At 66.2% G+C, this 54,684-nt stretch carries 58 protein-coding genes (1 of these 58 running past the window's edge); 19 read left to right on the top strand and 39 right to left on the bottom strand.

The window, feature by feature from the left end; genetic code table 11:
- Positions 1-49: 49 nt before the first annotated feature.
- Positions 50-1,282 carry a flavin monoamine oxidase family protein gene (locus RIdsm_RS24540; RefSeq protein WP_057812581.1) on the top strand — a complete coding sequence of 411 codons (1,233 nt, stop codon included), beginning with the start codon at positions 50-52 and terminating at the stop codon, positions 1,280-1,282.
- Between the two features lie 2 nt (positions 1,283-1,284).
- On the opposite strand, the gene RIdsm_RS24545 is transcribed toward RIdsm_RS24540, so the two are convergent.
- From RIdsm_RS24545 to cobU, 12 genes are all read right to left on the bottom strand, one after another.
- Positions 1,285-3,732 (bottom strand): GcvT family protein, encoded by a 2,448-nt coding sequence (locus RIdsm_RS24545; RefSeq protein WP_057812579.1) that lies wholly within the window; start codon positions 3,730-3,732, stop codon positions 1,285-1,287.
- A gap of 66 nt (positions 3,733-3,798) precedes the next feature.
- A complete protein-coding gene (locus tag RIdsm_RS24550; RefSeq protein WP_057812577.1) occupies positions 3,799-4,701 on the bottom strand; it encodes a homocysteine S-methyltransferase family protein in 903 nt (300 codons plus the stop codon).
- Positions 4,698-5,777 (bottom strand): alcohol dehydrogenase catalytic domain-containing protein, encoded by a 1,080-nt coding sequence (locus tag RIdsm_RS24555; protein WP_057812575.1) that lies wholly within the window; start codon positions 5,775-5,777, stop codon positions 4,698-4,700. Before RIdsm_RS24555 ends, RIdsm_RS24550 begins: the two co-directional genes overlap by 4 nt.
- A 5-nt stretch (positions 5,778-5,782) precedes the next feature.
- Entirely contained in the window at positions 5,783-6,409 is a 627-nt protein-coding gene (locus tag RIdsm_RS24560) for a LysE family translocator (protein WP_057812573.1), read from the bottom strand.
- Positions 6,406-8,850 (bottom strand): GcvT family protein, encoded by a 2,445-nt coding sequence (locus RIdsm_RS24565; RefSeq protein ID WP_057812571.1) that lies wholly within the window; start codon positions 8,848-8,850, stop codon positions 6,406-6,408. Before RIdsm_RS24565 ends, RIdsm_RS24560 begins: the two co-directional genes overlap by 4 nt.
- A gap of 1 nt (position 8,851) precedes the next feature.
- The gene (locus RIdsm_RS24570; RefSeq protein WP_057812569.1) at positions 8,852-9,238 is read right to left on the bottom strand and encodes a GFA family protein; all 387 of its coding nucleotides are present in this window, start codon (positions 9,236-9,238) and stop codon (positions 8,852-8,854) included.
- The gene (locus tag RIdsm_RS24575; protein WP_057812567.1) at positions 9,235-9,603 is read right to left on the bottom strand and encodes a GFA family protein; all 369 of its coding nucleotides are present in this window, start codon (positions 9,601-9,603) and stop codon (positions 9,235-9,237) included. The genes RIdsm_RS24570 and RIdsm_RS24575 overlap by 4 nt, the downstream gene beginning before the upstream one ends.
- On the bottom strand, positions 9,600-9,989 hold the full coding sequence (locus RIdsm_RS24580; RefSeq protein ID WP_057812565.1) for a GFA family protein: 390 nt from the start codon (positions 9,987-9,989) through the stop codon (positions 9,600-9,602). The genes RIdsm_RS24575 and RIdsm_RS24580 overlap by 4 nt, the downstream gene beginning before the upstream one ends.
- A gap of 10 nt (positions 9,990-9,999) precedes the next feature.
- Entirely contained in the window at positions 10,000-10,572 is a 573-nt protein-coding gene (locus RIdsm_RS24585) for a helix-turn-helix domain-containing protein (protein ID WP_057812562.1), read from the bottom strand.
- Between the two features lie 66 nt (positions 10,573-10,638).
- Positions 10,639-11,511, bottom strand: a complete 873-nt coding sequence (locus tag RIdsm_RS24590) for a glutathione S-transferase (RefSeq protein ID WP_057813286.1) — start codon at positions 11,509-11,511, stop codon at positions 10,639-10,641.
- A gap of 59 nt (positions 11,512-11,570) precedes the next feature.
- Positions 11,571-12,143, bottom strand: a complete 573-nt coding sequence (locus RIdsm_RS24595; RefSeq protein ID WP_074939937.1) for a histidine phosphatase family protein — start codon at positions 12,141-12,143, stop codon at positions 11,571-11,573.
- Entirely contained in the window at positions 12,140-12,661 is a 522-nt protein-coding gene (cobU, locus tag RIdsm_RS24600) for a bifunctional adenosylcobinamide kinase/adenosylcobinamide-phosphate guanylyltransferase (protein ID WP_057812560.1), read from the bottom strand. The genes RIdsm_RS24595 and cobU overlap by 4 nt, the downstream gene beginning before the upstream one ends.
- A gap of 152 nt (positions 12,662-12,813) precedes the next feature.
- Here cobU and RIdsm_RS24605 point away from each other — a divergent pair, with 152 nt between their 5' ends.
- The 12 genes from RIdsm_RS24605 (at position 12,814) to RIdsm_RS24660 (ending at position 23,197) form a co-directional block, all read left to right on the top strand.
- Positions 12,814-13,647 (top strand): RNA polymerase factor sigma-32, encoded by an 834-nt coding sequence (locus RIdsm_RS24605; RefSeq protein WP_057813282.1) that lies wholly within the window; start codon positions 12,814-12,816, stop codon positions 13,645-13,647.
- Positions 13,648-13,664: 17 nt separating this feature from the next.
- Positions 13,665-14,408, top strand: a complete 744-nt coding sequence (locus RIdsm_RS24610; RefSeq protein WP_236553164.1) for a ChaN family lipoprotein — start codon at positions 13,665-13,667, stop codon at positions 14,406-14,408.
- 69 nt (positions 14,409-14,477) lie between these two features.
- Positions 14,478-15,671, top strand: a complete 1,194-nt coding sequence (coaBC, locus tag RIdsm_RS24615; protein ID WP_057812556.1) for a bifunctional phosphopantothenoylcysteine decarboxylase/phosphopantothenate--cysteine ligase CoaBC — start codon at positions 14,478-14,480, stop codon at positions 15,669-15,671.
- 51 nt (positions 15,672-15,722) lie between these two features.
- On the top strand, positions 15,723-16,178 hold the full coding sequence (gene dut / locus RIdsm_RS24620) for a dUTP diphosphatase (protein WP_057812554.1): 456 nt from the start codon (positions 15,723-15,725) through the stop codon (positions 16,176-16,178).
- The gene (locus RIdsm_RS24625; RefSeq protein ID WP_057812553.1) at positions 16,178-17,224 is read left to right on the top strand and encodes a HesA/MoeB/ThiF family protein; all 1,047 of its coding nucleotides are present in this window, start codon (positions 16,178-16,180) and stop codon (positions 17,222-17,224) included. The genes dut and RIdsm_RS24625 overlap by 1 nt, the downstream gene beginning before the upstream one ends.
- Before the next feature lie 79 nt (positions 17,225-17,303).
- Entirely contained in the window at positions 17,304-19,316 is a 2,013-nt protein-coding gene (locus RIdsm_RS24630) for a M3 family metallopeptidase (protein ID WP_057812551.1), read from the top strand.
- Positions 19,313-19,795, top strand: a complete 483-nt coding sequence (locus RIdsm_RS24635; RefSeq protein WP_057812549.1) for an RNA pyrophosphohydrolase — start codon at positions 19,313-19,315, stop codon at positions 19,793-19,795. Before RIdsm_RS24630 ends, RIdsm_RS24635 begins: the two co-directional genes overlap by 4 nt.
- The gene (locus tag RIdsm_RS24640) at positions 19,792-20,286 is read left to right on the top strand and encodes a hypothetical protein (RefSeq protein WP_057812547.1); all 495 of its coding nucleotides are present in this window, start codon (positions 19,792-19,794) and stop codon (positions 20,284-20,286) included. Before RIdsm_RS24635 ends, RIdsm_RS24640 begins: the two co-directional genes overlap by 4 nt.
- Before the next feature lie 75 nt (positions 20,287-20,361).
- Complete coding sequence (gene argB / locus RIdsm_RS24645) at positions 20,362-21,225, top strand: acetylglutamate kinase (RefSeq protein WP_057812545.1); 864 nt, start codon at positions 20,362-20,364, stop codon at positions 21,223-21,225.
- A gap of 60 nt (positions 21,226-21,285) precedes the next feature.
- Positions 21,286-22,080, top strand: a complete 795-nt coding sequence (locus RIdsm_RS24650) for a sterol desaturase family protein (RefSeq protein ID WP_057812543.1) — start codon at positions 21,286-21,288, stop codon at positions 22,078-22,080.
- A complete protein-coding gene (locus tag RIdsm_RS24655; protein WP_057812541.1) occupies positions 22,077-22,709 on the top strand; it encodes a hypothetical protein in 633 nt (210 codons plus the stop codon). Before RIdsm_RS24650 ends, RIdsm_RS24655 begins: the two co-directional genes overlap by 4 nt.
- The gene (locus tag RIdsm_RS24660) at positions 22,706-23,197 is read left to right on the top strand and encodes a SixA phosphatase family protein (RefSeq protein WP_057812539.1); all 492 of its coding nucleotides are present in this window, start codon (positions 22,706-22,708) and stop codon (positions 23,195-23,197) included. Before RIdsm_RS24655 ends, RIdsm_RS24660 begins: the two co-directional genes overlap by 4 nt.
- 65 nt (positions 23,198-23,262) lie before the next feature.
- Here the strand turns inward: RIdsm_RS24660 and RIdsm_RS24665 are convergent, their stop codons facing one another.
- The 9 genes from RIdsm_RS24665 to crcB all read right to left on the bottom strand — a co-directional run bounded on the left by RIdsm_RS24665 (position 23,263) and on the right by crcB (position 31,576).
- Entirely contained in the window at positions 23,263-23,712 is a 450-nt protein-coding gene (locus RIdsm_RS24665) for a COG4315 family predicted lipoprotein (RefSeq protein WP_057812537.1), read from the bottom strand.
- A gap of 297 nt (positions 23,713-24,009) precedes the next feature.
- Positions 24,010-24,801 carry an amino acid ABC transporter ATP-binding protein gene (locus tag RIdsm_RS24670; RefSeq protein WP_057812535.1) on the bottom strand — a complete coding sequence of 264 codons (792 nt, stop codon included), beginning with the start codon at positions 24,799-24,801 and terminating at the stop codon, positions 24,010-24,012.
- A gap of 15 nt (positions 24,802-24,816) precedes the next feature.
- Complete coding sequence (locus tag RIdsm_RS24675; RefSeq protein WP_057812533.1) at positions 24,817-26,139, bottom strand: amino acid ABC transporter permease; 1,323 nt, start codon at positions 26,137-26,139, stop codon at positions 24,817-24,819.
- Between the two features lies 1 nt (position 26,140).
- Positions 26,141-27,409 carry an amino acid ABC transporter permease gene (locus RIdsm_RS24680; protein WP_057812530.1) on the bottom strand — a complete coding sequence of 423 codons (1,269 nt, stop codon included), beginning with the start codon at positions 27,407-27,409 and terminating at the stop codon, positions 26,141-26,143.
- A 134-nt stretch (positions 27,410-27,543) separates the two neighbouring features.
- Complete coding sequence (locus RIdsm_RS24685) at positions 27,544-28,563, bottom strand: amino acid ABC transporter substrate-binding protein (protein WP_057812528.1); 1,020 nt, start codon at positions 28,561-28,563, stop codon at positions 27,544-27,546.
- A 202-nt stretch (positions 28,564-28,765) separates the two neighbouring features.
- Positions 28,766-29,479 (bottom strand): ATP12 family chaperone protein, encoded by a 714-nt coding sequence (locus RIdsm_RS24690; RefSeq protein ID WP_057812527.1) that lies wholly within the window; start codon positions 29,477-29,479, stop codon positions 28,766-28,768.
- Positions 29,476-30,159 carry an HAD-IA family hydrolase gene (locus RIdsm_RS24695; protein WP_057812525.1) on the bottom strand — a complete coding sequence of 228 codons (684 nt, stop codon included), beginning with the start codon at positions 30,157-30,159 and terminating at the stop codon, positions 29,476-29,478. Before RIdsm_RS24695 ends, RIdsm_RS24690 begins: the two co-directional genes overlap by 4 nt.
- Complete coding sequence (locus RIdsm_RS24700; protein WP_057812523.1) at positions 30,156-31,199, bottom strand: RluA family pseudouridine synthase; 1,044 nt, start codon at positions 31,197-31,199, stop codon at positions 30,156-30,158. The genes RIdsm_RS24695 and RIdsm_RS24700 overlap by 4 nt, the downstream gene beginning before the upstream one ends.
- A complete protein-coding gene (gene crcB / locus RIdsm_RS24705; protein ID WP_057812521.1) occupies positions 31,196-31,576 on the bottom strand; it encodes a fluoride efflux transporter CrcB in 381 nt (126 codons plus the stop codon). Before crcB ends, RIdsm_RS24700 begins: the two co-directional genes overlap by 4 nt.
- A gap of 143 nt (positions 31,577-31,719) precedes the next feature.
- On the opposite strand from crcB, the gene RIdsm_RS24710 reads away from it, so the two are divergent.
- Positions 31,720-32,970 (top strand): glycerate kinase type-2 family protein, encoded by a 1,251-nt coding sequence (locus RIdsm_RS24710; protein WP_057812519.1) that lies wholly within the window; start codon positions 31,720-31,722, stop codon positions 32,968-32,970.
- A 150-nt stretch (positions 32,971-33,120) separates the two neighbouring features.
- Here the strand turns inward: RIdsm_RS24710 and RIdsm_RS24715 are convergent, their stop codons facing one another.
- The 4 genes from RIdsm_RS24715 to rbfA form a co-directional block, all read right to left on the bottom strand.
- On the bottom strand, positions 33,121-33,681 hold the full coding sequence (locus RIdsm_RS24715; RefSeq protein WP_057812517.1) for a DUF1643 domain-containing protein: 561 nt from the start codon (positions 33,679-33,681) through the stop codon (positions 33,121-33,123).
- A 2-nt stretch (positions 33,682-33,683) separates the two neighbouring features.
- Positions 33,684-34,604, bottom strand: a complete 921-nt coding sequence (truB, locus tag RIdsm_RS24720) for a tRNA pseudouridine(55) synthase TruB (RefSeq protein ID WP_057812515.1) — start codon at positions 34,602-34,604, stop codon at positions 33,684-33,686.
- 61 nt (positions 34,605-34,665) lie between these two features.
- Positions 34,666-35,400, bottom strand: coding sequence for a phosphodiester glycosidase family protein (locus RIdsm_RS24725; RefSeq protein WP_057812513.1), 735 nt, complete (start codon positions 35,398-35,400; stop codon positions 34,666-34,668).
- Between the two features lie 6 nt (positions 35,401-35,406).
- Positions 35,407-35,802 carry a 30S ribosome-binding factor RbfA gene (rbfA, locus tag RIdsm_RS24730; RefSeq protein WP_057813280.1) on the bottom strand — a complete coding sequence of 132 codons (396 nt, stop codon included), beginning with the start codon at positions 35,800-35,802 and terminating at the stop codon, positions 35,407-35,409.
- A gap of 87 nt (positions 35,803-35,889) precedes the next feature.
- On the opposite strand from rbfA, the gene dapB reads away from it, so the two are divergent.
- Both dapB and RIdsm_RS24740 read left to right on the top strand, forming a co-directional pair.
- On the top strand, positions 35,890-36,708 hold the full coding sequence (gene dapB / locus RIdsm_RS24735; RefSeq protein WP_057812511.1) for a 4-hydroxy-tetrahydrodipicolinate reductase: 819 nt from the start codon (positions 35,890-35,892) through the stop codon (positions 36,706-36,708).
- 57 nt (positions 36,709-36,765) lie between these two features.
- Positions 36,766-37,119 (top strand): hypothetical protein, encoded by a 354-nt coding sequence (locus RIdsm_RS24740; RefSeq protein WP_057812509.1) that lies wholly within the window; start codon positions 36,766-36,768, stop codon positions 37,117-37,119.
- A 9-nt stretch (positions 37,120-37,128) separates the two neighbouring features.
- Here RIdsm_RS24740 and RIdsm_RS24745 read toward each other — a convergent pair whose 3' ends face one another.
- On the bottom strand, positions 37,129-37,305 hold the full coding sequence (locus RIdsm_RS24745; RefSeq protein WP_057812507.1) for a DUF1674 domain-containing protein: 177 nt from the start codon (positions 37,303-37,305) through the stop codon (positions 37,129-37,131).
- A gap of 70 nt (positions 37,306-37,375) precedes the next feature.
- Between RIdsm_RS24745 and RIdsm_RS24750 the strand changes: the two genes are divergently transcribed.
- The gene (locus tag RIdsm_RS24750; protein ID WP_057812505.1) at positions 37,376-38,647 is read left to right on the top strand and encodes an RsmB/NOP family class I SAM-dependent RNA methyltransferase; all 1,272 of its coding nucleotides are present in this window, start codon (positions 37,376-37,378) and stop codon (positions 38,645-38,647) included.
- Here the strand turns inward: RIdsm_RS24750 and RIdsm_RS24755 are convergent.
- The 4 genes from RIdsm_RS24755 to fdhD are packed head-to-tail and all read right to left on the bottom strand — an operon-like array spanning position 38,644 to position 42,714.
- Complete coding sequence (locus tag RIdsm_RS24755; protein ID WP_057812504.1) at positions 38,644-40,746, bottom strand: molybdopterin-binding protein; 2,103 nt, start codon at positions 40,744-40,746, stop codon at positions 38,644-38,646. The two genes, RIdsm_RS24750 and RIdsm_RS24755, sit on opposite strands and share 4 nt — an antisense overlap.
- Positions 40,743-41,234, bottom strand: coding sequence for a molybdopterin-guanine dinucleotide biosynthesis protein B (gene mobB, locus RIdsm_RS24760; protein WP_057812502.1), 492 nt, complete (start codon positions 41,232-41,234; stop codon positions 40,743-40,745). Before mobB ends, RIdsm_RS24755 begins: the two co-directional genes overlap by 4 nt.
- Positions 41,231-41,833 (bottom strand): molybdenum cofactor guanylyltransferase MobA, encoded by a 603-nt coding sequence (gene mobA / locus RIdsm_RS24765; protein ID WP_057812500.1) that lies wholly within the window; start codon positions 41,831-41,833, stop codon positions 41,231-41,233. The genes mobB and mobA overlap by 4 nt, the downstream gene beginning before the upstream one ends.
- Positions 41,830-42,714: a formate dehydrogenase accessory sulfurtransferase FdhD gene (gene fdhD, locus RIdsm_RS24770; RefSeq protein WP_074939932.1), complete on the bottom strand. Its 885-nt coding sequence runs from the start codon at positions 42,712-42,714 to the stop codon at positions 41,830-41,832. The genes mobA and fdhD overlap by 4 nt, the downstream gene beginning before the upstream one ends.
- A gap of 60 nt (positions 42,715-42,774) precedes the next feature.
- Between fdhD and RIdsm_RS24775 the strand changes: the two genes are divergently transcribed.
- Together RIdsm_RS24775 and RIdsm_RS24780 are read left to right on the top strand one after the other, a co-directional pair.
- Positions 42,775-43,488 carry an AzlC family ABC transporter permease gene (locus RIdsm_RS24775; RefSeq protein WP_057812497.1) on the top strand — a complete coding sequence of 238 codons (714 nt, stop codon included), beginning with the start codon at positions 42,775-42,777 and terminating at the stop codon, positions 43,486-43,488.
- Positions 43,485-43,811 (top strand): AzlD domain-containing protein, encoded by a 327-nt coding sequence (locus RIdsm_RS24780; RefSeq protein WP_057812495.1) that lies wholly within the window; start codon positions 43,485-43,487, stop codon positions 43,809-43,811. The genes RIdsm_RS24775 and RIdsm_RS24780 overlap by 4 nt, the downstream gene beginning before the upstream one ends.
- Positions 43,812-43,815: 4 nt before the next feature.
- Here RIdsm_RS24780 and RIdsm_RS24785 read toward each other — a convergent pair whose 3' ends face one another.
- The 9 genes from RIdsm_RS24785 to RIdsm_RS24825 all read right to left on the bottom strand — a co-directional run.
- Positions 43,816-45,600, bottom strand: a complete 1,785-nt coding sequence (locus RIdsm_RS24785; protein WP_057812493.1) for an ABC transporter ATP-binding protein — start codon at positions 45,598-45,600, stop codon at positions 43,816-43,818.
- Between the two features lie 191 nt (positions 45,601-45,791).
- On the bottom strand, positions 45,792-46,373 hold the full coding sequence (locus tag RIdsm_RS24790; protein ID WP_057812491.1) for an amino acid synthesis family protein: 582 nt from the start codon (positions 46,371-46,373) through the stop codon (positions 45,792-45,794).
- A complete protein-coding gene (locus RIdsm_RS24795) occupies positions 46,366-47,208 on the bottom strand; it encodes a UPF0280 family protein (protein WP_057812490.1) in 843 nt (280 codons plus the stop codon). The genes RIdsm_RS24790 and RIdsm_RS24795 overlap by 8 nt, the downstream gene beginning before the upstream one ends.
- On the bottom strand, positions 47,208-48,668 hold the full coding sequence (locus tag RIdsm_RS24800) for a hypothetical protein (protein ID WP_057812488.1): 1,461 nt from the start codon (positions 48,666-48,668) through the stop codon (positions 47,208-47,210). The genes RIdsm_RS24795 and RIdsm_RS24800 overlap by 1 nt, the downstream gene beginning before the upstream one ends.
- A complete protein-coding gene (locus tag RIdsm_RS24805) occupies positions 48,665-51,358 on the bottom strand; it encodes a molybdopterin-dependent oxidoreductase (protein WP_057812486.1) in 2,694 nt (897 codons plus the stop codon). Before RIdsm_RS24805 ends, RIdsm_RS24800 begins: the two co-directional genes overlap by 4 nt.
- The gene (locus tag RIdsm_RS24810; RefSeq protein ID WP_057812484.1) at positions 51,355-52,206 is read right to left on the bottom strand and encodes an FAD binding domain-containing protein; all 852 of its coding nucleotides are present in this window, start codon (positions 52,204-52,206) and stop codon (positions 51,355-51,357) included. The genes RIdsm_RS24805 and RIdsm_RS24810 overlap by 4 nt, the downstream gene beginning before the upstream one ends.
- A 161-nt stretch (positions 52,207-52,367) precedes the next feature.
- Positions 52,368-53,063: an ABC transporter ATP-binding protein gene (locus RIdsm_RS24815; protein ID WP_057812481.1), complete on the bottom strand. Its 696-nt coding sequence runs from the start codon at positions 53,061-53,063 to the stop codon at positions 52,368-52,370.
- On the bottom strand, positions 53,064-53,771 hold the full coding sequence (locus RIdsm_RS24820) for an ABC transporter ATP-binding protein (RefSeq protein WP_057812479.1): 708 nt from the start codon (positions 53,769-53,771) through the stop codon (positions 53,064-53,066). It lies immediately after the preceding gene.
- On the bottom strand, positions 53,768-54,684 hold the 3' portion of the coding sequence (locus tag RIdsm_RS24825; RefSeq protein ID WP_057812478.1) for a branched-chain amino acid ABC transporter permease. It continues 28 nt past the right edge of the window; 917 of the gene's 945 nt are visible here — the last part of the coding sequence; its start codon lies beyond the right edge, outside the window; it ends in the stop codon at positions 53,768-53,770. Before RIdsm_RS24825 ends, RIdsm_RS24820 begins: the two co-directional genes overlap by 4 nt.

Here is a 54,684-nt window from a genome sequence, read left to right on the forward strand (position 1 = left end):
AGCCCCTTCCCTATGCTTCTCCAAAACCCGACACCCGACAGGATACCCCATGCCCCCCACCGACGTCATCGTCATAGGCGCCGGCGCCGCCGGTCTGGCCGCGACGGAAGCCCTTGGTTCGCTTGGAAAAACAGTCACCTGCATCGAGGCCGGATCGCGCATCGGCGGGCGGGCTTTCACCGACACCGAGACCTTCGGCATCCCCTTCGACCGCGGCGCGCACTGGCTCCATAACGGCGCCATCAACGCCTTCATCGACAAGGGCAAGGCGCTCGGGCTCGATGTCTACCCGGCGCCGAACCATGCCGTCACCGCCGGCGACGACCCCGACGGAACGGCGCTTTGGGCCGAGGTCGACGCCATCAGCGACGCCATGCGCCGCGAGGCCGAAGCGGGCAACGACATCGCCTTGTCCAACCTCTTCAAGCCCTTGGCCGACTGGTCCTTCAGCGCCGCGATGATGCACATCCTGCCCATGGGCCGGAACCTGCACGAGATCTCGACGAGGGATTTCGCCGATTACCAGGAAAGCCCCGACTGGTTCTGCCGCCAGGGCTACGGCACCCTCGTCGCCATGAACGCCGCCGACGTGCCCGTGACCCTCAACACCCAAGCCACCCGCGTGACCACCACGGCCGACGGCGTCGAAGTCGAAACAAACAACGGCACGCTTGCCGCCAAGGCCGTCATCGTCACCGTCTCCCAGGGCATCCTCGCCGCCGGCGACATCCGCTTCGACCCGCCGCTCGAAACCGACCGGCTCGACGCGATCGACGCCATCAACCTGGGCGCCTACAACCACGCCGTCCTGCAATTCCCGCCCGAGGCGCTGCCGGTGGAGCCCGACACCTGGGTCACCTACAGGATCACCCCCTCCGACGACGGCATCCACCGCGGCGGCGGCGCGCTCTGCAACATCTCGGGCACCGGCCTCTGTGCCTTTGAAAATGCAGGGGATTTCGCCACCGAATTGGAGAACGCCGGCCCCGAGGCCGCCATCGACTACGCCCTGTCGCGGCTGACCGAAATCTTCGGCAACGACCTGAAATCCTCCTTAATCAAGGGCGCCGCCACCGCTTGGGGCCGCGACCCGCTGTTCAAGGGCTCCTACTCCGGCGCCATGCCCGGACAGGCCCACAAGCGCCCCGTCCTGCGCCAGCCCCATGCCGAGCGGGTCTTCTTCGCCGGCGAAGCCACCCACCACGCCGAGCCCGGCACCGTGTCGGGCGCCCACAAGGAAGGCCTGCGCGCCGCCGAGGAGGTGGCGGCGCTGCTCGGCTGACCTTACACTTTCACCCGCTCGGATTTCGGGTCGTACATGGGCTTCAGGCTGGCCCTGGCTTTCACCTTGGTGCCCATCACGTCGATCTCGTAGGTGGAGCCCAGCACATCCTGCGCGCTCTCGCCCTTGCAGGGCACGTAGCCCATGCCGACAGCGGCGCCGAGGTGGTGGCCGTAGTTGCCGGAACTGAGATACCCCACGTACTCGCCATCCCGGATCACCGGCTCGTTGTGGAAGAGAAGCGGCTCCGGGTCGTCCAGCAGGAACTGCACCATCCGGCTCTCCGGCCCGCTTTCCTTGCGCGCCGCCACCGCCGCCTTGCCGATGAAGTCGTCCTTCGACAGGTCCACCGCGAAGCCCAGCCCGGCATCGATCACGTTGTCCTCGCAGGTGATGTCATGCCCGAAATGCCGGAACGCCTTCTCGATGCGGCATGAATCCATCATGTGCATCCCGCAGAGCGTCAGCCCCACATCCTGCCCGGCCTCCATCAACGTCTCGAACACGTGGCCCGCCATGTCGGCCGAAACGTAGATCTCCCAGCCCAACTCACCCACGTAGGATACCCGGTGCGCCCGGGCGAGGCCCATGCCGATCTCGATCTCCTGCGCCGTGCCGAAGGGGTTTACCGCGTTGGAAAAATCGGCGGGCGACACCTTGTTGAGCAGCTCCCGCGATTTCGGCCCCATCACCGCCAGCACACCCTCGCCCGCCGTCACATCGGTGATCACGACCCGCCGGTCGCCCACATGCCGCCGCAGCCGCGTTTCGTCGGCCAGCCGCGTCATAGCAGGCGTGACCACCAGATAGGCGGATTCCGAAAGCCGCGTCACCGTCACATCCGCCTCGATCCCGCCACGGGTGTTGAGGAACTGGGTGTAGACGATCTTGCCCACCGGCACCGACATGTTCGCGCCGCAGACATGGTTCAGGAAGGCCTCGGCCTCCGGCCCCTCGACCCGCAGCTTGCCGAAGGAGGACATGTCGTACATGCCGACATTCTCGCGTACCGCCTTGTGCTCGGCGGCGGAATTCTCGAACCAGTTCTGCCGCTTCCAGCTATACTGATACTCGGGCTCCTGACCCGGACTGGCGAACCAGTTGGCCCGCTCCCAACCCCCGGCCTCGCCCATAACGGCCCCCTGCTCCAGCAGCTGCGCATGGAAGGGCGAGCGCCGCACGCCCCGCGCCGTGGCCTTCTGGCGATAGGGGAAATGGTCGGCATAGAGCAGGCCCAGCGTCTCTTTCGACCGCTCGAAAAGGTAATGCCGGTTGCCCTGGAACGGGTGCATGCGGGAGATATCGACATCGCCGATATCGTAGGGCTTCTCGCCATCCTCCATCCACTGCGCCAGCGTCACGCCCGCGCCGCCCGCGCTCTGGATGCCGATGGAATTGAACCCGGCGGCGACCCAGACATTGTCCATCTCCGGCGCGAGCCCAAGGTGATAGGCATCGTCGGGCGTAAAGCTCTCCGGCCCGTTGAAGAATGTGTGAATCCCCGCCTCCGCCAGCATCGGCATCCGGTGACAGGCGGCCTCGAGGATCGGTTCGAAATGGTCGAAATCTTCCGGAAGCTGGTCGAACTCGAAGCTTTCGGAGATTCCGTTCATGCCCCACGGCTTGGCATTGGGCTCAAAGGCGCCGAGCAGCATCTTGCCGGCATCCTCCTTGTAGTAGGCGCATTCGTCCGGCACCCGCAGCACCGGCATCTGTCCCAGGCCCTCGATGCCTTCGGTGACGATGTAGAAATGCTCGCAGGCATGCAGCGGCACGTTGACGCCGGCCATCCGGCCCACCTCGCGGCCCCACATGCCGGCACAGTTGACGATCATGTCGCAGGCGATGTGGCCCTGATCCTTGCCGTCATCGCTCTGCCAGTCGACACCCGTGATCCGCCGGCCATCGCGGGCCATGCCGGTGACCTTCACCCGCTCCTTCACCAGCGCGCCGCGCTGCCGCGCGCCCTTGGCCAGCGCCAAGGCAATATTCGCAGGGTCAGCCTGCCCGTCGGTCGGCAGCCAGACGCCGCCGGTCACCCCGTCGAGGTTGATATGCTCATACCGCGCCTTCACCTCGTCCGGGCTCAACTCCTCGACCGGCACGCCGAAGGCCCGCGCCATGGCGGCACTGCGGTACAGCTCCTCCAGCCGCTCCTCCGTCAGCGCGACCGATATCGAGCCGCCCTGCCGCATGCCGGTGGCGACGCCGGTTTCCTCTTCCAGCCCGAGATACAGCTCGGCCGAATAACGCGCCAGCTTGGTCATGTTGGCGGTCGCCCGCAGCTGGCCGATCAGGCCGGCGGCGTGCCATGTCGTGCCGCTGGTCAGCTGCTTGCGCTCCAGCAGAACCACGTCTTTCCAGCCGAGCTTGGTCAGGTGATAGGCCACTGAACAGCCAATCACGCCGCCGCCCACGATCACCACTCTTGCCTTGTCGGGAAGCTCCATCTCACACTCTCCTTCGCGAGGCGGGCCGTAAGGCTCGACGAGCCGCGCCGCCTCTGTCTGTTGACGTCAAACGATCTCGTGCCCGGCCGACCGCAGCCGCCGCGCCAGTTCCGCGATATGATCCGGGCCCACCTCGCAGCAGCCGCCGACGATCGTCGCGCCCTGATCGACCCATCCCATTGCGAAATTCGCATAGGCCTCGGGTGTCAGGTCGGTGCGCTGTTCCAGCGCGTCGACGGTGGGGGCGTCCTTCAGGAAACCCTCGCTGATCCGGGTGAACCCGTTGCCATAGGCGCCGAAGGGCACGCCGAAGGTCTTCAGCACCTCGAGGCCCGCGCCGATCACCTCGGGTGGCGAACAGTTGATCAGCACGGCCGCAGGGCGGTAGCGCGTCACTAACGGCGCCAGCTGGTCCAGCGTTTCCCCAGAGCGCAGGCGCTTACCGTCGTCATCCGCCACGGTCACCGAAAGCCAGACCGGCAGCCCGTTACCATGCGCCGCCGCGGCCGCCAGCGCGCCTTCGGCCTGTTCGACCGAGGCCATCGTCTCGAAGAGGAGCAGATCAACATGCTCGCGCAGATCCGTGAGCAATTCGGCGTAAAGCTCCACGGCCTTGTCCACCGGCTGGGTCAGATCCGCACGATAGGAGGCGCCAAGCGGACCGAACGCCCCTGCGACCCGGCCCGTCCCGGCGCTTTCCTGCGCCTTTCTCGCGCTCGACACGGCGATGTCGGCCAACCGGCCCACCTCTTCGTCCAGCCCGACCCGTTTCAGCCGGTCGCGCAGCACGGCATAGGTGTTGGTCGTCGCCACCGTGGCCCCGGCCGCGAAATAGGCGTCATGCACCTCGCCCACGACCTGGGGCTGTTCGATCATCACCCGGGTCGACCACATCGCCACCGACCGGTCACCCGAGCGCTTCACCAGTTCCTGCCCGATCGAGCCATCGTGCAACGTGATCTGCGTCATGGCTCGTCCTCTCCGGGCGGGATCAACACAAGCTTGCCCGCCATCTGTTTCGTCTGGAATTCGGCCTGCGCCGTGCCGATCTCGGACAACGGGTAGGTCTTGGAAATAAGCGGGCGTACCTGCCCGGCCCTGACCATGTCGATCAGGCGGGCAAACACCTCGGCCGGCTGGTAGGTGCAGCCGTGGATGGTGATGTCGCGCAGGTAGATGCGGCGCAGATCGGCCTCGATCACTGGCCCGCCGATGGCGCCGGCCACGGCGTAGTGACCGCCGGGCTTGAGCGCGTCGATCAGCGCCCCGAACACCTCGCCCGCGACCACGTCGATCACGGCATGAAACCTGTCCTCGGGCAAAGGGGCACCGCGGTCGATCGTCTCGGTCGCGCCGGCCTCGCGCACAAGTTTTGCCTTGGAGGGTGAGCAGATGCCCGTGACCCGCGCGCCCAGTTGCTGCGCCAGTTGCACCGCCGCCAGCCCGACGCCGCCCGAGGCGCCGGTGATCAGCACCTCCTGCCCCTCGCCGACGCCTGCGCGAAAAAGCAGCCCCGCCGCCGTGCCGAAGGCGCAGGGGATGGCCGCGATTTCGATATCGCTCAGCGGTGCGTCGGTCACGTCGTAGAGATCGCGCGCCTCGACGAGGCAGTACTCGGCAAAAGCCCCATCATATTCCGACCCGAGCGCGACGAACCCCACAGGGTTTTCTTCCGTCGGACGGGGTTGGTTGATCGGGCACGTGACACGTGCACCAATGGCAAAGTCTTCCACCCCCTCGCCCAAGGCGACAACCCGGCCGCACAGGTCACCGCCCTGGATCCGCGGGAAGTGCAGCGCGCCGCCCCAACCGCCCTCGGCCTCTTCGCCGACAGCCACGTCTTCGCCGGTCGCGCCGGTCACCTCGGCCGCGTACCAGCCGATGCGCGTGTTGATGTCGGTGTTGTTCACGCCAGCCGCCAGCACGCGCACCAGCACCTGCCCCGGTCCGGGCCGCGGCACCGGGATATCCTCGCGCCATTCCAGCGCCTCCGGCCCGCCGTGGCGGGTGAGATAGACACCGGACATTACCTCGGGCAGATCCATGGCCTTTACCGTTCCGCCGCGCGGTCGAGGTCTTTCAAGCCCAGCAGCACCGCCGCCCCCAGCATCAGCGCGCCCGAGACCCGGTTGACCCAGACACCCGTCAGCTGCTTCACCCGGCCCAGCGTATGCGTTGCGGCCCAGCCCCAGAGCAGCAGGATCAGCCCGTCGACCACGAGATACGTCACCCCGAGGATCAGGAGTTGCGGCCAGACCGGCAGCGCCGGGTCGATGAACTGCGGGAATAGCGCGCCGAAGAAGACCACCGCGTAGGGATTGGCCGATGATGTCAGGAAGCCCTGCCGGAACAGCCGCCCCTGCCGGGCTTCCGCCGGTGCATCCCCGCCCGGTTTCGACAGCATCAGCTTCAGCCCGATCCACACGAGGTAGGCCACGCCGAGCCACTTCACGACCCAGAGCGCATCGGCCGACGCGGCGATAACGGCGGTCAGCCCGAACGCCGCCAGTGTCATCTGCAGCGCGTTGGCCGTCAGATCGCCCGCCACTGTCGCCATGCTGCGCCGCATCCCGTGGCGCAGGCTGTTGGAGATGATCAGCAACTGGCTGGTGTCCGGCGGCGTGGCGAAGAAGGCCGCCAGCACGCCGAGATACAGAAGGTAGGTTTCGATGCTCATGCCCGCAGCCTTTCGTTTTCAGGATCCCACAGGGGGCCATCCGGCTGTACTTCGGCCTTGCGCCGTTCGCCGTAGATTTCGACCTCAAGCTCGGTGCCGGCATTCGCAAGCTCCGGCTTGATCATCGCCAGCGCCACGCTCGCACCCACGCGGTAGCCCCAGGCGCCCGACGTCGTCTCTCCGACGATCTCGCCATCATGCCAGACGGTCGACATGTAGGGCGCATCCGCCTCCCCCGCATCGACCTTCAGCGTCACGAAGGCCTTCTTCCGCCCCTGCTGTTTCTCCGAGAGGAGGGCCGCCTTGCCGGGGAAATCCTGCGGCTTGTCGAACTTCACGAACCGCTCCAGCCCGGCTTCGAGCATCGAGTAATCGGTCGAAAGGTCGCCCTTCCATGCGCGATAACCTTTTTCCACCCGCAGGCTGTTCAGCGCGTACATACCGAAAGGCTTCACCCCCTTCTCGATCAGCGCGTCGTAGATCGCCGGGATGGCATCGTCTTCGCCGTGAATTTCCCAACCCAGTTCGCCGGTAAAGCTGACCCGGATCAGGAAGGCCTTTTTCCCGGCCACGGTACAATGCTGGTGGCTGAGCCAAGGCAGCGACAGGTCGCCGTCGGTCAGCCCCTCCAGCACCTCGCGGCTCTTCGGCCCGGCCAGCAGCAGCGCGTCCCGTTCGGTCGTGGTCTCACGCACGCTCAGCCCCTCGGCCAGCGCGTTGCGCACCAGCTCGCCGTCATGCCATTGCGCCGTCGCGGCGGTGATCAGCACAAGGCTGTCCTCGGCCAGCCGGACACAGGAGAATTCGGTCACGATCCGCCCGCGGTCGTCTGCCACATAAACGAGGTTCATGCGACCCACCTTGGGCAGCCCGCCGGTCACGAAGCCGCGCAGCCACTCGTCGGTGCCCTCGCCCGAGATCCACAGCCGGGTAAAGCCCGGCAGGTCGAGCACGCCGCAGGCATCGCGCACCGCCTCGCACTCTTCCTTGATCCGTTGCTCCCACGGGCCGGCGCGGTTCCATGTCTGGGTCGTCTCCTCCGACGTGTCATCGCCTGGCTTGGAGAACCAGTTGGCGCGCTCCCAGCCATTATAGGCGCCCATCACGCCGCCCAGTTGCTTGATCTTGTCATGGATCGGCGAACGCTTCCGGTCACGGCCCGCCGGCCATTCGTGCCAGGGGAAGTGCATGGCATATTCGTGGCCGTAAACTTCCATCCCCTTGGCGATGCAGTAATCGCGGTCGGTGTAATCGGTGTAGCGCCGCGGATCGACGGCCCACATATCCCACTCGGTGGCGCCCTCGGTGATCATCTCGGCCAGCACCTTGCCGGCGCCGCCGCCCTGGGCGATGCCAAAGGTGAAGACACAGGCCTCGAAGGCCTTCGGCACGCCAGGCACCGGCCCGAGCAGAGGCAGGCCATCGGGCGCATAGGGGATCGGGCCGTTGATGACCTTGCTGACCCCGCCCGTGCCCAGCAGCGGCACCCGCGCCATGGCGTCCTCGACATACCATTCCAACCGCTCGAGGTCGTCCGGATAAAGCTGGAAGCTGAAATCCTCGGGCATCGGGTCGTCAGGCTGCACCCAGTGCGCCTTGCAGTTCCGCTCGTAGGGCCCGAGGTTCAGGCCGAACTTCTCCTGCCGCAGGTAGTAGGAGCTGTCGACGTCGCGCAAGAGCGGCAGCTTGTGCCCGGCCTCCTTGCTCCAGGCCTCGAGCTCGGGGATCTCGTCGGTCAACATGTACTGGTGACTCATCACCATCATCGGCACGGTGCGCCCGCCAAAGGGCTTGAACCACTCGCCCACGCGCTGTGCATAATAGCCGGCGGCGTTGACCACGTATTCGCAGCGAATATCACCTTTTTCGGTCTGCACGATCCACTCGTCGCCCTCGCGGTTTATGCCGGTGGCCGGGGTAAACCGCAAAACACGGGCGCCCAGATCGCGCGCGCCCTTGGCCAGCGCCTGCGTCAACTGCGCGGGGTCGATATCGCCGTCGTTCGGGTCGTAGAGGGCGCCTTTCAGGTCATGGGTCTCGATGAAGGGGTACTTGTCCTTGATCTCGTCCAGCCCGAGAATGTCGAGCTCCATGCCCTGATACCGCCCCATGCCCTTGGCGCGTTCGAACTCCTGCATCCGCTCTTTCGAGTGGGCCAGCCGGATCGAACCGGTTTGGTGGTAATTCATCGGATAATCGACCTCGGCGCCCAGCCGGGCGTAAAGCTCGGTCGAGTAGCGCTGCATGTTCATGATCGACCAGCTTGTCGAGAAGGTCGGCACGTTGCCCGCGGCATGCCACGTGCTGCCGGCCGTAAGCTCGTTCTTCTCGAGCAGCATGCAATCCGACCACCCCGCCTTCGCCAGATGATAGAGCACCGAGGCGCCAACCGCCCCGCCGCCGATGATGACAACCCGTGCCGTGTTCGGAAAATCCGCCATGTCAGTCTTCCCATCCCTGCTGTTGCGGCAACCCGTCCGCGATGTCGTAGAAGTCGCCCTTGTCGGCGACGAAGATATGTTCGGCGAGCCGCGCGCCGGTCGGCGCGTCCATCACCCCGGCCTCGAGGCTGAGGCCGCCATCCGCGTATTCGAACCAAAGCTTCGTGCCGCAGGTGCCGCAGAAGACCCGCGTGCTGCCGCCCGGGTGGGTGAAACGCGACAGGTGACCCTGGCGCAGCCAGCGCATGTCTTTCGCATCATAATCGATGCTGGCGGCGTGAAATCCCGAGTAGCGCCGGCACTGCCCGCAATGACAGGCGGTCACCGGGCCGGGCGCGGCATCCAGTTCGAAGGCGTTCGCGCCGCAAAGGCAGGATCCGGTGATCATTTCTGCGGCAGCCCGTCCTTGATGTCGTAGTAGTCGCCCTTGTCGGCAGTGAAGATGTGCTTTTCCAGCGTGAGCCCCGTCGGTTCGTCCAGCGCACCGAGGGCAAAGCTGATCATGTCCTCGTCATGCGCCTTCCAGAACAGGAACGACCCACAGCGCGGACAAAAGCCGCGTTTCGCCGTGGCACTGGACGCGTACCAATGCACCGCTCCCTCGATGTCCACCTCGGCCACCGGGGCCTGCGCCGAAGCCCACAGGTGGCCCGACAGCTTCCGGCACTGTCCGCAATGGCAGACCGACGCGCCGGTGGGCTTGGTTTTCACGGTGAAGGTGATGTCGCCGCACAGGCAGCGTCCGGTTGTCATGTCGTCAATCCTTCATGGTGGGGGAGACCATCGTCGATGTCATAGTAGTCGCCCATGAAATCGACCCAGTAATGGCCGCAAAGCTTCATGTCGCCGGTATCGTCGAGCGCGCCCATCGCGACCATGACACCGGGCCCCTCGTCGCCGCGCCAGAAAAGCGAAGACCCGCATTCGCCGCAGAATCCGCGCATGGCGGTATCGGTGTGGCGGTACCAGCGCAGGCCATCGTCGCGCTCGAAATGCAACGCCGTCTTTGGGGCCGGCACGGCCGAAAAGAAGTGCCCCGATTGCTGACGGCACTGCTTGCAATGACAGGCGATCGGGTCGCGCAACTCGGCCTCGACCCGAAATCGCACCGCCCCGCAAAGACATCCTCCGCTTGCCATTGCGCGCCCCCTAATACACCGGCGGTGCGATCACCCAGATCGCCACCACGGGTTCGTCATAAGGGTTGTCCCAGAAGTATTCCTCGCCCCGGAAACGGAAGCTGTCGCCGGGGCCGACCGTGAAGCGCCGCCCGCCAAGGCTGAGGTCGAGCTTGCCCGAGATGACATAACCTACCTCCTGCGTCGGGCGTTTCGCGGGTTTCTGCATTTTCGATCGCGGCTGGAAGGTGGAATGGATCACCTCGAAATCGTCGGTCAGATCGGGCGAAAGCAGCTCCTCGATCAGCCCTTCCTCGCCCGAGCCCATGGGCCGCCGCGCCCCGGCGCGCACGACATATCCCTGTTCGTCGGCCGGCGCGCTGGCATGGCCGAACAGCAGCGACATCGGCACGCCCAGCGCCTCGGCGATCTGGCGCAGATCGGAAATCGAGGGCTCGGACAGGTCGCGCTCGACCTGGCTCAGCCAGCCGACAGACCTGCCCAGCGTTTCCGCAAGATCCGACAGCGTGCGGCCCCGCGCCTTGCGCAGGGCGCGAAGATCGGCGCCGAGCGTGCGAAGACGGCTGGGGTTGCTGTGATCCAACGGAGAGGTCCTCGTGAAAAATCTGTTCCGTTTTTCACGCTGCGGCGATTCCGTGAAATTATCAAGTCATTTTTCACGCAGCGCCACGAAAGCTGGCCATGCGTCCTGGTCGTTCACCGTCTTGTCGCGGCAGGTGGCGTTGCAGAAGCCGAAGATGCGCCCTCCGGTTTCCAGAAGGTGCGTCACCGGCTTGCCGGAATAGGGGCATGTGGCATTTTCCGCGTCACCGCTCTCGACAGCCCGGGCCGGGCGCGGCGGCGGGCCGGGCCAGGCGCGTTTGGCAAGGTCCATGTCGTAGGGCACCGGATCGTAGCTCTTGGTCAGGCCGAGGGCACGCCACCGGCGAAAGGCCATCTCGGACAGGGTCAGATCGACGTAATCCTGCGTTGTCTGGCCGACCGGCAAACCATAACCGGCGATACGCGCTGCCACGGGCGCATAGAAGACATCGGCGAGCGAGTAGTCTCCGAAGAGCCACGGGCCGTCTTGACCGTGTCGCGCCCGTACCATCGACCAGAGCTCTTCGATCCGTGCGAGGTCGGCCAGCACGGCTTCGGAGGGCACGAACCCCTCGAGCTGGTGCAGCAGCTGCATCGGACAGTCGCCGCGCAGGGCGCCGAAGCCCGAATGCATCTCGGCCACGATCCAGCGTGCCAGCGCCCGCGCCACCGGATCGGCAGGCCACAGCCCGGCCTCCGGGTGGCGCTCGGCCAACGTTTCGGCCATCGCCAGCGTGTCACCCACCACGACGCCGTCGGCATCGCGCATGACCGGCACCAGCCGCGCGGGCGCCAGATCGGCCAGGTCGGCCTGCATGGTGCCGTCATACAGCCCGACCATGTGAACCCGGCAGGGAAGGCCGAATTTCTCGAACATCAGCCAACCCCGCAGGGACCAGCTGGAAAAGGCGCGATCGCCGATGAAAAGGTCATATGTCATGACGCGGAGGCTATACCGCCGGCGCGGCATCGCGAAACGTCATTTCGTGGGGTCATGCATCACGGACAGTGATTGATCGAAACTGCGTCCCAGTTGCCCGCGACACAATGCAATTCAGTGACGGACAGGTTGTCGATCTTGTGTGCAAAGGCGTCATAGCCCGATATGCCGAGCGCCCGCTGCACCTGGGTCAGGATCGTGCCCATATGCGCCACGACGATCAGGTCACGCCCCGGATGGGCCTTCAGCAGACGGTCGATGGCAGTATTCACCCGCGCCGTAAAGGCATTCCAGCTTTCGCCGCCGGGCGGGCAGATATCGCCGGGTGTTTCCCAGAACGACCGGAGCAGCGCCTTGTCGGGAACCCCATCAAAAGCCTGCAGCTCCCATTCCCCGAAGTGAATTTCCCTCAGGTCGCGGTCGGGGGCGAGCTGAGTCCGGTCACCGGCGATGGCATCCGCCGTCTGGACAGCGCGCATGAGGTCCGAGGAAACCACCGCCGCTTCGTCCGGAAGGTGGCGCGACAACCGCTCCAGCCGCGCGCTATCGCTCAGGTCGGCGGGAAGGTCGGACCAACCGACCATGGTCTTCGCGTGGGTCGGCCCGTGACGCACCCAGTGCAGGCGGGTCAAGGCAGCTCGCCCTTGAGGACCTGCGGCAGGCCGGCCACCACGTTGACCACCAGCCCGGCCTTGGCTGCAAGCTTCTGGTTCAGGCGGCCCTGTTCCTCGCGGAAGCGGCGGGCGAGGGCGTTCTCGGGCACGACCGACAGGCCCACCTCGTTTGAGACGATCACGACCGGAGCGGCACAGAGCGAAAGCCCGGCCATCAGACCGGCCTCGGCCTCTTCCAGATCGTTCTCGGCAAGAAGGTTGTTGCTCAGCCACATGGTGGCGCAATCGACCAGGACGCAGGTGTCGCCGCTGATGCCGGCGAGGGTGCGGCCGACATCGATCGGCTCTTCGATCGTGCGCCAGCCCGATCCGCGCAGTCGCTGGTGCCGTTCGATCTTTTCGCGCATTTCCGCGTCATGCGCCCGGGCCGTCGCGAAATAAATCAGGTTGCGGCCCGATCCCTTGACAAGCCCTTCTGCGAAAACAGATTTTCCCGATGCGGCGCCACCCAGAACAAGGCTCAAACCCGGAAGCATTATTCACCGCCCTTTTTATTGATCCAATGCGATCTTATGTGCGTATCACCGGGTGAATGTCGACAAAAGAGCAGATCACCAAGGTCTGCCCTAGCAGGGGGAATACAATGCCGCTTGACGCAGACCAACCCACAGACATGTCACGGGCCGCGATGAAAGCCGAGCTTCTCGATGCGGAAACCGAGCTGAGCCTTGCCTATGCCTGGCGCGATGAACGTGACGAAGCAGCCCTTCACCGATTGATTACAGCCTATATGCGCCTCGCCATTTCGATGGCCGCCAAGTACAGGCGGTACGGCGCTTCGATGAACGACCTGATCCAGGAAGCCGGCCTTGGCCTGATGAAGGCGGCAGACAAGTTCGACCCCGATCGCGGGGTGCGCTTCTCGACCTATGCCGTCTGGTGGATCAAGGCGTCGATCCAGGATTACGTGATGCGCAACTGGTCGATGGTGCGCACCGGCTCGACCAGCAGCCAGAAATCCCTCTTCTTCAACATGCGCCGGGTTCAGGCCCGGATCGAGCGCGAGGCGATGGCCCGCGGCGAAGAGCTTGACGGCCACCAGCTTCGCGAGATGATCGCGCATGAGGTGGGCGTGCCGCTGCGCGATGTCGAGATGATGGAAGGTCGTCTTTCGGGCACCGACTTCTCGCTCAACGCCACTCAGTCGACCGAAGACGAAGGCCGCGAGTGGATCGACACGATCGAAGACGACGGCGCCCGGGGTGACGAGCTTGTCGAGAAGGACCACGACAACGGTGCGCTGCGCCTGTGGCTCGGCGATGCGATGTCGCGCCTCAATGACCGCGAGCGGTTCATCGTGCGCGAGCGCAAGCTGCGCGACGATCCGCGCACGCTGGAGAGCCTCGGAAGTGAACTGAGCCTCAGCAAGGAGCGCGTGCGCCAGCTCGAGGCGGCCGCGTTCCAGAAAATGCGGAAGCACCTTGAACGTCACGGCTCTGAGGTGCAGAACCTTCTCGCATGAGAAGCCTTCTGTTTTTGATGTTTTCGACACTGTCCTGTGCCGCCACGGCGCAGGACATTTCCGTTCTGGGGGAAGTTCATGACAACCCCGCGCACCACGCCGCACAGGCCGAGCGGGTTCAGAACATCGCGCCCCGCGCGCTGGTCTTCGAGATGCTGACGCCGGAGCAGGCAAACAGTATCACGCCCGAGCTGCGCGGCGATGCCGACGCCCTGGCCAAGGCGCTGGACTGGGAAAACAGCGGTTGGCCCGATTTCGCGATGTATTACCCCATTTTCGCCGCCGCCCCCGACGCCCGGATCTATGGCGCCGGCGTGGGCCGGGACGAGGCGCGCGCGGCGATGGACGGCGGGTTCGACGGCCCGATGGATGGCAACGCCGCCCGCTTCGGGCTGGATGAACCGTTGCCGCAGCACCAGCAGGACGCGCGCGAAGCGCTGCAGATGGAGGCCCATTGCAACGCCATCCCCGAGGAGATGCTGCCCGGGATGGTACGCATCCAGCGGCTGCGCGACGCCATGCTGGCCCGGATGGCGCTTGAGGCACACGAAGAGACGGGCGGCCCTGTCGTGGTGATCACCGGCAACGGCCATGCCCGGCGCGATTGGGGCATGCCCGCGCTCCTGGCTCTGGCCGCGCCGGAGCTTGAGGTGCATGTCGTCGGCCAGACCGAAAACGAGATGCCGCTTGTGGGCGGGTTCGACGAGGTTCTTTCCGCCCCGCCCGCCCAGCGTGACGACCCCTGCGAGGCGTTCCGCTAGGGCCGTCCGCTCTTGTAACGCCATGGGGCTACCCCTACTGTCGGGCGGACAGGAACACCGGGGGTGCGGATGCTGGCTGGAAAACGCATTCTGCTGATCATCGGCGGCGGGATCGCTGCCTTCAAGGCGCTCGACCTGATCCGCCGTCTGCGCGAGCGCGGCGCTTCGGTGACGCCGGTTCTGACCCGGGCGGGCGAGGAATTCGTCACGCCGCTATCGGTGTCGGCGCTGGCCGGGAAGAAGGTGTTCCGTGACCTCTTCGACCTCACCGACGAGGCCGAGATGGGCCATATCGAGCTCAGCCGCAGCGCCGACCTGATCGTGGTTGCCCCCGCCACTGCCGACCTGATGGCGAAGATGGCGACGGGTCAGGCGGATGACCTTGCCTCGACCCTGCTGCTGGCCACCGACACGCCCGTTCTGGTCGCCCCGGCGATGAACGTGCGGATGTGGGAACACGCGGCGACCCGGCGCAACATCGCCACTCTGAAGGGCGACGGCATTGCCTTTGTCGGGCCGAATGACGGGGACATGGCCTGTGGCGAATATGGCCCCGGGCGAATGGCGGAACCGCTGGAGATCGTGGCGGCGGCCGAGGCGCGGCTGGGCAACGGGCCGCTGGCGGGCAAGCGGGTGCTTGTCACCTCCGGCCCGACGCATGAGCCGATTGACCCGGTACGCTACATTGCCAATCGGTCTTCCGGCGCGCAGGGCACGGCCATCGCGCGTGCCCTGTCGGGGCTGGGTGCCGAGGTGATCTTCGTGACCGGCCCGGCTGACGTTCCCCCGCCCGAGGGCGTTGAGGTGGTGCGCGTCGGCTCGGCCCGCGAGATGCTGACGGCTGTCGAAGCCGCCCTGCCCACCGACGCCGCAATTTTCGCCGCCGCCGTCGCCGACTGGCGGGTCAAGAGCGCCTCTGACAAGAAGCTCAAGAAGACAAAGGGCGGCATGCCGGCGCTGGAGTTCGAGGAAAACCCCGACATCCTTGCAACGGTTTCCAAGCTGGCAGAGGGTCGCCCCGGCCTGGTCGTGGGCTTCGCCGCCGAGACCGACGAGGTGATCGAGAACGCCACGTCGAAGCGCCAGCGCAAGGGCTGCGACTGGATCCTCGCCAATGACGTGAGCCCCGCCACGGGCATCATGGGCGGGCAGGAGAACGCGGTGACGCTGATCACCGCCGAAGGCGCCGAGGAATGGCCACGCATGACCAAGGCACAGGTGGCCGACCGTCTGGCGCAAAAGGTCGCCGATGCGCTTGAGTGACCGGCAGAACGCCTCCGGCGGGAGTATTTTCGGAAAGATGAGAGAGCGGGCATGGTAACGGTCAGGTTTGTCTGGGACGAGGGGGCGGACAGGTCTCTGGGCCTGCCATCCTATGAAAGCGCGGGCGCCGCGGGGGCCGATCTGCGGGCGAATTTGCCGGATCGCGGCTTTGTCGAGCTTGCCCCCGGCGCGCGGGGTCTGGTGCCCACCGGGCTGCGGCTGGCGATACCGGGGGGCTACGAGGTACAGATCAGGCCACGCTCGGGCCTGGCGCTCAAGCATGGCGTCACCCTGCCCAACAGCCCCGGCACGATCGACAGCGATTATCGCGGGCCTTTGGGCGTGATCGTGATGAATGCCGGGCAGGAGCCGTTTCGCATCGAACATGGCATGCGCATCGCCCAGATGGTCGTGGCGCCGGTTGTGCAGGCGGAATTCGAGCTTGCCGAGAGCCTCGACGACACGGCCCGAGGCGAAGGCGGGTTCGGCTCGACGGGGGCCGGCTGATGCTTCTGGTGCTGGTCATCGCGGCGGCGCTCTGGGGGCTGGGCATGGTGCTTGGCACCCCGCACCGGGTCAGGCTGGGCATGATCCTGATGCTGTGGATCGGGGTGGTGCTGTTGCACCTGATCCTGCCTGATGGGCACCCGTTGCGGCTGGCAACCGGGGAAAGCCCGGCGCTCTGGCTGATGCTGGGCGGGTTCGTGGCGATGGTTCTGGTCTACCGGAAGGGCCTGCGGGCCCTGAAGAAGCGGGCGCAGGACAAGCAGGAGCCGGAGCGCAAAGGCCTCTTCACCGAGGCCGAGCTTGACCGCTACGCCCGGCACATTGTGTTGCGCGAAATCGGCGGGCCGGGTCAGAAGAAGCTTAAGGAGGCGCGTGTGCTGGTGATCGGCGCGGGTGGCCTTGGGTCCCCGGCGCTGCTTTACCTGGCGGCCGGGGGTGTCGGCACGATCGGGGTGATCGACGGCGACATCGTCGAGAATTCCAACCTGCAACGGCAGGTGATTCACCGCGACGCCGACATAGGCCGGCCGAAGGCCCATTCCGCCGCCGACGCGATGCGCGCGCAGAACCCCAACGTGGTGGTGCGCCCCTATCACCGCAGGCTGTCAGAGGATGTCGCGGAAGAGCTGTTCGCCGAATATGACCTGATCCTCGACGGTACCGACAATTTCGAGACCCGGTACCTGTCGAACGCCATGGCGCATGCAACCGGCAAGCCGCTGATTTCCGGTGCCTTGTCGCAATGGGAAGGGCAGCTGAGCGTGTTCGACACCGCCAGGGGCACGCCCTGCTACCAGTGCATCTTCCCCGAGGCGCCGGCGGCCGAACTGGCGCCGAGCTGTGCCGAGGCGGGCGTTCTGGGGCCGCTGCCCGGCGTCCTCGGCACGATGATGGCGGCCGAGGCGGTGAAGGTGATCACCGGGGCGGGCGCGCCCTTACGGGGTGAAATGCTGATCCACGACGCGCTTTTTGGCGAAACGCGCAAGATCGGTCTGTCGCGGCGCGCCGATTGCCCGGTCTGCGGCACGCCGGCGCAGGACGGCTGAGACCTGTCACATCTGCGCCGGGCGGCATTGCCGATCCGGGTCAAAGTGCCTAGCTTCCCTTTCAAAGGAGAGATGTCCCATGACAAATCCGCTGCTGGACAACTGGTCCACCCCCCACGAAATCGCCCCGTTCGACCAGATCGAGGATGCCCATTTCGCCCCCGCCTTCGAAACCGCCCTGACCGAAGCGCGCGCCGAGATCGCGGCGATCGCCGACGACCCGGCCGATCCAAGCTTCGCCAACACGATCGAGGCGCTGGAACTGGCCGGCAAGCAGCTCGACAAGGTGCTTTCCGTGTTCTTCACCGTGGCCGGGGCCGACACCAACTCCAAGCGGCAGGAACTGCAGCGGGCTTTCAGCCCTAAGCTGGCGGCCTATTCGTCCGAGGTCTATTCCAACAAGGCGCTCTACCAGCGGATCGAAACGCTGTGGGAGAAACGCGATACCCTTGACCTGTCGCCCGAGCAGGAACGGCTTCTGTATCTCAGCCGGCGCAGCTTTGTCCGGGCCGGCGCGGCACTGGAGGGGGCCGAAGAGGCCCGGATGCGGGATATCATGTCGCGTTTGGCCGAACTGGGCACGGCATTCACCCAGAACCTGCTGGCCGACGAGTCGGGTTGGCACATGGTCCTGGCCGAGAACGAGTTGGAAGGGCTGCCCGATTTCCTCGTGAACGCCGCCCGCGAGGCCGGGCAGGAGAAGGACGAAGACGGGCCGGTGATCACATTGTCGCGGTCGCTGATCGTGCCGTTCCTGCAATTCTCGCCCCGTCGCGACCTGCGGGAAAAGGCGTTTCGAGCCTGGGCCGCGCGTGGCGCCAATGGCGGCGAGACCGACAACCGCGCCATCGCCGCCGAGATCCTGCAACTTCGCGAAGAGCGCGCGCGGCTCCTGGGCTATGACAGCTTCGCCGCCTACAAGCTCGACACCGAGATGGCCAAGACCCCAGAGGCGGTGAAGAGCCTGCTGATGGATGTCTGGGCCCCCGCCAAGGCGCAGGCCGAGGCCGATGCCGCGACGATGACCGATATGATGCAGCAAGACGGCGTCAACGGCCCGCTCGAGAAGTGGGACTGGCGCTACTACGCCGAGAAGCGGCGCAAGGCCGAGCATGACCTCGATGAGGCCGCACTCAAGCCCTACCTGCAACTCGACCGGATGATCGAGGCGGCCTTTGCCTGTGCCAATCGCCTGTTCGGGCTGGAGTTCGAACGTCTCGACGTGCCGCTCTATCACGCCGATTGCCGGGCCTGGGAGGTGACGCGCAATGGCCGCCACGTGGCGGTGTTCATCGGCGACTATTTCGCGCGCGGCTCGAAACGCTCGGGCGCATGGTGCAGCGCGATGCGGGGGCAGGCCAAGTTCCCCAGGGAGCAAGGCACCGTCGTCATCAACGTCTGCAACTTCGCCAAGGGCAACCCGGCGCTGCTGAGCTATGACGATGCGCGCACGCTGTTCCACGAGTTCGGGCATGCCCTGCACCAGATGCTCTCGAACGTGACCTACGAATCGCTGTCGGGCACCAACGTGGCCCGCGATTTCGTCGAGCTGCCCAGCCAGCTTTATGAACACTGGCTGGAAGTGCCCCGCGTGCTGGAGGAGTTCGCCACCCACGCCGAGACGGGCGAGGCGATGCCCAAGGCGATGCTCGACAAGGTTCTGGAGGCTGCGAATTTCGACATGGGCTTCCAGACGGTCGAATATGTCGCCTCGGCGCTGGTCGACCTGTCCTTCCACGAAGGCAAGGCGCCCGACGACCCGATGGCGAAACAGGCCGAGGTTCTGGAAGAGCTTGGCATGCCTCACGCCATCGGCATGCGTCATGCCACCCCGCATTTCGCCCATGTGTTTGCCGGCGACGGCTATTCCAGCGGCTATTACAGCTACATGTGGTCGGAGGTGATGGATGCCGACGCCTTCGAGGCGTTCCGCGAAGCCGGGGATGCCTTCGATGCCGCGACGGCGAAATCGCTGGAAGAGAACATCCTCTCGACCGGTGGCTCGCGCGAGGCGGATGACCTTTACCTGTCGTTCCGCGGGCGCATGCCCGGCGTCGAGGCATTGCTGAAAGGCCGGGGGCTGGCGGCATGAGTGAAGAGGACATCAAGGAAAAGCCCTATCGGCCTTGCGTCGGCGTGATGCTGGCCAACAAGGAAGGCGAGGTCTTTGTCGGCCAGCGGATCGACAACAAGGATCCGGCTTGGCAAATGCCGCAGGGTGGCGTCGACGAGGATGAAGAGCCCGAGCGCGCCGCGCTGCGCGAACTGTGGGAGGAAACCGGCGTTCTGCCCGCGCTGGTCACGGTCGAGGCCGAGACCGAGGGCTGGATATCCTACGACCTGCCCGCCGACCTTGCCCCGCGTATCTGGGGCGGGAAGTTCCGCGGGCAGACACAGAAATGGTTCCTGTTGCGGTTCGAAGGCAGCGACGACGACATCAATATCGCCACCTTGCACCCCGAGTTCTCCGAGTGGCGCTGGCTGCCGCCCGGCGAGCTGGTCGATGCCATCGTGCCGTTCAAGCGCGAGGTCTACCGCCGGGTGCTCGAGGAGTTCGAGGACAAGCTATGAGACCGATCCGCAATGCAATCCTGCTGGCTCTTTCGGTGGCGGTGCCTGGCCCTGCGCTGGCGCTCAGTTGCCTCGCGCCTGACGTCGCGCGGACCTATCTGCAGCTCGACGAGGCGGAAGAACGGTATGTCGCCGTGCACGGCGTGCTGACCTTCGACGCGTCGAAGTTGCCGAAGACCGACATGCAGGATCAGGCCTCGACCCCCGACAGCACTCCCCTTCCCGCGCAACTGACCGGCCAGTCCCTGTCGGCCGAGGGGTTCACGACCCCTTTCGACAAGCCGATCACGCTCGACGTGCGCTGTTTCGGCCCATGGTGCGCCGGCGCGGCGTCAGGTGCTGAAATCCTCGGCTTCGTCGAACTGCGCGACAGCGGCCCTGTGCTTACGCTCGATCCCTGTTCCAGCACCAGCTTCCCCGAGCCGGACGAGGCGATGCTGAACACGGCGGTCCATTGCATGCAGGGCGGCGCTTGCAAGCCCGAACGATAACACGCCAAACGCGGATAATCTCTTGATGCCGGGCCCTGTTGCGGGGATAACCCGGCCCCAACAAGGGATCACGGGATGAAGAAACGAGAGATGAACCGCGACTGGATCGCCACCGCCAGAACCCTCAGCGAAGCCCTGCCCTATCTGCAGCGCTATGACGGGGCCATTGTCGTCATCAAGCTGGGCGGCCACGCCATGGGCAGCGACGAGGCGATGGAAACCTTCGCCCGCGATGTCGTGCTGATGCGGCAGGTCGGTGTGAACCCGGTGATCGTGCATGGCGGCGGCCCGATGATCAACGAGATGCTCGAGAAGCTTCAGATCAAGTCGGATTTCGTCGGCGGCAAGCGGGTCACCGACGAGGCCACGATGGAAGTGGTCGAGATGGTCCTGTCGGGCCGCGTCAACAAGCGCATCGTGCAGGCGATCAACCGGCAGGGCGGCAAGGCCGTGGGCCTGTCGGGCAAGGATGCCAACCTGATCACCTGCGACCCGGCCGACCCGGCGCTGGGGCTGGTCGGTGACCCGAACGACGTTGATCCGGCGATCCTGCGCACGCTTTTCAGCGATGACACTATCCCCGTGATCGCCCCGCTGGGGTCTGGCCGCAACGGCGAGACCTACAACATCAACGGCGACACCGCCGCCGGTGCCGTGGCCGCCGCGCTCAAGGCCGACCGCCTCTTGCTGCTGACGGATGTGGACGGCGTGAAAGACCCGGACGGCAATGTTCTGACCGAGCTTACCGCCACCCAGATCCACGACATGATCCGCGACGGGGTCATCGCCGGCGGGATGATCCCCAAAACCGAAACCGCGCTCAACGCCATCGACGGCGGCGTGCGGGCGGTGGTGATCATCGACGGGCGGGCGCCCAATGCCGTGCTGCTCGAGTTGTTCACCGAGCATGGTGCGGGCTCTCTCATCCGGGCAGGCTGATCGCGCGATTGCGACCGGGTGCCGCTTGCCAGCGCCCTGATTTGGCTTAGGGTCCGGCGCATGGAAAACGAAACCGTCATCCGGCTCTCGGTCTTTATCGGGCTGTTCGTGCTTTTTGCGGGCATCGAGGCGCTGGCGCCCCGGCGGCAACGCACGCAGCCGCGCGGGCGGCGGTGGATCACCAACTGGGCCATCGTCATCCTCGACACGCTGGCGCTTCGGGCGTTGGCGCTGGCGCTGCCGCTACTGGCGGTGGGCGCCGCGCTTGATGCCGAGGCGCAGGGCTGGGGCCTCATGAACGGTGTCGGCTGGCCCTACTGGGTCAAGGTTCTCGCGACGGTGCTGATCTTCGACTTCGCCATCTGGGCACAACACCTCATTACCCATAAAGTGCCGGTGCTGTGGCGCATCCACCGCGTTCACCACGCCGACCGTGACATCGACGTCAGCACCGCGATCCGCTTCCACCCGGTCGAGATTGCGCTTTCCATGCTGCTGAAGATTGGCCTCGTCTACCTTCTCGGCCCGCCGGCGCTGGGGGTGATCCTGTTCGAGATCATCCTGAACGGGACCGCCATGTTCAACCATGCCAACATGCGCCTGCCGCTCTGGCTCGACGCAGTACTGCGGCAGGTGATGGTGACGCCCGACATGCACCGCGTGCACCACTCGATCCACCGGCGCGAGCATGACAGCAACTACGGCTTTGCCCTGTCGATCTGGGACAGGCTGTTCGGCACTTACGTGCCCCAGCCCGACAAGGGGCATGACGGGATGACCGTGGGGCTGGAATGGCAGGATGACCGGCCCTCGAAGCTCGGCTGGTCGCTCGGCCTGCCGTTTCAGCGCAAATGAGGCTGACCGACATAGAAACCGTCGCCGGGGCAGAGCATCTGGCGGTGATGGGTGTCGTACAGGATGACCTGCCCGAGGGAGTGGCGACATTGGTCCTGCTCGGGCCGCTGGAGCCGGGCTTCTGGCCCGCCTTCACCGCTTCGCCGGAATATCGCGATGACACGCCCCACCCGCTTGACCGCTGGTCGCTCCGGGTCATCACTGGGATGGCCGAGAGGCTGGGCGCCACGCCGTTCTTCCCGTTCGGCGGCCCGCCCTACCAGCCGTTCATCGCGTGGGCCAAGGCCAGCGGCCGGGCGCACAGCTCGCCCGTCGGGCTGCTGGTGCATGATACGGCCGGTCTGATGATTTCCTATCGCGGCGCCCTTGGATTTGCCGAGCGGATCGAGGCGCCAGCGCCACCGCCCAACCCCTGCGAGACCTGTCAAACCCGACCCTGTCTCACCGCCTGCCCTGTCGATGCCTTCGCCAGCGGCAGCTACGATGTGGCCGCCTGCAAGACCGATCTCGACCGACCCGGCAACGACTGCATGACCCGCGGCTGCGCCGTGCGGCGGGCTTGCCCTGTCAGCCGGAACTATGGCAGGCTCGAGGCGCAATCTTCCTTTCACATGAGGGCTTTCAAATGAAGCGGCTGATCCTGATGCGGCACGCCAAGTCCAGCTGGGCCACCCCCGGCCAGGACGATCACGCGCGCCCGCTGAACGGCCGCGGCAGGGTGTCGGCGCGCGTGGTAGGCGAATGGTTGCAGCACAAGAACTACCTGCCCGACCAGACGATAAGCTCCGATTCCGTCCGCACGCGGGAGACCTTCGCGGGCCTCAATATTCTCTGCGATGCGGAGTTCACGAACGACCTCTACCATGCCGGGCCCGAAGACATGCTACGCGTGCTGCGCAAGGCCACGGGCGACACGGTGCTGATGCTGGGTCACAACCCCGGTATCGGCTGGTTTGCCCAGACGCTCGTGGCAGAACCGCCGCCGCACCCGAGGTTCTTCGACTATCCCACCTGCGCGACACTTGTCGCGGATTTCGATATCGACGCGTGGGACGAGGTCGGCACCGGAACCGGCAAGGCGGTGGATTTCGTCATCCCCCGCGAGCTGACCGGCTGACAACTGGCGGGAAGGCTCCGGCGGCACTGCACCACACTCATAAACAGGCCACCGGAGCACGGTGCTTACCTGTGTACGATGTGCCAGACACCACCGATGCCGTCACCGCCGCGATCGCCCGGGTATTTGTCACCGTCCCAGTAGTAGAGCGGCCAGCCTTTCCAGGCCCACTGGTAGGTGCCGTCACTGCGCTGGATCACCGAGTAATGGCCATAGGGCGTCGCATCGGCCGGCGCATAGTAGGGCGGCCAGTCGGTCGCACAGCCGCCGTAGCAATTGCTGGCGCCGCGGCTGTCGTTGTCGAAGATGTAGAGCGTGCGGTCGTTGTTGTCGGTCACGATCTTGAGCGACACCTTGGTCGGCGCAGCCTCGTAACTCTTCTGCGCCTTGTAGGTCTTTTGCGACTTGTAGGCGCTCTGGGTCTTGTAGCCGTTGTAGTGGCCATAGTCACCGGCCACGGCGGCACCGGCCGTGAGTGTAAGCGCGGTTGCCGCGATGAGGGTTAGTACCTTCATGTTTAATTCCTGTTCTGTCTTGTCTGTGGTCCGTCCCGGACCGCTGGTTTCGATTTGCAGCGACCGAAAATACCGCTGTGCGCCTCGGACATCGGCCCGAAGCGCCACAGCGCCGCTGCAAGAGCGTCTCTGAAGGGGCAGCGTTGTGCCGAGCGTTGTCACGACCGTGGAAAGGCCGCCGGAAAACCGTTGTTATTGGCGCTCACATGCGGACGGGCGCAAAAAAATGAGGGCGGGAAAACTCCCGCCCTCGCGTCCTTGTCTGCAAGGCGCGACCCGCGCCAGTGATCTGAGGCCTCAGTGACCGAGGATCTGGCTGAGGAACAGCTTGGTGCGGTCGCTCTTGGGGTTGTTGAAGAACTCTTCCGGCTCGTTCTGTTCCACGATCTGGCCCTGGTCCATGAATATCACGCGGTTGGCGACCTGGCGGGCAAAGCCCATCTCGTGGGTGACGCAGAGCATGGTCATCCCCTCCTGCGCCAGCTCGATCATGGTGTCGAGCACCTCCTTGATCATCTCGGGATCGAGCGCCGAGGTCGGTTCGTCGAACAGCATGATCCGCGGTTTCATGCAAAGCGACCGGGCGATCGCCACGCGCTGTTGCTGACCGCCCGACAACTGACCGGGGTACTTGTTGGCCTGTTCGGGGATCTTCACCTTCTCGAGGAAGTGCATCGCCGTATCCACGGCTTCCTTCTTGGGAACCTTGCGCACCCAGATCGGCGCCAGCGTGCAGTTCTCGAGAATGGTCAGGTGCGGGAACAAGTTGAAGTGCTGAAACACCATCCCGACTTCCGACCGGATCTTGTCGATGTTCTTGAGGTCGTTCGACAGCACCGTGCCGTCGACGACGATCTTGCCCTGCTGGTGCTCTTCCAGCGCATTGATGCAGCGGATGAGCGTGGATTTCCCCGACCCCGACGGGCCGGCGATGACGATACGCTCGCCCCGGTTGACCGTCAGGTTGATGTCGCGGAGCACGTGAAATGCGCCGTACCACTTGTTCATTCCGCTGATTTCGACGGCCACCTCATCGGAGACCTTCATTTGCGAGCGGTCGATTTCGCGTTCTGCCATGACGTCAGACATGGTTGCGATCCTTTCTTAGCGGTGGCCGGTCTGAAGCTTGCGCTCCAGATACATGGAATAACGGGACATGCCGAAGCAGAAGATGAAGAACATCAACGCGATGAAGCCGTAAAGCTCCCACACGATGCCGTTCCAATCCGAGTCGGCGCGGATGGCGTTCGACAGGCCCAGCGGGTCCAGAAGGCCGATGATCGACACGAGAACCGTGTCCTTGAAGAGGCCGATGAAGGTGCTCACGATGCCCGGGATCGAGATTTTCAGCGCCTGCGGCATGATGATCAGCCGCTGCGCCTGCCAGTAGTCGAGGCCGAGGCTGTCGGCGCCCTCGTACTGACCCTTGGGCAGGGCTGCCAGGCCGCCCCGGATCACCTCTGCCATGTAGGCCGAGGCAAACAGGGTGGCCATGATGATGACCCGCAGGATGATGTCGAAATTCGTGCCCGGCGGCATGAAGATGTTGAGCAGCGTCGAGGCCACGAACAGCAGGGTGATCAGCGGCACGCCCCGAATGAACTCGATGAAGCCCACGCAGAGCGCCTTGACGATCAGCAGGTCCGACCGGCGCCCAAGTGCCAGCAGAATGCCCAGCGGCAGCGAGATGGCGATGGCCACGACGCCGATGGTCAGCGACAGCATGAACCCACCGAAATTGCGGCTGTCGACCAGTTCGAACCCGAGCGGGATGACCGAATTGATCACCCCCGACACCGGCCCGACGAGGAAGACCCACCACACGATGGCAACGATCACCGACGCGATGAGCCCGGTCAGAGACCCCGCCGCAGCGCTTACCGCCTTGAAGACGAAGTAACCGACCACGAGCCCGGCAATGACCGTCAGCGGCGTCCAGACCGACCCGCCCCAAAGCAGCCAGGGCATCAGGAACGGGTAGAGCGCCGAGAACCAGATCAGCTTGGCCGGGAAATATTCGCTGAAGAGCACCGGCCCCAGCGCCACGAAGAGCAGCACGAAGGCAAGGATCGGGCGCCAGTACAGATCGCTCGGGTAGAACCCGAAGAGCAACTGCACCCAACGGTCGCGGATAACCCCCCAGCAGGCGCCGCCGAAGTGGCCCTCGCGGCCCATCTCGCTCAGGATTTCACGGCACTCGCTGAGCGATGTGGCGTACCATGTCGGAGACAAAGTCCAAGGCACGATGATAGACAACACCCAGTAGATGAAGATGAGCGAAAGGATGGTCACCACGGTGTTGAACCACCCCGAGAACAGGTTCTCTCTCAGCCAGCCGATCACGCCCACGGACGAGGCCGGCGGGTCCTGCTCGGGCAGCATGGTGTCGCGGACATAGCCTACGGTTTCTGCATGCATTTCACTCATGTCACCGCTCCACCAGTTTGACGCGATTGTTGTACCAGTTCATCGCCAGCGAAATCAGAAGCGAGAGCGTCAGGTAAATCAGCATGCCCAGCAGCACCGTCTCGAGTTCGCGTCCGGTCTGGTTGAGGGTGATGCCCATCAGCGTGCCGGTAATGTCCATGTAGCCCACCGCGATCGCCAACGACGAGTTCTTGGTGAGGTTCAGGTATTGCGAGATCAGCGGCGGGATGATGACCCGAAGCGCCTGTGGCAGCACCACGAGCCCCATGATCCGACGGGGCCTCAGGCCAAGTGCCGCGGCGGCCTCCGTCTGGCCATGACTGATGGCAAGGATGCCCGCACGCACGATCTCGGCCACGAAGGCCGCGGTATAGAGCGACAGCGCCAGCCACAGCGCGATGAGCGAGTTGCGCATATGCGTCCCGCCACCGAAGTTGAAACCTTTCAGCTCCGGGTAGCCAAGGTGGAAGCCAAGGGCGACCAGCAGGATGATGAGCGGAACGAAAACGACGCCCAGCCGCAGGTACCACGTGGTCGGGCGCAGGCCGGTCTTGTTCTGGATAGCGTCGGCCCTGTCGCGGATACGGCCGGAAATGAAGATGCCCACAACCAGAACGGCGATGATTGCCACGAGGTTGAGGCTGATATCGAAGTTCACCGCCGATTGGCCGAAGAGATGCACCTCGCCAAGGCTGCGCGAAAACAGCGGTTCGGGAACATAGATGCCGCGGTTCGTCAAGGCGACCGTGTCAAACACCTTCATCGTCGCATCCGGATCGTCACCGCGAAACGCGCTTGGCGGCGGCAGGGTCTCGATCAGGATCGCCATGAAAAGCACGATCCACAGCAGCACCGGCACGTTGCGGAACATCTCGACATAGACCGTCATGATCTTCGAGACGAGCCAGTTCTTGCTCAGCCGCAGCACACCGATCAGCACGCCAAGCACCGTCGCCAGCGCACAGCCCATCACCGCGATGAGAAGCGTGTTCAGAAGCCCCACGAACGCGGCCCGAAGGTGCGAACTGCGCGAGGTATACTCGATCAGGCGCTGGTTGATGTCATAGCCCGCCGGCTCGAACAGGAAGTCGAAGGACGGTTCCTTGCCGAGGTCCTGAAGGTTCTGGGCGGTGTTGGAAATGAGCCAGCCGATCAGAAGGAGAAACCCGATCAGCGCGACCACCTGAATTGTGGTCGAGCGATACCGGGTATCGTAAATCAGCATGGACAGTCGGAACGACTCCGTATGCGGGTCGGTCGTTGATGTCATTCTGGAAGTCCCCGTTGTTCAGCCCGGTTTGTTTTTTGCGGCAGCTTTTCGCGCCGTGGGCCGATTTTCTTATCTCGAAGGATCGTAGGTAGTGAAAGGGCGCGGAGTGATCCGCGCCCTTTCGAAGTCCTGTCTTAGCGGAACGGCGGCGAGTAGAGGAGACCGCCGTCTTTCCACTGGGCGTTCAGCCCGCGGGCCAGCCCGATCGGGGTGTTCTCGCCGATGTGGCGCTCGAACAGCTCACCGTAGTTGCCGCCAGCCGAGATCGCCTTGACGGCCCAGTCGGCTTCGAGGCCCAGCATCTCGCCGAGGTTACCCTCGGTGCCGAGCAGACGGTTGATTTCCGGATTGTCACCGGCCGAGCTTGCCATGTCGGTAATGTTGGCGCTGGTGACGCCCATTTCCTCGGCCGCGATCAGCGCGTTCAGGGTCCAGCGAACGACGTCACCCCATTCGTGGTCGCCGTGACGCACGAGCGGGCCAAGCGGCTCTTTCGATACGGTCTCGGGCAGAATGGTGTGATCACCCGGGTTCTCGAACGCGGCACGGGTGGCCGCGAGGCCCGAACGGTCGGTGGTGTAGACGTCGCACGCGCCAGCCAGGTACTGCTGCTGCGCTTCGGCGTTGGTTTCGATCGGCACCGGCTCGTAGTTCATGTTGTTCGAGCGGAAGTAGTCCGCCAGGTTGAGCTCGGTGGTGGTGCCGGTCTGAATGCAGACCGTGGCGCCGTCGAGTTCCTTGGCCGAGCTCACGCCCAGCGCGGAGGGAACCATGAAGCCCTGACCGTCATAGTAGTTGATGCCGGTGAATTCGAACTTCAGGTCGACGTCGCGCGAGAAGGTCCAGGTGGTGTTCCGGGCCAGCATGTCGACTTCGCCCGAGGCGAGTGCGGTGAAACGCGTCTTACCCGTGGTCGGCACGAACTCGACAGCCATCGAGTCACCCAGAACAGCGGCAGCGACGGCACGGCAGACGCCGACGTCGAAGCCTTCCCATACGCCGTTTGCGTCAGGTGCCGCAAAACCGACGAGGCCGGTGGTCACGCCGCAGTTCAGCGTGCCGCGTGCCTTTACGTCATCCAACGTGCCGGCAGCAGCAGCGCCAGCCGAAAGGCCGGCGACAGTCAGCGCACCAAGAAATACGGATTTTTTCATTTTTACCTCTTCCTGATTGTCCGCTCTTTCCAGAACGGTTTAACGGCCCCAGAGAGGCCGGAGCGATACTGTATTTGGGGAGAGCCCCCGTCAGTGCCCGCAAGTTTGTGTGGATTCATCGACGCACGTCAAGCCCCGGATCACGAAAAACGATGGCCAAATCATGGAGTTTCCCATGCGTCACCCAATGGGTTGCGGTCAGTCATGCTGCATGCGCAAGATCATGAAACCGCTTTGCAGCATAGAAGTCACTTTCTTTCATCGCTGCCTGTGCACGGGCGTCTTCGTCGATGCCCCACTGCTCTTCCTGCCACGTCTCGTCGATCCTCGAAAGACGCCATAACGTCCCGATATCCTTCACTTCGTGGATCGCCGCGAGACCGATGACCAGCGAACCGGATATCCCCACGAGATCGTGAAACGCCGTCAGGCGGAACGCATCCATCGCGTGCACCGGCGCGGCAAGCCGCTCGAGCGCACGGGGATTCTGCGGCGCGTGCATCACGCCCTCGACCGGGATCAGCCGCGCGCCGAACGTGGCGTCGGCCCAGTCCAGCAGCGGGTCCCAGGCCTCGGCCTGGCGCTCGACCAGTTCCTGCGGGCTGTCGGCGCGATAGCACAGCAGATCGCTGTCACCATAGGCGGCAAGCATCTCGGCAACCTCCCCGTGCTGCCGGGTCACCTTGTCGATGGCGGCATTGGCGGCGCGGGTGACCGGCATGCTGACGGGCTTGATCTCGCCCTCCTGCGCATCCCATTCCGCGGCGACCGCTTCGGCCATCGCACGCGACGGCAGGGTCATCGCCGATTTCAGCGGCGTCCGCACCGGCCGGCCGTCCAGCTCGACCGCAAAGCCGCCCTCGGCCTCGACTACCTGCGCTTCCTTCCAGAACCGCTTGGCCTTCCATTCGCTCATGCCGCAGCCTCCCAGATATTGGTCAGGATGCCCGGCAACTCGCGGAAATCCCGCAGGATGGCCGCAGCGCCGGTCAGCGCGTCAACGTCGTGATACCCCCACGAGACACCGATGAACGGCACACCGGCGGCCAGGGCCATATCCCTGTCATAGGTCGTGTCGCCGATCATCACCGCGTCACGCGCCTCGACCCCGGTTTCCGACAGCGCGGCCTGCAGCATCGCCGGGTGCGGCTTGGAGGGGTGGTGATCGCTGACCTGGCAAGTGACGAAATAGCGGGCCAGGTCATGCGCTTCGAACAGCTTGTCGAGCCCGCGGCGCGATTTGCCGGTGGCCACACCCAAAAGCGTTTCCGGCTGCGCGTGCAGGGCCGTGAGCGTTTCGAGGGCATACGGATAAAGCGGCGACGATGCCGCGGCACCCGCCTGTGCCCGCAGCGCGACATAGGCGTCCTTGTACCACTCGACCATGGCGCTGTGCGTCTCCGGCCCAAGCTCGGGCGCGAGCCGTGGAATGGCCTTGTCGAGAGACAGCCCGACGATCCCCAGCGTCGCCTCGCGGCTCGGCGCCGGATGCCCGGCCCGGTCGAAGGCGTTGGCCATGGCGGCCACGATATCGCCCTGGCTGTCGACCAGCGTGCCGTCGACATCGAAAATCACAAGCTTCAGCGGCGCGGTCATTCGATCTCCTCGAACGGGTCTTCGGGCGCCTCGGACGGCTGCCACTGGAACATCTCCCATGTCCGCGCCATATGCGCCGGCAGCGGCGCGGTCAGGTGCAGCCGCGCGCCCGTCACCGGGTGGGTCAGCGTCAGCGACCGGGCATGAAGGTGCAGCTTGCGGCTCACCTCTCCGCCCAGCTGCGCGCCCCAGCCGTCGCCCAGGTTCTCCTGCCCCGACCCGCCATACTTGCCATCGCCCACGATCGGATGACCCAACTCGGCCATATGCGCCCGCAGCTGGTGCGTGCGGCCGGTAACCGGCACAAGGCCAACCCAGGCGGTGCGCGTGCCTGCAGGTTCGATCACGATGTAATCGGTCGTCGCATGCTTCGCGCCCTCGGTGCGCTCCACCTCGCCGGGGTGCAGGCAAAGCATCTTCTCGCCCTCGCCCCCCTTGCCGTGACCCGGCGCCTTCACGAGGCCGAAACGGATCGTTCCGGCCCGCGGTGTCGGCACGCCGGCAATGGCGGCCCAGTAGATCTTACGCGTGTCGCGATGCCGGAACGCCTCCGTCAGGCTGGCTGCCACGGCCCGCGTCCGCGCCATGATCAGCACGCCCGAGGTATCCTTGTCGAGCCGGTGCACCAGGCGCGGCTTTTCCTCCAGCCCAAAGCGCAGCGCCTCGGCCAGCCCGTCGACATGGCGTGTCAGCTTGCTGCCGCCCTGCACCGGCAGGCCCGGCGGCTTGTTCAGCGCGATGATGTGATCGTCGCGATAGATCACCGCCTCGCGGATCATCTTTGCGTCTGCATCCGACACGGCCGGCTTCTCGACCGGCCGCGCCTCTCCCGGCTCCGGCAGCGGCGGCACGCGCACCTGCTGCCCCGCCTCCAGCCGGGTCGAGGCCTTCACCCGCCCGCCATCGACGCGCAGCTCGCCCTTGCGGCACATCTTCTCGATCCGGCCCTGCGGCACATGCGGAAACTGCCGCCTGAACCAGCGATCGAGCCGCTGGTCGGCATCGCCCTCGGCCACGGTCAGGGTCTGAACGCCGCTCATTGCCACACCGCCCGCATCAGCGTCAGGCCCAGCACGATCGCGGCGAGTGACAGTACCACCGACGCCAGAACGTAAGCCCCGGCCAGTGCCACCTGCCCGCGCTCGTAGATCGTGATCGCATCCAGCGAGAAGGCCGAGAAGGTGGTGAACCCGCCCAACAGCCCTGTCATCAGGAACGGTCCCGCCGCCCGCGTCCCGCCTTCGCGGGCCAGCAGCACGACGATCACACCCATCAGGAAGGAACCCACGACATTCACGAAAAGCGTCGCCCACGGGAAGCCGGGCCCGATCAGCCGCATGGCCGCCACCGAGGTCAGATAGCGGGCCGAGGCGCCGATTGCACCGCCAAGAGCCACGTGAAGAAGGGTCGTCACCATGGCCGCGTCTGTCGCTTGCCACCCCGCATTTGTCAAGCTGGACCGGTCCTTGGCGACAGCGAGACCCGACGTGTCGCGAATGCACTGTTAGCGCCACCTCGCCGGCGTTAGGATGCGCCTGACCAACCGAGGAGACCGCAACGATGCAAGACCCCCTCCCCTTCCTGCGCCGCCTGTTCGACCGGGCGGTCGAGGTCGCCGACCCGATGCAGAGCCTCGCCGCCTGCCTGCCGCCGAAACCCGAGGGCCGGCTCGTGGTGGTCGGCGCCGGCAAGGCCAGCGCCCGGATGGCCGAGGCGGTCGAGGCGGTCTACGGCCCCTGCGAGGGGCTGGTCATCACCCGCTACGGCTATGCCCGCCCCTGCAAGGGCATCGAGATCGTCGAAGCTGCCCACCCGGTGCCCGACGAGGCCGGCACGAAGGCGACCCGGCGGATGCTCGACCTGCTGGAAGGGCTCGGCGAAGATGACGTCGTGCTTGCCCTCATTTCGGGCGGCGGCTCGGCCCTGCTGAACGCCCCCGCCGGGGGCATCACGCTCGACGAGAAGCGGCAGCTGACCGATGCGCTTCTCTCCAGCGGCGCGCCGATCGGCGACATCAACGGCATCCGCAAGCAGATCTCGGCGGTGAAGGGCGGCAAGCTCGCCGCCGCCGCCTACCCCGCCCGGATGCTGGCGCTGATGATCTCCGACGTGCCCGGCGACAACCCCGCCGATATCGCCAGCGGCCCGACCGTGGGCGACACGGGCGACGCCCAGCGGGCGCTCGACACGCTGGACCGCTGGAAGGTCACGCCGCCCGAGTCGGTCACGGCCTACCTCCGCAAGGGCGGCGACCCGCTGGCGCCCGATGACGAACGGCTGAGCCGGGTCGAGAACGTGATCTATGCCGCACCGTCGCAGTCACTGGATGCGGCGGCAGAACTGGGCCGCTCGGAGGGCTGCGAGGTGCAAGTCCTCGGCGACGCGCTGGAAGGCGAAGCGCGCGAGATCGCCGCCAGGCACGCCCGCCAGGCGCTGGAGGCACAGGCAAGCCTGACCCCCGGCGCCGCCCCGCTCCTGCTGCTCTCCGGCGGTGAACTCACCGTCACCCGCCGCGGCGATGGCGTGGGCGGGCCGAACGCGGAATACGCCCTCGCGCTGGCCCTCGCGCTGGATGGCGCCCCGGGCATCCATGCCATCGCCTGCGACACCGATGGTGTCGACGGCGCGGCCGAGGTCGCCGGCGCTGTCATCGGTCCGGACACCTTGACCAAAGGCCCCGACGCTGCCGAAGCACTGAACCGCAACGATGCCCACAGCTTCTTCGATAACATCGGCGATCAGGTCGTCACCGGCCCCACGCTCACGAATGTGAACGACTTCCGTGCCATCCTGATCGAACCATTGAGCTGACGGCAGCACCAACGCGCCACACCTGGTTTCTTCTTGGTTTCCAATATCCCGGGGGGTTCACAGGCGTCCCGGAAACGCTCCGGCGGAGCGTTTCGCCTGTGAACGGGCGCAGCCCCGGGAAGGGGGCTGGCCCCCAATCCGACGCCAGCCTCACGCACCCGGCAGCGGAAAATCCTGCAGCGGCGTATCCTTCCGCAGGTAAAGCGGATGCTTGGCCGATCCGTCCATGTTCAGCCCGAGACACTTCATCGGCCGTCCGGTCGTGGCGATTTCCGCGATCATCTCGGCCACCAGCCCGGCATAGCGCTTGTGCAGCTTGCCATAGGCCATGACGACCAGCTCCGACTCGCACGCCATCTCGACCAGCGCCGGAATGTTCGCCGGGCTGCAGGCCAGTGCCGGGTCGGCGGGAATGTCCTTGGGCGATGTCGCCCGCCAGTCGAGCACGTTGCCCTTGAGGTAGCGGGTGAACCCCCAGTCCTGCGCGAACATCAACTCGCGGTGACAGGTCGGATCCGAAGCGGCAGCATCGGCCACCGAGGGGTTCATGCCGATGAACAGCACCGTGCGGGGCGGGGCGCCATCCGGCGTCCAGTCCCGCGTCAGAGCTTGCCGATAGCGGCCGCAATCCGAGAACGTTGCCCCGCCGATGACGCCATCGGGCAGTCGCAGCCGCACCTTGCCGCCGGGATCATGGGGCGCCTCGGCCATGCTCAGCCCTCCAGCGGCCCGGTGTTGAACACGCGCGAGGGGTGCAGTTCGCCCCCCTTGAACCGGCCCACCGCGACGGCGCGCCCCTTGTGGGCGGCCCAGCACTCGTCGCCATATTCGACGTCGCGGGCGATCACCATGCCGGGGTTGCCATTGCGCAGCCGCACGGCGCCTTCCTCGGTACAGCTAACCTGCGGCAGCCCCTCCAGCCCGTCTTCCAGCGGCCGCAGCCAGGCGTCGAGTTCCGGCGTGTGCGCCAGCCTGTCGACCTCTTCGATGCTGATCCCCTCTTCCGCCTCGAACGGCCCCGACCAGATGCGGCGCAGCCACGCGACATGTCCGTAACAGCCCAGCGCCTCGCCCAGGTCGCGGGCAATGGCCCGCACATAGCCGCCCTTGCCACAGACCATTTCCAGCGTCACATGATCGGGATCGGGGCGGTCGGTCATCACCAGTTCCTCGACCCAGAGCGGGCGCGCCTCGATCTCGACCTCCTCGCCCTCGCGCGCCAGCTTGTAGGCGCGCTGTCCGTCGATCTTCACGGCAGAGTATTTCGGCGGCACCTGCATGATATCGCCGATGAAGGCCCCCAGCGCCGCCTTGATGGCCTCGTCGTCGGGCCGGCTGTCGGAGGAGGCGATCACCTCGCCCTCCTCGTCGTCGGTATTGGTGGCCTGCCCCAGCCGCACGGAAAACTCGTAGGCCTTCAGCGCATCGGTGATGAACGGCACCGTCTTGGTCGCCTCGCCCAGCGCCACGGCCAGCACACCTGTCGCCGCCGGGTCGAGCGTGCCGGCATGACCCGCCTTCTTCGCCTGAAGCGCCCAGCGCACCTTGTTGACCACGGCAGTCGAGGTCATGCCCGCGGGCTTGTCGACCACCAGCCAGCCAGAAATGTCGCGACCCTTGCGTTTGCGTCCCATGCGCCGTGCGTCCCGTAGCGGTTGAATGAGACACGCGAGCTATCAAGGCCCGCGCCCGGCGTCAATTGTCAGCCGGCGCCACCACGCCCACGATCGGGCCCATGGGAAAGCCGCCGTCATGCCGGTTCAGCCCCGGCACGTAGAGACGCGAGATGTTGCCATCGAAATAGAGCGCCTGTGGCGTGCCCAGCTTGTCCCGGAAGAGCGACCCGAAGCTGTGGAAATTCACCGGCTCTTCGGAGATCGCGAACCAGACCGTCTTGCCGTCGTCCGAAACCCCGACCCCGTTGCGGATATAGGTGCTGTCACTGTCCTCGAGGAACTTGGGGTGCAGCTCTCCGTCGATCACCAGCATCGGCCCCGACTGCGTGGCATAGATGCACGCCGGCGGGTCGTCCTTGTAGCGGCGCGTCTCGACCACCGCGGCAAACCCGTCCCCGATACAGAACACGCCATTCGGCAACAGCCCGAAATTGCCCGGCCCTTCGGAGGTGATGACGCCGCGGGCCTCTTCCCCCTTCTCGAGGTAATGGCCCACCGGGCTTCTGTCCTGGTGGTACATCCCCGCGTTCATCGCGAATTCGAGCGTCAGGCCGTCTTCCGCCAAAAGCCGTTCGACATTGCGGAAACTGCCCAGCAGCTTGCCGTCGTTCGGATTGTTGAGAAACAGGCGCAGGTCGGCCTGCGACGCGTCGAACGAACAGGCGGTGTATTCCTGCCCGCCATGCTCGACTGTTGCACAGTCGAGCGCCGCCGCGGGCGATGCCATGAAGAGCAACGCAAAAAGCCAGCGCATTGCCGTTTACCCCTCGACGTCGCGGCGCACGTTGTCCTGCTCGAACAACCGGCGGGTTTCATCCATCTTGTCAAAGGTCTCGTCGATGCGGAACCGCAGATCGGGGGCGTATTTCAGCTCGAGCTTCTTGCCGATGATGCGCCGCAGTTCACCCTTGTTGCGCGCCAGAAGGGCGACCACGTCCTCCTGCCCCTCGCCGCCCAGCGGCAGGACATAGGCGGTCGCAACCTTCAGGTCGGGCGAGATGCGCACCTCGCCGACGGTCACCGAAAGGCGGTTGAGCTCCGGGTCGTGGATGTCGCCGCGCATGAGCACGTCCGACAGCGTCCGCCGGATCAGCTCGCCCACCCGCAGCTGGCGCTGCGACGGGCCGGGACCATCATGAAACTTGTTCTTTGCCATGCCTTGCATCTAAGGCTTCGCGGATGTTTTGCCAAGCGATGATCCGTGCGGTAGGGAAGGCAGCAACGCAAACTGGAGAGACACAAGATGAGCGATGTGCCGGGCATAGTGGTGACGGGCGCCTCGGGCCGGATGGGCCAGATGCTGATCCGCACCGTGATGGAAAGCGACCGGGCCAAGCTGGTCGGCGTGGTCGAACGCGAAGGGCATGACTGGATCGGGCAGGATATCGGCACCGCCATGGGTGGCGCGCCTTTGGACGTCACTGTCAGCGACGATCCGCTCGAGGTGATCGCAAAGGCCCATGCCGTCATCGATTTCACCGCGCCCGCGGCCACCGTCGAGTTCGCCGGGCTGGCTGCACAGGCGCGCTGCGTCCATGTCATCGGCACCACCGGCATGACCGACGAAGACCTTGCCAAGCTCAAACCCGCCGCGCGCCATGCCACCATCATCCGCGCCGGCAACATGAGCCTCGGCGTCAACCTTCTGGTGCAGCTGACCAAACAGGTCGCCGCCGCGCTGGACGAGGATTTCGACATCGAGGTGATCGAAGCGCACCACAACCAGAAGGTCGACGCCCCTTCCGGCACCGCCCTGATGCTGGGCGAGGCCGCCGCCGAAGGGCGGGGCGTGTCACTGGACGCAGTTTCCGACCGGGGCCGCGACGGCATGACCGGCAAGCGCGAGCGTGGGCATATCGGCTTTCACGCCATCCGCGGCGGCGACATCGTGGGCGAGCATGACGTGCTTTTCGCGGCGGCGGGCGAGCGGATCACCCTGCGCCACGTGGCCTCGGACAGGGCGGTCTTTGCCCGTGGCGCACTCAAGGCGGCGCTTTGGGGGCAGGGCCGGAAACCGGGCGAATACGACATGCTCGACGTGCTGGGATTGCGGAAAGACTGATCCGCCCCGGCTTTCGCTGCGTAACTCTCAGGACATTGCAGAAATGGACCTGAGACCATGCCGCGTATGATTGCCCTTGTTTCCGCGCTCTTCCTGTGCGCCCCGGCCTTTGCCGAAAGCTTCAAACCGGTCACCAGCCGCGACACCTTCATATCCCTGATGCAGAACAGGGAGCTGACGCGCTTCGGCATCAACCTCACCGTCACGCCCGACGGCAAGATCGACGGGCGCGCGTTCGGGCGCGACGTCAGCGGCGCATGGCGGTGGCAGTCAGGATATTTCTGCCGTGATCTCTACTGGGGAAGCAAGAACCTCGGCCCCAATTGCCAGGCCGTGAAGGTCCAGGGCCGCACCGTGCGCTTCATCTCCGATCAGGGCGCAGGCGACCACGCCGACCTGACCCTGCGCTGAGGCGCCGGCTCAGAAGTCGATCGCCAAGCCCTTCTTCTCCCAGTCGCCATAGCGCACAGGCTCCGGCCCCTTGCGGCCGCCGAGCTCCTTCGGCATCTCCAGCTCGCCAGCCTTCTTCCGCCGCTCCTCGGCCTCGGCCAGTGCGCGTTGCGCTGCGAGGGGCAGGTCTTTCTTCTCGGGATCCATGGTTTGGCTTCCTTCGGCTTGGTGCCCCTGATATAGCCCCCGCCTGTGCAAAGGCCAAGGACCGCGCGTCATGTCACCCAAACCCAGCTCCCCCCGCGCCGCCGCGGTCAGCCTGCTTGACGAGATCATGGGCGAAGGCCAGCTGATGTCGGACCTGACCGAGCGCAAGGCCTTCCAGCGCCTCGCGGCCCAGGACCGGGCGGCGGCCCAGCGTCTTGCCACGCAAACCCTGCGCGGGTTGGAACGGGCCGACCGCATCCTCGACCGGCACCTGCGCAAGCGGCTGCCGCTTGGCATCAAGAACATCCTGCGGCTTGGCACGGTCGAGCTCTGCCTCGGCGGTGACGCGCATGGCGTGGTGAACGAGTTGGTCGCGCTGGCGCCTCCGCCCAAGGGCCGCGGCAACTATCGCGGCCTGATCAACGCGGTGCTGCGCAAGGTCGCCGAAGACGACGTGCGACGCTGGAACGACCTGCGCATTCCGCGCCTACCCGGCTGGTTGCGCGACCCGCTGGTAGAGGCCTGGGGCAAAGGCGCGATCAACGCGATGGAGAAGGCGCATTTCACCGGCGCACCGCTGGATCTCACCGCCAAGGGCGATGCCGCCGAGCTGGCGGGGAAAGTCGGCGGCACCGTGCTGCCCACCGGGTCGGTCCGCGTGGAAAACGCCGGCCAGGTCTCGCGCATGGAGGGTTACGAGCAGGGCGCATGGTGGGTGCAGGACGCCGCCGCCGCCCTGCCGGCAAGGCTGCTCGCCGCGCAGCCCGGCGAGCGGGTGCTCGACCTCTGCGCCGCGCCGGGCGGCAAGACCCTGCAACTCTCCGCCGCCGGGGCGGAGGTAACGGCCTTGGACATCTCCGAACGCCGCATGGCCCGCGTGAAGGACAACCTCGAGCGCACCGGCCTTACGGCCTCCATGATCGTCGGCGATGCGCTGGAGCATGAAGCCGAGCCCTACGACGCCATCCTCCTCGACGCGCCCTGTTCCGCCACCGGCACCATCCGCCGCCACCCGGATCTGCCCTTCGCCAAGGATGGCTCGGAATTCGGTGACCTCATCGGGCTTCAGGCCCAGATGATCGACCACGCCCTCACCCTTCTGAAACCCGGCGGGCGGCTGGTCTTCTGCACCTGCTCCCTGTTGCCGGACGAGGGCGAATGCCAGGTGGAAGAAGCGCTCTTGCGCCACGAAGGGCTGACCGTCGACCGCACCGCGCTGAACCACCCCGGGATCGACGAGAAATGGATCACCGAGGAAGGCGGCCTGCGCCTGCGGCCCGATTACTGGCCCGAGCTTGGCGGGATGGACGGCTTCTATATCGCCGTGCTGCGCAAACCCTAGCGGAAGCTGCCGAACGGGATATAGCGCACCGTGTCACCGGGGCCGATCTCGGCCGCGCCATCGGGCAATTCCACCAGTCCTTCTGCCCAGCTCAACCCGCTGATCCGGCCCGAGCCTTCCGACTTGAACACCTCTGCATGGCCATCGCGCATCCGGGCGCGCAGGTATTCCCGCCGCCCCGGTTTTTTCGACTTCGAGAACCCCGCCGGCACGTCGAACCCCTGCGGCGCGACCCAGCCCTGCCCGGCCATCAATGCCATCGCCGGGCGCGCAAAGACCAGCGTGCAGACCATCGCCGCCACCGGGTTGCCCGGCAGGCCGAACACCGGCGTGCCACCCCAGACCCCCAGCGCCAGCGGGCGGCCGGGCTTCAGCGCGATCCGCCATTCGGCCATCGCGCCCGCCTCGTTCAGCAGGGCCGACACGTGGTCTTCGTCACCCGACGACGCCCCGCCTGACGTCAGGATCACGTCCGCCTCCGCCGCGCCCCTGTCCAGCGCGGCGCGCAACGCATCGCGACTGTCGGGCACCCGGCCCAGATCGAGCGCGCGATAGCCGAACTCTTCCACCAAACCTGTCAGCATCGGGCGGTTCGCGTCAAAGATCTGCCCCTCGCCCGCCTCGCCACCGGGCTCGACCAGCTCGTCGCCGGTCGAGATCACCGCCACGGTCAGTGGCTCGTATGTCACGACCTCCGCAATCCCCACCGCCGCGCAAAGCGCCATGTCAGCCGGCGTCAGCACGCGTCCCGGCGTCAGGATCGTGTCACCTTCGGCCACATCCTCCCCCGCCTTCCGGGTATTCGCGCGCGCCTTCAGCCCGCCGCGAAAGGCAATCTCGCCATCCCCCACCCGCACGTCTTCCTGAAGGATCACGGTATCGACCCCCTGGGGCAGCGCCGCGCCGGTCAATACGCGCACGGCAGACCCCTCGGGCACGTCGCCCGGGAACGGCTTGCCCGCGGCAGACCGCCCCTCGACCAGCGGCAGCACCTGGTCGCCCTCGCCAAGCGACGCATGGGCGAACCCGTAGCCATCGACCGCGGTATTGGCCTGCGGCGGGTTGGCGCGCTTGGCCACCACGGCTTCGGCCAGCACCCGGCCGCGGGCCTCGCCCAACACCCGGCGCGTCGTGCCTACCACCGGCTGCAACCGGCTGCGCAAAAGGTCGAGCGCTTCGTCCACCGGCGTCCAGTCAACCCCGGCGGGCAGGGCAAAGCAATCGTCGCGCAGCGGCGGCGGCTTCAGCGTTTCGCCCGCCGCGCGGTTGAGCTTGTCTTCGTGGTCCAGTCCCATGATCCAGCCCTCTTCCGGCGCCTCGATGGTTAACATGGCATCGCGGTCGTCCGGGTGCAAACCCGCCACGGCCCGCGCCAGCAACCGAACCTGGTGCGCATCGCGAATACCACCCGCCGCCTCGGCCTGTTTGACCACCTTGTTGATCAGCCCCGGCCAGATTTCCACGAAGGCCACAGGCGTTTCCAATGGCTCGAACGGCCAGACCGCCACATGCGGTGCCAAGCGACGGCGCAGGCGGTTCAGCACCGGCAATCCGGTCAGAATCTGCCCGCCCACGGCCCCGGCCCCGCCCAGCTGCCAGCACGTGAAGGCGCCCGGCGTGCGCTGCTCCGCCACGCGCCGCTCGGGCAGACCGTGGCCCGCCCGGCTGTCCTTGCGCGGCAAGCCTGGAATGTCGCGCTTGAGGCCGTTGAACCAGAACGGGCCGATGCCGGGGAACCGCGCATTGATCGCCGCCGCCACGTCGAAGCGGTTGTTCGCTCTCGGGCTGTCCTCGATCCGCTCTTCCAGCCAATCCCAGACGGCAAACGGGCCGGCCCGGCCCGTCAGGCCCTCGGCAAAGCCCACGGGAAATCCGAACGGAAAATCGTACCCCACGAACAGCCGCCGACCCGCTTCCAGCTCCTGCTCCATCAATCCGGCAATGACGGCTTCCGCTTCCATACGATTACGTATGTAGATCGGCGCCTTATCCAAACCATCCCGCGTCACCCCCATCCAGATCGCATCCTTGCGCGGACGCGGGCCGGTGTCGCTGCCGCCTGACCAGTCGATCACGGCGACGGTGTCGAAATGGCTCACAAGCCAACCTCGCGCAGGATGAAATCGGCGATGGCGCCCGTGTCGTTCAGGTCGAAGACCGGCCGGTCAAGATCGAGCGCCGTGTCGGAGGCCACGGCCCGCACCGTCGGGTCATCGGTCGCAATAAGCGGGTTGCCCGTCTCGGCCCGGTGCGCCTCGACCTTGGGGTGCGCATCGCGCTTGTAGCCTTCGACCAACACGAGGTCGACCGGCCCAAGCCGCTGCAACAGCTCCTCCAGCGTCGGCTCCTTTTCGTCGCGCAGCTCGTGCATCAGCGCGATGCGCTTGCGCGAGGCCAGCAGCACCTCGGTCGCCCCGGCAACCCGGTGGCGATGGCTGTCCTTGCCGGGCTGATCCACGTCGAACGTGTGATGCGCGTGTTTGACCGTGGAAACGGAAAATCCCCGCCCGGTGACCTCGGTCACCAGCCGCTCCATCAACCCGGTCTTGCCGGCATTCTTCCAGCCGACGACGCCGTAAAGCCTCATGCCTGCCCCCCGGCCATTGCTTGTGCCTTGTCGAGATCCTCGGGCGTGTTCACGTTGAAGAACGGCTCGCCCGCCTCGTCGAACAGCGCCTCGCGGCCGTCATGCCGGTCGGTCCACATCACCACCTTGCGCAGCCCGTCCTGCAAAGCCGCCCGCAGATCGTCGCGCAGCGCCACGGGCCAGAGACCGAAGGTCGGCTGCCGCCCATCGGGCGTCGCGGCCAATGCGAGCGGTTGCTCCATGTCCTTCGCCGCGACTTGCAGACGCGAAACAAGGTCGTGCGGAAAGAACGGCGTATCGGCCGCCACGCTGACAACGCTCTCCGCCCCCTGCCCGGCGGCCCAGTCGAGCCCCGCCAGAACCCCGGCCAGCGGGCCGGGATAATCGGCAATGCTGTCCGGCAGCACGGGCAGGCCGAGCGCCGCGAACCTCTCCGCCTCGCCATTCGCATTGATCGCCATGCCGGCCACCTGCGGCGACAGCCGGGCAATCACCTGATCGAGAATCGTACCCTCGCTCAAAGGCAAAAGTCCCTTGTCGCCCCCGCCCATCCGGGTGGCCTTGCCCCCGGCCAGTATCACGCCCAGTGGCTGTTTCATGCGCCGGCACTCTTGCGGCGGTGTTTCTTGTCCTCGTCCGGCACGCTGTCGGGGTCCACGTCCCTTACCAACCGCTCTTCGCCCGCCAGGCACACGAACCTTTTGCCCCGCATCCGGCCGACCAGCGTCAGGCCCACTTCGCGCGCAATCTCCACGCCCCAGGCCGTGAAGCCCGACCGCGACGCCAGCGCCGGAATACCCATCAGCGCCGTCTTGATTACCATCTCCGACGTCAGCCGCCCGGTGGTGTAAAGCAGCTTGTCGTCCGCGCTCACCCCTTCCGAGAACATCCAGCCCGCGATCTTGTCGACCGCGTTGTGCCGCCCGACATCCTCCATGTAGACCAGCGGCTCGCCGCCCCGGCAAAGCACCGTGCCGTGAATGGCCCCCGCTTCGAGATACAGAGAGGGCGTCCGGTTGATCACAGACGCCAGTCGGTAAAGATCGGAGGTCTTCACCTTCAGGTCCGGCAGGCGCACCTGCTCCAGGCCCTCCATCATGTCGCCGAAGACCGTGCCCACGGCACAGCCGCTGGTGCGCGTCTTCTTCTTCAGCTTCTCTTCGTAATTGGTCTGCCCGTCGGTGCGCACGACGACGGTTTCGAGATCTTCGTCGAAATCGACACCGGTCACCGTCTCGTCGGCGGCAAGCATCCCCTGGTTCCGCAGGAACCCCAGTGCAAGGTATTCCGGGTAATCGCCGATCGTCATCGCGGTGACGATCTCCTGCCCGTTCAGGAAAATCGTAAGGGGCCGCTCCTCGACCACCGCGATTTCGGCGGGCTGGCCGGCATGGTCGACCCCCTCCACCTTGCGCGTCAGCCGCGGGGCGCCCGGGTCGGGCGCGATGATGTAGGCCGGAAGATCGTCGGTCACGGGCAATTGCAACTCCTTCCGCTTGGCGATAGGGCAAGCGTATCGAGGGCAATCTAGGATTTTCAGGTGCCGACGGAAACCACGAAATCTATCTTCTGGAGCGGCGTGCGCGATGCGGCCCCGTTCATTCTGGTGGTGGGCCCGTTCGGCCTGCTCTTTGGTGTCGTGGCAACCGAGTCGGGGCTCAACGTGCTGGAAACCATGACCTTTTCGATCCTGGTCATTGCCGGCGCGGCCCAGCTTACGGCGCTGCAGCTGTTGACCGACAATGCGCCGACGATCATCGTGATCATCTCGGCCCTGGCAGTGAACCTCCGTATGGCGATGTACTCGGCCTCGCTCGCCCCCTATATCGGGCCGGCACCGCTCTGGCAGCGGGCCTGCGCGGCCTATTTCCTCGTCGATCAGAGCTACGGCCTCGCCATCCTGAAATACGAGGCCTATCCGAAATGGAACGTGCGGCAGCGTATGGTTTACTTCTTCGGCACCATCGCGCCCGTCTGCCCGTTCTGGTACCTGGCCACGCTGACCGGTGCGCTGATCGGCACCTCGGTGCCCGACTGGCTCGCGCTCGACTTCGCCATGCCGATCACCTTCATCGCCCTGATCGCGCCGGCGCTGCGGACGCGGGCGCATGTCGCCGCGGCGCTCGTGTCGATCGTGGTGGCCCTGTCCCTTGCGTTCCTGCCCTACAATCTCGGGCTTCTCGTGGCCGGCATCGCGGGGATGATGACAGGCGCCGAGGTTGAACGCCGAACCGAAGAGTGGGCCAAGGCATGATCGACACCGCAACCATCTGGATCGTCATCGCCGCGCTCGGCATCGGCAGTTATTTCTTCCGCTTCTTCTTCATCGGCCTGATCGGCGACCGGCAACTGCCGGCATGGGTCTTGCGGCACCTGCGCTATACCGCCGTCGCCGTGCTGCCAGGCCTGGTGGCCCCGCTGGTGGTCTGGCCGCCCGCAACCGGGGGCCAGACAGATGCCCCCCGGCTGGTGGCGGCGCTGGTCACGATCGCGGTCGGACTCTGGACGCGGAACGTGCTGCTGACCATCACGGCGGGTGCGGCGGCGTTGTACCTGGGGCTCTACCTCGCGGGCTAACGCCTTACCGACCGTCATAGCCCTTCTTCTGCGCCTGGTAGAGCTGGGAATAAAGCCCGGCCGTCTCGAGCAGCTCGTCGTGCCGGCCCTGTTCCACCAGCTGCCCGGCCTCCAGCACGAAGATCCGGTCGGCATCCGCCACCGACGACAGGCGGTGCGCCACCACGATGGTGGTCTTGCCCTTGGTCAGCCGGCCCAGCGCCGCCTTGATCCGCTCCTCCGTCGCCTGGTCGAGCGCGCTTGTCGCTTCGTCCAGCAACAGGATCGGCGCGTCGCGCAGGAAGGCGCGCGCAATGGCGATGCGCTGCTTCTGCCCGCCCGAAAGCTGCGCCCCCTTCGGCCCCACCGGCGCATCGCCCCGGCGGCGGATCAGGTCGGCGATCTCGGCATCCTCGGCGGCGCGCCAGACATCCTCTTCCGTGGCCTCCGGGTTCACGTAGCGGATGTTTTCCCAGATCGAATTGTTGAAGATCACGATATCCTGCGCCACCACGGAAAACGCCCCGCGCAGGCTGCCCACTTTCAGGGTCTCGATGGGCTGACCGCCGATGGTGATCTGCCCGCCCTTCACGTCGTAAAGCCGCGACAGCAGCGACAGGATCGTCGTCTTGCCCGACCCGGTCGCACCAACGATGGCCGAGACCTGCCCGCCGCGGAACGTCATGTCGAGCCCCTCGAACAGCGGCTGATCCTCGGAGTAGGAGAAGGTCACGTCATCCAGCACGATATCGCCGCCGGTATCGAAATCCTCCACCGCGTCGGGGGCGTCGTTGATGCTGGGCTGCTCGTCGTAAAGGCTGCGCACCCGGTCGAGCAGCACGAGGTTCGACTGCAACGCCCCGAAATACTGCGCCAGAAGGCGGGCCGGGTCGAAGACCATGACCATGCCCAGCAGGAAGGTGATGATCCCCGCGCCATCGACGTCGAAATCGGGCGACAGCACCATGTAGCCACCGCCCCCGATCACCAGCACATAGACAAAGGCCGAGCTGAGGTCGATCGACGGCATCACCAGCGCCTGCGTGGTCTGCACCCGCTTCATCAGGTCGCGGATGGCGCCTGTGCCCTTCATCAGCCGCCCGGCCTCGACCTGTTCCTGGCTCGCGATCTTGACGGTGCGCATGCCGTTCACCGTCTCTTCGATGCCGTTCATGTAATCGGCCAGCGCCCGCTCGGCCTGTCCCTGCGCCTGCTTCACCCGGTCGGAGACGAAGTTCATCACCCAGATGATGAAGGGCAGCACGACAATGGCGGTGGTGAACAGGATGGGGTTCTTCCAGATCAGGTAGCCCGACACGATCACCACGGTCACCGCATCGCGCACGGCGCCGGCGGTCGCGAGGCCGAAGAACACGCCAAGCTGCTGGGTCTGCGTCACCAGCCGGTGAATGATCTCGCCCGACTTGGTGCGCTCGAAATAGGCAAGGTCGAGCGACATCAAATGCCCGATCAGATCGCGCCGCATCTCGAAGATCGCCTCGTTCGACAGCCGCACCGTCACCAGCGGCACGAGGTACGACATCAACCCGCGCACGGCGAAAAGGAAGAAGACGCCAAGACAGACCAGCACCAGCTGCCCGACCTCGCCGCTTTCGAAAATCACCCGCAACCCGCTTTCCGTCATCGACAGGAACTGCTGGTAAACCAGCCCCTGGATCAGGATCATCAGCAGAACGGCGCCCAGCCACGGCGCGCGCTTTTTCAGGTAGCCTAGCCAGAGCCAGCGCAGGTTGCTGCGGTCCTCGGGCGAAAAGATCGGCTCGCGTTTTTTCTTGGCTTTGTCGGTCATGGACGGCCTTCAACGGGGTTCCGCCTGCCTATAGTGGGTTCCGGCGGAAAGGTCAGCCCAAGATTTTATGCCTCCGGCGGGGATATTTCTGGCCAGAAGAAGCCGCGGATCGGCTGCAGCTTCTTCTTGGCGCAAATATCCCGGGAAGCCTGCGAACGGGCGAAGCCCCGGGAAGGGGGCTGGCCCCCAATTTACCGCAACCCGTCCTCGCCCTTCACCTCGTCGACGGTCAGCCCGCCCATCCGGTCATGCACCCGGCCGCCGCGCGACATGGCGAGAATAAAGAGCAACTCCCCCGCCCGCGGACCATCAGGAAGGCCCACCTCCATCGCGTCGAAATGGCTGCGCACGTAAGCGGCGTTGATATGCCCCAGCGGCACGTCGATCCGCGTCCCCGGCCCACCCTGTTTCATCGCCGAAGGCACGATGGCCTTCGCCTCGCCCAGCCGGGCGCGCATGGCATAGCCGCCGGGGACGTGCCAGAGCGCGGTATGCTCAAGCTCGCCGCCCTCGCCCGCCATCGCCGCCTTTCCGTAACCGTCGATCCCTTCGAGCCCGCCCATCGCCTCGATCAGGCGCTCGGTCATCATCAGCCCCAGCGGCTTGAGGTCTTCCATCGCCGGCTGCAGGTCGGCGGTATACCCCCCGGCAAATGGGTTGGCGACCAGCGCCGCGATGGCCGCGCGGCGGCGGGGTTTGTCCGGCGCCGGGCCGCCGTCATGGTGGATGTCCTCGATGAAAAGCGCGGTCTTGCGCAGGGTGAACTCAGGCATGGGCGGTGTCTTTCATATGTGACAGCAATTGCGGCCCGAGGCCGCGCACGACGCCGCTGAGACTGAGCAGGGCGCCCTGGATGAGGCCGCGGGCCTGAAACGTATCGGCCAGCGCGGCGCCCGCGGCAAGGGCCGCGGTGATCTCGCTGTCGGTCAGCGGCCCAACGGCGGTGGTCACCGGCCTATCTCCAAGGTCGCTGTCGGGCGCCAGTTCGCTGGCGGGCGAGCGGATCACCGAAGGATGCCCCGGCAGGTCGACCGCATTGGCCAGCAAGGTCGCCGCCGCATCGGCCAGCGCGGCCGAGCGCGCCAATACGGTCACGCTGTCGGCAATACCCAGAGAATGACTGCGCCCGCCCCGCCCCGACGTGGCGATCCCCCGGATCGGGTCGCGCCGGCGGATCTGGATCGAACCGCCGGTGGGCGAGGCCACCGCCGCCTGCATCCGCTGCCCTTTCGCCAGGTAGAACGCGACGTCGCCACCGTTGTTGACATAGGCCTTGTCGACTCCCTCGCCGTCGCAGATGGCCGCAAGAATGGTTTCCGCCCCGGCCCCCGCCACCGCCGCCATCGGCGTGATGAAGGTCGAGGCGAAGGGAAACGTGGCCTGCACCATGCGCCGCGCAGTTTCCCCCTCGGGCATCCGGCCCTGCCGCGAGCGCAGGCGCGGCAGCTCGGCGGCCAGCTCCTCGAGCAGGGTTTCGAACCGGCGCGCCGCGCGCTGCAGGGCCGTCTCGCGCCCCGGCCCGGTCACATCGGCGATCATGTCGATCGGCCCGTGATGCAGGTGCAGGCGCCGCCCATCGGGCAGGAAGCTGATCTGCGGGCCCGGCATCAGCCCTTGCCCCGACGCGTATCGCTGACCGCGCGGACGGCGCCGCCGTATTCGCCCCCCGTGGCCAGAACGTCGGCCACCGAGCGCACCTGTGCGTCATGCCCGCCCAGCGCGCGGTAATGCTCCCGCTCCAGCGTGAATTCCAGCGGCGCCACCAGCGCCGGCGTCGGCACGTGACCGAAGGAGCCGTCGGGCATTTTCGTGACGTCCACCATCAGGGTGATCCCCCCGCCCGGCCAGACAAAAACCGGCGCGCCGCCACAGGTGACATGCGTCTTCAGCGCCTGCACCGAGCGGGTCAGCTGAACCGGGTTCTTCGTCACGCCCGAGCGGAGAGACCCGCCCGCGCCCGCCTGGAACATCACCGTGCACAGCGCCGGCTCGCAATTCTCGGCGATCAGGTCGACGGAAGGTTTGAGCGTATCGGGCAACGGCGCCGGCTGCGGTTCGAGGTTATCGTCGAGCACGTAATAGCCGTATTGCTCGCCCGTGGTCGAAACCATGAGCATGGTCAGCCCCGGCCGCGCGCCCTTCTTGGCCAGCCACGGGTTGAGGATGGTCAGCGGGTCTTCAATGTCCGTCCCGCCCCAGCCACGCCCCGGCTGCGCCACTTGGAAATACCGGCCGGGCGTCGAGCGGCGGCCCTTGATGCGGATGCCGGTATCGGGCCAGTCCAGCACCTTGCCCGCCTGGTGCTCGCTGACGACGCCGGTGATGTGGTCGTCGACCACCACCACCTCGTCGACCAGCCCGTGCCATTGCGAGGCGAACATGCCGATCGTCGCCGAGCCGCAGCCGACGCGCATCCGCTCTTCGCGGTGGCCATCCACCACCGGCGGCTGCCCCGCCTGCACCTCGACCGTGGCGCCACCGTCGATGGTCAGCTCCACCGCCTCGCGATTGCAAAGCTTCAGCAACGCATCGCAGGTCACGCGCCCTTCCGCCTTGCTGCCGCCTGTCAGGTGTTCCACCCCGCCGAGCGACAGCATCTGCGAGCCGTATTCCGACGTCGTGACATGCCCGATCGCCTCGCCCTCGGCGCGCACGGTCGCGGCCTCGTGGCCCAGGTGCCGGTCGGTGTCGATCTTCACCTTCACGCCGCAATAGGAAAAGATCGCCTCGGTCACGACGGTGATGAAATCGGCGCCCTCGACTTCGCGGCTGACGATGAAGGGCGCGGGCTTGTAGTCGGGATAGGTCGTGCCCGAGCCCACGCCCGAGACAAAAACGTCGTCACCGCCCACCATCTGCCCGTCCCATTCCGTCGCCATGAAAGGCCGGATCTCGCCGCCCTGTTCCACCCGGCGGTGCAGGATCGTCAGCGGATCGCACCGCACGATGCGCCCGTTTTCATTGGCATAGCGGTCACAGGCGCCGACCTTGCCCTCGGCGATGTAGCACATGACGGGGCAGGCGTCGCAGCGGATCTTCTCCTCGGTCTGCCTGCGCTTTTCGGTCATCCCTGCGCCTCTCGGATCGCGGCCAGCACGCGGTGCGGCAGGGCGGGCAGCTTGGTCACCTTCGCCCCGGTGGCATGGCGGATGGCGTTGAGGATCGCCGGGGCGGTGGGGATCAATACATGCTCGCCCAGCCCCTTCAGGCCCATCGGCCCTTCCGGGTCGGGCACCTCGACGAAGATCGATTTCACCTCGGGCATGTCGCCGGTGGTGGGGATCAGGTAGTCATGCAGGTTCTCGGTGCGGCCGGGGATGTATTCCTCCATCAGCGCGAGGCCGAGGCCCTGGGCCACGCCGCCCTCCACCTGCCCCTCGGCCAGCAGCGGGTTCACCACGCGGCCAAGGTCATGCGCGGCGGTGATGCGGGTGACCTTGACGGTCCCCAGTTGGGTGTCGACCGTCAGTTCCGCCATCTGTGCGCCGAAGCCATAGACGGCATAAGGGCTGCCCTGCCCGTTCTCGTCGAGCGGGCTGGTGGGCGGGTCGTAGGTCTCTTCAGCCGCGAGGACATAGCCGTGCGCGTCGGGGGGCAGGTCGCCAAGCGTTACCTGGCGCTCGCCCCGATCGTCGGTGACGGTCAGTGTACCGCGCTCGAGCGAAATCCGCGCGTCTTCCGCCATGTTGCTCAACGCGAGAATCCGGCCCCGCAAAGCCTGTCCCGCGAGCAGCGCCGCCTTGCCCGTCACATAGGTCTGGCGCGAGGCGGAGGTCTTGCCGCAATCGGGTGTCAGGCCGGTATCCGGGCCGATCAGGCGGAACTGCCCCACCGGCAGGCCCAGCGCATCGGCGCAGATCTGGGTAATGACGGTGTTCGAGCCCTGCCCGATATCGGTGGCGCCCTGGTGCAGACACAGCTCGCCCTTGGCGGTGATGCCGACGCGGATCGTCGAGGGGTTGGGCAGGCCGGTATTGCCGCAACCGTACCAGCAGGAGGCGACGCCGACGCCGTGGCGATAGCGGCCGCCTTGGGCGTTGGCTGTCTCGGCATTGGCCAAAGCCTCCTCCCACGGGGCCTTCAGCGCATCGAGGCAGGCCGCGATGCCGACGCCGTGCAGCACCTGTCCACAGACAGTCGACTGACCGTCCTGCAATGCATTCAGCCGGCGGAAGGCAAGCCGGTCGAGCCCGGCTTTCAACGCCAGATCGTCGTACAATGCCTCCTGCAGGATCGCCGCCTGTGGTACGCCGAAGCCCCGGAACGCGCCGGAGATCGGTTCGTAGGAATGAATCGCCCGCGCCTCGGCGGCATAGTTGGGCGTATAATACGGCCCCGACGCATGAACCGGCACGCGTCCCGCCACCGTCGGCCCCCAACTGGCATACGCGCCCGTATTGAAATCGCCGTCGAAGATCAGGCCGGTGATCCGCCCGTCGGCATCCACCCCGGCGCGGCCCGTCATCTTCGACGGGTGGCGCTTGGTGGTCGAGGCCATCGATTCCGCGCGGGTGTAGATCATCCGTGCCGGGCGGCCCGTCTTCATCGCGACGAGGCCGATGAGGGGTTGCAACGACAGGTCGAGCTTGGCCCCGAAACCGCCGCCCGCCGCCGCCGGGATGATCCGCACCTGTTGCGGGTCGAGCCCGAGGATGCGGGCGGTGTCGTCGCGGTCCATCACCGGGGCTTGGGTGCAGGCCTGGATGACCAGCGTGTCGCCTTCCATCCAGGCCACGCCCGCCTCGGGTTCGATATAGGCGTGTTCGATATAGGGCGTCTCAGCCTGCGCCTCGGCCACGTGAACGGCATTGGCGAGGGCACCGTCTGCATCACCGCGCCGCACGACACCGGCGATCAGCAGGTTGTCGGGGCGGTTGTCATGGACGAGGGCCGTGGCGTCGGACTGCTCCCACGTGATCGGGAAAGTGGTCAGGTCGAGCGCCTCGATCACGCCCGCTTCGCCTGCCACCAGCGCCACCGCCTCGCCACGCAGGCGGGCGCGGTCCTCGGCCAGCGCGGGCTGGTCGGCGAAGGGGGGGATGGTGCCGTAGATATTGGCGCCGGGGATGTCCTTGGCGGTGAAGACATGCACCTCGCCGGGCTGGGCGGCGCGCCATGCGTCGATGTCGCCGAGGGTGAACCGGGCGGGGGCAGACGGCGCACGAACGGCCCGGACGAGCAGCGTATGCTCGGGGCAGGCATCCGCACCATAGATCTCGGTGCCGGCCACCTTGGGGCCGCCGTCGAGGCGTTCGACACGGGCGCCGACGGCATGGCCTGCCTCGGGCATCTGCGCGGGCGCACCCGGCGCGGCATCCAGCACGGCGTCGATGATCTTGGCATAGCCTGTGCAACGGCAGAGCACGCCGCCAAGAGCTTCTTCCGCCTCGGCGCGGGTCGGGTTGGGCCTGTCCTGAAGGAAGGCCGTGGCGGTCATCAGCATGCCCGGCGTGCAGATCCCGCATTGGGCTGCGCCGTGGCGGAGGAAGGCCTGCTGCAAAGCCGTCGCCTGCAACCCCTCGACCGTCTGCACGTCGCGCCCGCCCACCTGGGCAAGCGGCGTCAGGCAGGCGCAGACCGGCGCGCCATCGAGCAGCACCGTGCAGGCCCCGCAATCGCCGGCGTCACAACCGACTTTCGTGCCGCGCAGCCCCAGCCCCTCGCGCAGCACTTCCGACAGGCGCCGAGACGGGTCGGCGGGCAGCGTGAGAGGGTTGCCGTTGATCGACAGGCTTATGGTGCCGGTGGCGCGGTTCATGCGGCGGCCTTTGCCGGTTGGGTGAGGTCGTCGATGGCCCGGCGCAGCAATTCCGCGGCGGCATGGGCGCGGTAGGGTCCATCGGCGCGGATATCGTCGATGGGCGACAGCGCGGCGGCGACGGCCGCGTCGGTGATGTGCTGTGAGAGGCCCGAGGCAGACTGGCCCGCGAGGGTGGCTTCGAGGCGGGTCAGGCGAGTCGCCACGGCACTGCAGGCGCCCACCGCAAGCGCGGCATCGCGCACCGTGCCGCCCTCGATATCCAGCCGCACGGCGACCATGGCGATGGAGATTACAAGGTACTTGCGGGCGCCGAGCTTGAGGAAGCGGGAGGTGCCTCGGGTGGCGGCCTCGGGGATGGTGATGGCGGTGACCAGCTCGCCGGGTTCGAGCGCGGTTTGGCGCGGACCGTTAACAAAGTGTGAAAGGGGGAGCGTGCGCGTGCCGGTGGCGGAGGCAAGCTCAACCTGAGCGTCCAGTGCCATCAGGCAGGGCATGCCATCGGCCGCCGGCGACGCGTTGCAGATATTTCCGGTCACCGTGCCGGAATTCTGAATTTGCACCGACCCAACTTCGCGCGCCGCCTGTTTCAGCATGTCGAAAGCGGGCGGCAGGTCGGCGCGGATCACGTCGGTCCAGCTTGTCGTGGCGCCGATGCGGATTCCACTTTCGTCACGGCTGATCCCCCGCAACCCGGGAATGCCGGTGATGTCGAGCACAGGCCCGGTCAGCGTGCGGGCCTGCGTGGCCGGGAACAGGTCTGTGCAGCCCGCGGCGATCGTGACTGGCCTCTCCGCCAGCACGTCGAGCGCGCCCTGCAGCGTGTCGGGCCGGTGATAGGCGGCCACGTGTCTCTCCCTGTCTGTCTTTCTGGCGGGATGGTGCGGCACCCGCGAAAGACAGTCAACACAAAGACAGGATCGCGCCGAGGCCGGAAGCATGCGGGAAATGTTTAACGGAACTCTTTCAGGGGCGTGCGAATGGAAATCGGGCAGACCGCAACGCGCCGTCAGACACCCACGTAACGGTCGACGATACTGTGATCCTGCCGCAGCGCCTCGGCCGGGAGAACCTCTCCGTTCCGCCCGTTCTCGATAAACGCCACCCGGTCGGCAACGGAAAGAACCGCATCGACCCGCTGTTCCACCAGCAGGATCGCGACGCCCGCCGCACGCATCCTGACGATCACCTGCCGTATCGCCTCGATCATCGAGGGTTGCAGGCCCTCCGTCGGTTCGTCGAGCAACAGCGCCTTGGGGCGCAGGCAGAGCGCGCGGGCGGTGGCCAGCATCTGCTGCTCGCCACCGGAAAGGGTTTGCGCCTTCTGGTCCATCCGTTCGCGCAGGCGGGGGAAGAGGTCGAGCACCTCTTCCTGCACGTCCTTGCCCGAGCCGCGCACGCGAAGGCCGATTTCGAGATTTTGCGCCACGGTCAGGCCAGAGAACAACCGCCGCCCCTGCGGGATGTAGCCGATCCCGTGTCGCGGCACCTCGTGCGGGGGCAGTTGGCTGACGTCTGTGCCGTCCAGCACCACGCGGCCCGACATCAGCGGCAGCAGCCCCATGATCGCCTGCATCGTCGTCGTCTTGCCCGCCCCGTTGCGGCCCAGAAGGCAGAGGATCTCGCCCGCTTCGACCTTCAGCGACAGGTCCCGCAGCACCTGTGCCCGGCCATACCCCGCGTTGACGGCATCAAGCTCCAGCATTCATCCCGTCCCCAGATAGGCCGCCTGCACGGCGTCGTTTTCGTGAATCTCCTGCGGCGTGCCCTCGGCCAGCACCTCGCCGAAATTGAGCACGGTGACGCGATCGGCGGTTTCCATGACCACGCTCATGTTGTGCTCGATCAGCAGGATCGTCGCCTCGGACGAAAGCTCGCGGATCAGCGCCTTGAAGGCGTCGATCTCGCTGTCGGCGAGGCCTTGGGTCGGCTCGTCGAGGATCAGCAGGCGCGGGTGTTGGACAAGGCCCATGGCGATCTCAAGCAGGCGCTGGTGACCATAGCTGAGGTTGCCGGCCTCCTCGTCACGGCGGTCGAGCAGGCCAACGCGGTTGAGCGCATCGTCGACGGCTTCCTCTACCGCGTCGCCCTGCAACCGGCGGCGGGCAGCCAGCGCGACGTTCTCGGCGGCGGGGAGGCGGGCGAAGACCGAAGTAATCTGGAACGTGTAGGCCATGCCGCGCAGGATACGTTTATGGGCGGGCAGCGCGGTGATGTCGGCATTGTCGAACTGCACCGTGCCGGAAGACGGCGGAATGCGCCCGCAGATCATGCCCACCAGCGTCGTCTTGCCAGCCCCATTGGGGCCGATGAGCGCGCGCACCTCGCCCTCGTTCAGGTCGAAATCGACATCTGTAACGGCCTGCAGCCCGTCGAAATGCTTCGACAGGCCCCGGGTGGAGAGCAGCGTCATGGCAACCACCCCCAGACCCGGCGGCGCAGCTCGCCCGTCAGGCCCTGCGGCGCGAAGAGGGTGAGCAGCACCAGCGCCACGCCGACGATCAGCAGGTAGGCGGTGGTCACGCCCGAGCTCAGGTCGATCAGGTAGAACATGAAGAGTGTGCCGACGAAGGGGCCAAGCACCGTCCCTGCCCCGCCCAGCAGCACCCAGAGCAGCGGGAAGATCGAGTACTGCACACTGGCGAAACTCGCCCCGGCATAGCCGAAGAGCAGGCCATAGAACGCCCCCCCCGCCGCCGAGACCGTGCCCGAGACGACCATCGCCGCCAGCTTGTGGGCGAAGGTGTTGTAGCCCAGCATCCTGACCCGCTCCTCGTTCTCGCGGATCGCCACCAGCGTCTTGCCGAAAGGCGCGCGGATGAGGCGGAGGCAGAGCAGGAGGCAGACAGCGAACAGACCCCACGCCGCGAAATACCGGTTGGTCGGGTCGCTGAGGTCGATGCCCCAGAGCATCCGGTCGGCCGCCTGGATGACAAAGCCCTCGTCGCCCCTTGTGTATTCGCCGAAATAGAGGATCGTGAGGTAGCCCGCCTGCGCGAACATCAGCGTGACGATCAGGAAGGCCACCCCGGTGGTGCGCAGGGCCAGTAGCGCCAGACCGGCGGCCACGATGGCGCCGGCGAGAATGCCCACGATCAGCGCGGGCGCAGGGGTGAAGCCCGCGTGCTGGATGGTCAGGCCCATGCCGTACATGCCGGCGGCAAAGAACAGCGCGTGGCCGAGGCTCAGGAGGCCGGTGTAGCCGAAGAGGATGTTGTAGCCCACCGCATAGCTGGCCAGCACCATGATCCGGGCGAGGTTGCCGTGGTGATAGGCGGGCAGCACGAATTGCAGCGCGAAGAGCACCGCCAGCAGGCCCAGATGCA

Source organism: Roseovarius indicus, from assembly GCF_008728195.1.
Taxonomy (GTDB): Bacteria; Pseudomonadota; Alphaproteobacteria; order Rhodobacterales; family Rhodobacteraceae; genus Roseovarius; species Roseovarius indicus.

What these genes read in the sequence shown, in the direction of transcription:
- RIdsm_RS24540 (WP_057812581.1), top strand. Translation starts at nt 50, where the DNA reads ATGCCCCCCACCGACGTCATCGTCATAGGCGCCGGCGCCGCCGGTCTG.
- RIdsm_RS24545 (WP_057812579.1), bottom strand. Translation starts at nt 3,732, where the DNA reads ATGGAGCTTCCCGACAAGGCAAGAGTGGTGATCGTGGGCGGCGGCGTG.
- RIdsm_RS24550 (WP_057812577.1), bottom strand. Translation starts at nt 4,701, where the DNA reads ATGACGCAGATCACGTTGCACGATGGCTCGATCGGGCAGGAACTGGTG.
- RIdsm_RS24555 (WP_057812575.1), bottom strand. Translation starts at nt 5,777, where the DNA reads ATGGATCTGCCCGAGGTAATGTCCGGTGTCTATCTCACCCGCCACGGC.
- RIdsm_RS24560 (WP_057812573.1), bottom strand. Translation starts at nt 6,409, where the DNA reads ATGAGCATCGAAACCTACCTTCTGTATCTCGGCGTGCTGGCGGCCTTC.
- RIdsm_RS24565 (WP_057812571.1), bottom strand. Translation starts at nt 8,850, where the DNA reads ATGGCGGATTTTCCGAACACGGCACGGGTTGTCATCATCGGCGGCGGG.
- RIdsm_RS24570 (WP_057812569.1), bottom strand. Translation starts at nt 9,238, where the DNA reads ATGATCACCGGATCCTGCCTTTGCGGCGCGAACGCCTTCGAACTGGAT.
- RIdsm_RS24575 (WP_057812567.1), bottom strand. Translation starts at nt 9,603, where the DNA reads ATGACAACCGGACGCTGCCTGTGCGGCGACATCACCTTCACCGTGAAA.
- RIdsm_RS24580 (WP_057812565.1), bottom strand. Translation starts at nt 9,989, where the DNA reads ATGGCAAGCGGAGGATGTCTTTGCGGGGCGGTGCGATTTCGGGTCGAG.
- RIdsm_RS24590 (WP_057813286.1), bottom strand. Translation starts at nt 11,511, where the DNA reads ATGACATATGACCTTTTCATCGGCGATCGCGCCTTTTCCAGCTGGTCC.
- cobU (WP_057812560.1), bottom strand. Translation starts at nt 12,661, where the DNA reads ATGCTTCCGGGTTTGAGCCTTGTTCTGGGTGGCGCCGCATCGGGAAAA.
- RIdsm_RS24605 (WP_057813282.1), top strand. Translation starts at nt 12,814, where the DNA reads ATGAAAGCCGAGCTTCTCGATGCGGAAACCGAGCTGAGCCTTGCCTAT.
- RIdsm_RS24610 (WP_236553164.1), top strand. Translation starts at nt 13,665, where the DNA reads ATGTTTTCGACACTGTCCTGTGCCGCCACGGCGCAGGACATTTCCGTT.
- coaBC (WP_057812556.1), top strand. Translation starts at nt 14,478, where the DNA reads ATGCTGGCTGGAAAACGCATTCTGCTGATCATCGGCGGCGGGATCGCT.
- dut (WP_057812554.1), top strand. Translation starts at nt 15,723, where the DNA reads ATGGTAACGGTCAGGTTTGTCTGGGACGAGGGGGCGGACAGGTCTCTG.
- RIdsm_RS24625 (WP_057812553.1), top strand. Translation starts at nt 16,178, where the DNA reads ATGCTTCTGGTGCTGGTCATCGCGGCGGCGCTCTGGGGGCTGGGCATG.
- RIdsm_RS24630 (WP_057812551.1), top strand. Translation starts at nt 17,304, where the DNA reads ATGACAAATCCGCTGCTGGACAACTGGTCCACCCCCCACGAAATCGCC.
- RIdsm_RS24635 (WP_057812549.1), top strand. Translation starts at nt 19,313, where the DNA reads ATGAGTGAAGAGGACATCAAGGAAAAGCCCTATCGGCCTTGCGTCGGC.
- RIdsm_RS24640 (WP_057812547.1), top strand. Translation starts at nt 19,792, where the DNA reads ATGAGACCGATCCGCAATGCAATCCTGCTGGCTCTTTCGGTGGCGGTG.
- argB (WP_057812545.1), top strand. Translation starts at nt 20,362, where the DNA reads ATGAAGAAACGAGAGATGAACCGCGACTGGATCGCCACCGCCAGAACC.
- RIdsm_RS24650 (WP_057812543.1), top strand. Translation starts at nt 21,286, where the DNA reads ATGGAAAACGAAACCGTCATCCGGCTCTCGGTCTTTATCGGGCTGTTC.
- RIdsm_RS24655 (WP_057812541.1), top strand. Translation starts at nt 22,077, where the DNA reads ATGAGGCTGACCGACATAGAAACCGTCGCCGGGGCAGAGCATCTGGCG.
- RIdsm_RS24660 (WP_057812539.1), top strand. Translation starts at nt 22,706, where the DNA reads ATGAAGCGGCTGATCCTGATGCGGCACGCCAAGTCCAGCTGGGCCACC.
- RIdsm_RS24665 (WP_057812537.1), bottom strand. Translation starts at nt 23,712, where the DNA reads ATGAAGGTACTAACCCTCATCGCGGCAACCGCGCTTACACTCACGGCC.
- RIdsm_RS24670 (WP_057812535.1), bottom strand. Translation starts at nt 24,801, where the DNA reads ATGTCTGACGTCATGGCAGAACGCGAAATCGACCGCTCGCAAATGAAG.
- RIdsm_RS24675 (WP_057812533.1), bottom strand. Translation starts at nt 26,139, where the DNA reads ATGAGTGAAATGCATGCAGAAACCGTAGGCTATGTCCGCGACACCATG.
- RIdsm_RS24680 (WP_057812530.1), bottom strand. Translation starts at nt 27,409, where the DNA reads ATGACATCAACGACCGACCCGCATACGGAGTCGTTCCGACTGTCCATG.
- RIdsm_RS24685 (WP_057812528.1), bottom strand. Translation starts at nt 28,563, where the DNA reads ATGAAAAAATCCGTATTTCTTGGTGCGCTGACTGTCGCCGGCCTTTCG.
- RIdsm_RS24690 (WP_057812527.1), bottom strand. Translation starts at nt 29,479, where the DNA reads ATGAGCGAATGGAAGGCCAAGCGGTTCTGGAAGGAAGCGCAGGTAGTC.
- RIdsm_RS24695 (WP_057812525.1), bottom strand. Translation starts at nt 30,159, where the DNA reads ATGACCGCGCCGCTGAAGCTTGTGATTTTCGATGTCGACGGCACGCTG.
- RIdsm_RS24700 (WP_057812523.1), bottom strand. Translation starts at nt 31,199, where the DNA reads ATGAGCGGCGTTCAGACCCTGACCGTGGCCGAGGGCGATGCCGACCAG.
- crcB (WP_057812521.1), bottom strand. Translation starts at nt 31,576, where the DNA reads ATGGTGACGACCCTTCTTCACGTGGCTCTTGGCGGTGCAATCGGCGCC.
- RIdsm_RS24710 (WP_057812519.1), top strand. Translation starts at nt 31,720, where the DNA reads ATGCAAGACCCCCTCCCCTTCCTGCGCCGCCTGTTCGACCGGGCGGTC.
- RIdsm_RS24715 (WP_057812517.1), bottom strand. Translation starts at nt 33,681, where the DNA reads ATGGCCGAGGCGCCCCATGATCCCGGCGGCAAGGTGCGGCTGCGACTG.
- truB (WP_057812515.1), bottom strand. Translation starts at nt 34,604, where the DNA reads ATGGGACGCAAACGCAAGGGTCGCGACATTTCTGGCTGGCTGGTGGTC.
- RIdsm_RS24725 (WP_057812513.1), bottom strand. Translation starts at nt 35,400, where the DNA reads ATGCGCTGGCTTTTTGCGTTGCTCTTCATGGCATCGCCCGCGGCGGCG.
- rbfA (WP_057813280.1), bottom strand. Translation starts at nt 35,802, where the DNA reads ATGGCAAAGAACAAGTTTCATGATGGTCCCGGCCCGTCGCAGCGCCAG.
- dapB (WP_057812511.1), top strand. Translation starts at nt 35,890, where the DNA reads ATGAGCGATGTGCCGGGCATAGTGGTGACGGGCGCCTCGGGCCGGATG.
- RIdsm_RS24740 (WP_057812509.1), top strand. Translation starts at nt 36,766, where the DNA reads ATGCCGCGTATGATTGCCCTTGTTTCCGCGCTCTTCCTGTGCGCCCCG.
- RIdsm_RS24745 (WP_057812507.1), bottom strand. Translation starts at nt 37,305, where the DNA reads ATGGATCCCGAGAAGAAAGACCTGCCCCTCGCAGCGCAACGCGCACTG.
- RIdsm_RS24750 (WP_057812505.1), top strand. Translation starts at nt 37,376, where the DNA reads ATGTCACCCAAACCCAGCTCCCCCCGCGCCGCCGCGGTCAGCCTGCTT.
- mobB (WP_057812502.1), bottom strand. Translation starts at nt 41,234, where the DNA reads ATGAGGCTTTACGGCGTCGTCGGCTGGAAGAATGCCGGCAAGACCGGG.
- mobA (WP_057812500.1), bottom strand. Translation starts at nt 41,833, where the DNA reads ATGAAACAGCCACTGGGCGTGATACTGGCCGGGGGCAAGGCCACCCGG.
- RIdsm_RS24780 (WP_057812495.1), top strand. Translation starts at nt 43,485, where the DNA reads ATGATCGACACCGCAACCATCTGGATCGTCATCGCCGCGCTCGGCATC.
- RIdsm_RS24785 (WP_057812493.1), bottom strand. Translation starts at nt 45,600, where the DNA reads ATGACCGACAAAGCCAAGAAAAAACGCGAGCCGATCTTTTCGCCCGAG.
- RIdsm_RS24790 (WP_057812491.1), bottom strand. Translation starts at nt 46,373, where the DNA reads ATGCCTGAGTTCACCCTGCGCAAGACCGCGCTTTTCATCGAGGACATC.
- RIdsm_RS24795 (WP_057812490.1), bottom strand. Translation starts at nt 47,208, where the DNA reads ATGCCGGGCCCGCAGATCAGCTTCCTGCCCGATGGGCGGCGCCTGCAC.
- RIdsm_RS24800 (WP_057812488.1), bottom strand. Translation starts at nt 48,668, where the DNA reads ATGACCGAAAAGCGCAGGCAGACCGAGGAGAAGATCCGCTGCGACGCC.
- RIdsm_RS24805 (WP_057812486.1), bottom strand. Translation starts at nt 51,358, where the DNA reads ATGAACCGCGCCACCGGCACCATAAGCCTGTCGATCAACGGCAACCCT.
- RIdsm_RS24815 (WP_057812481.1), bottom strand. Translation starts at nt 53,063, where the DNA reads ATGCTGGAGCTTGATGCCGTCAACGCGGGGTATGGCCGGGCACAGGTG.
- RIdsm_RS24820 (WP_057812479.1), bottom strand. Translation starts at nt 53,771, where the DNA reads ATGACGCTGCTCTCCACCCGGGGCCTGTCGAAGCATTTCGACGGGCTG.